Here is a 57,671-nt window from a genome sequence, read left to right as displayed (position 1 = left end):
AAGATAGATACGTTGAGAGGTGTAAAAAAACATATAATAAAGCCTGTATTGATTACTGACAATTATGAAAACACAACGATGATTAAAGGTGTAGTAATACAATCAAAAAATTACGATTATGTTGATTCAATTGGACAGTTAAGCTATCTCGACAAATTTAAACCATTAGAAAATCCCTATTTTGTTTCTCAAGACACAAACGCTACTTACCAATTTTCCTTTATAGGGAATGAAATGGGTTTAGATATAATAGTTGGTCCAACAGGAGGAAGGTATATTATTGAGGTCGATGGAGTAAAAAACGAGTTTGCTAATTGGGATGGTTATTGTTCTTATTACAGAAAGCAGTCAAGATTTGTGAAATTGAGTGAAACGAAGAAGCATATTGTGAAAATTTATCCATCCATCCAGCCTTTAACTTTAGAGGAAAAAAGAAATTCATTGAATAATGATAGTAGGAAAGCAGACTTTGATGCTAATCCTGAGAAGTATGATAAAAACGAATTGATTTTTTCACATATTTTTCTAAATGGAACATTGTCTGATTATTCAACTGATAATAGGTCAAGGAGACACGATTGATTGGATGGGGGATATTATGAAGACGGCATTTTTCACGATGTATTTCCAGTTATGGCATTGACAGTATCGCACTATTATAATTAAATGTTAACCCTTCATATCTGATTCAGCACTATGACACTATAAACCAGAATTCAATAATCGACTGGTATAGCGATACTTTGACAGAGTCAGGTAATTATCAGAAAATTCTCACATCAATAACTGGTTGCGACAGCATTCATTCTCTTCAGTTATATGTTTCACCAATCACTAGTATTGAATACAATGTATCAATGTTATGGGCAATTAGATCAATAAGGATAAAGACAAACTGATTAATTACCTAAAAATGGTAGTGAAATTGCAGGTGGTGCAGTATAGTTATCGAACTGACTGGGAATATGAAACAGGTTCAGAAGAAGTATCGTTGGATTTAGAATTGCTCCTACAGGACTTTATGGACCTATCTAACCTCGGGTTAATTGAAAGAAATGACAGTACAGCGATGATTGATATAGCTGATGTTAATCCAAACAATAGGCAACTAAGCAGCATTGGAGAAAAATATGATGAATTAACGGGTTTAAAAGAGTTAGAATCCGATGACCTGTTCGAAATAATAGAAGGATTGAAAAAAAGCCCATAACATCACCTTGGATGAAGCGGGCAGTACCGAGTAAAGTAGAAAATCATTATCTTTAAGAAGTTAGTAGTAGGCTTGAGGAGATCGGCTCCAAGTGCCCCACGTTTCTTAGTTTAATCAAGTTAGCTAACATCTAAGCCCATTATGAAAATAAAAAGAATAGCAGGCAGTATTGGGATTTCTTTCGGAGTATTGGCAATTGGACTAATTGTATTTTTTTTCTATAAGACTTCTATAAATAGACCGCAGGAACCATCGAAGCCATATCCATACTACACAGAAGAAGTTACCTTTGAAAATATCCAAGCCCAAGTCACCTTAGCTGGAACACTTACATTACCCTCGGAAGTAGGAAAATATCCAGCCGTCATTTTGATTTCCGGAAGCGGTGCCCAAAACAGAGATGAACAAATATCTGGACATAAACCTTTCCTGATCATTGCAGACCATTTGACAAAACATGGAATAGTGGTTTTGAGGTATGACGACAGGGGTGTTGCGAAATCCACGGGTAACTTTAAAGCAGCAACAACTGCCGATTTTGCATCGGACGTTGCCAGCGCTGTAGCATTTCTAAAAACAAGGGTTGAGATAGATAAAGATAAAATTGGGCTGATAGGACATAGTGAAGGAGGTTTGATTGCGCCTATGGTCGCATCTAATTCTAAAGATGTAAGTTTCATTGTTCTGCTTGCTGGTCCTGGAATTGAAATAATGAAAGTTCTTCTAATGCAGCAAGAATTAATTGCGAAGGCAGATGGTGTGTCCGAATCGGATATAGAAAAATACATAATGCCATTACACAAAAAAGCGTATGATATGATATCACTATCCATTGATGTAGATTCTTTGAAGGTCGGCTTAGCTAAATTTATTGAGCAATCCTATGATGATTCTCCTAGTGAGTTAATGCCGTCAAATATAACCAAGGAGAAGGTTGTATCGACTCAATTAGATAAGTGGTCATCGGAATGGTTTAGAAATTTCCTGGTGTACGATCCTGCATCAATATTAGAAGCCGTCACTTGTCCCATTCTAGCCTTAAATGGAGAAAAGGATTTAGTGGTGACGCCTAAAGAAAATTTATCAGGAATTAGTAACGCACTAAAGAAGGGGGGGAATACTAACTGGACTGTTAAGGAGTTGCCAAATCTTAATCATCTTTTCCAGAACTGTGAAACGGGATCCCCTGCTGAGTATGCAAAGATTGAGGAAACATTTTCGCCCCTAGCGTTAAAGGAAATGGCAGATTGGATTTTAAAACAAGTAGAATAATACGTTGGATAACATATTATTAAACTGTTCAAGGAGAAATCAAAAATTACCCAGCACTTGTTCAAACCGAATTTTAGCATTCAGACTAAGGCACAATTTGGGCAGGGTTCGATTCAAGCATCAACTGAAAATGATTCAATTCATTTAAACTATGGATTGGGTTGGGGCTTGTTGCAAACACGGTTTGGGTTTGGCGCATTTAAAGAAGGTCATGACAGCCGTTTTCAACATTATACGATTGTATTTCCTGAAACAGGAACAGGTGTTATCATGATCTCAAACAGTGACAATGCAGAAATCATATTCAAAAAACTCTTGGAAATAACGATTGGCGACACTTACACACCATGGAAATGGCAGAATTATATTCCCTACAAAAAGAATAGAAATAGCATTCAATAACTAAGCATTTTGAAAACTGAAGCAGCCTAGTGCCCTTGGCCACCATTAGTCACTCTTCGACATACTCAATGGCCGAGTTCAGGGCTCAGGGAGGAGGAGTGAATTAAGTGGGCTCATACTTACCAGAAATGGTTATTGATAGACCTAGTCTACTGAGCTGTAAATCCAATGCGGTAAGGTTTTACAATTCTTTCAATGAAAGATTCCTTTTTTAGCTTAAATGTTTAATATTTATGATTAGTTAAGTGAAGCGAGAAGCCGCAAATCTTACTTACTGTCAGTCGGGTTTGATAAAACATAAATTTGTATTAAGTAGGATAGTTAATTATTTATGCTTGGCACTACCTATACAATTGAAGGACGAACTATTATAGTGCTTAAAAATAATGGTTGGGAATTTAATTAATTACTAAGGACTTAATATTTGCTAATATACGGTGATTAATCAAGTCACCTGATTCAGGCTCCATTTAGATATCAGAGAAATTTTAAAATTCAAATAACCATTTAGTATGGAAAAAAATTACGTGGCCTATTCAAGTATTTTGATACAATTTATCCAACCTCTTCTCAACGGTTCTGAAACAGAGAATGAATACTTGACCAAAGCAAAGATGGGCATAATTGCGTGGAATTATCATGTCTCTGACCAAAACAAATTGCCTTACAATAAAGAGATGAAATCAATTTTGAAACAAATGACTAAAGCCAATTACGAAGGAAGAAAAATGCTGAACTTACTTGTTTCGAGAAAAGAGGCTAAGTTTAATAATTATAAGCAACTGTTGACGAATGTGGAGATAAGAAGAAAGCCCGATAACTCAGCGACGCTTTATGTGGAATCCTATCCTGCCGATAAAATTTGAAATAGCACTTCAGCCAGTTCAGGGCTATGTTTTGCTTCCTTGTTTTGAAAAATCAGTTATTTGTGGTCCCATTAGGTTGAAACATGCCACTACCTTGAATAAGAATTTTCTGAAAACATTATCCTATCACAATTCCTGTAATAAGTTCTAGGGTTTATTGCAAATTATGGGGTAAACAAATTTCCGCATAAATTACTATCTTAGATGGGCAACCTAAGAAACTATCAAAAGCACTTAGCAGCAGTTAGCAACAATTAACTCTTAAATAAGGCTACTCTAAAGGGCTTGAGAAGCCATGCGATACCTTTACGTTAAACCTCAATACCATGCAGGACTCTACCACCATACAGGACGTCATTAAGGAGCTTGATGTGATTATTGATGAAAGTATCATTACCAATAGCAGACTGGGTTTGTTCGCATATATCTACAGGCGTACTACTTTTGAGATCGCTTCCGAGATTGCCCTAGGTCATTTTGAGGACAACGCGCGCTTAGAAACCTTGGATGTGGCATTTGCCAAATTGTATCTTGATGCCTACAGTGCCTATAAAAAGGGCCAAACCCTTAGTGCTTCATGGGCCTATGCTTTTGATCAAGGAGAGGATTCATTGACAATCGTGCAACATATAATGTTAGGGATGAACGCTCATATCAACCTGGACCTAGCTGTGGCCACAGCAGCAACAATGTCGGGAGGGAAAATCCGTGATATTGAAAATGATTTCAATAAAGTGAACGACATCCTTTTTCAAATTACCAATGAGTTGCAAGAACGTCTCAGTCGGGTATCACCCTTAATGTTTATTTTAGACCTAATTGGGAAAAATAATGATGAAAAGTTAATTAATTTCAGCATGCGTAAAGCACGTAAACAATCCTGGAATTCGGCCAAACTTCTATGGGCATTAAAAGAAAAGCATGGTGAAAATACCAGAAATAAGATTGACTATTTTGTCCTTAAACTAAGCGAACACATAAAATCCCCGAAGTCAATAGCCATTCGCTTATTGCTCAAAATTATTCAAAAGTTTGAAACAAAAGAAGTGGGCGCCGTCATTTCTGAATTAAAAGCAGATTAGAAAACCCTTGATTCAAAGGGTAAAATTTAAAAGGAAATCTGGCAAAATGTGGTGGCTACTTTCAACTATGTTTAACCAAAATTATTCTTTTTAATTTGTAATTTTCCATTCAAATTGATATTACTAAAATAGCAGTGAATTAATTATCTGTAATTTTTTTCTCTTAGATAAACCTTAGGCTTTCTTTTTGTAGCTAGTACCTAAGCTGGACAGCTACACTGAGCGCTAGCAAACATAAAAGTGAGTTCAATCAAATTTCAGACTATTATCGTCATCCTTAGGTTTATGGGATTAAATCAGAGATGGTTATTGAGTTTCTATTAGAAAGCTTAATAAGTTCTCTCTGCCTTCAAAAACCTCAAAAAAGGATCTTATTGATAATTTGGTCTGTTTTAAAACACCTTATCTCGAACTCAGTTTATAAAATTTTAATTAAAATACAATGAGTAGAGGATTTGTAAAAGAAGACGATCAGGAAGAAATACCAATGGTTCCACCTAGGGCTGACTTACCGGAGGGGGCAACGAATTATGTAACCCGCAATGGTATGGATGAACTCTTGGTAGAAAAAGAGACCTTAATAAATGAAAGAGAACAATTGGGACACCATGATGAGAAAGAACGGAGAATTGCGTTTAATCATATCAATGCAAAATTGCAGTTGCTAAATAACCGAATCAATTCGGCCAAGATAGTGGACGCTGCTAATCAGCCTCCAGATGAGGTACGGTTTGGTGCAATTGTAAGCTTTAGAATTGGGGATGAGACTAAGCTCAATCAATATCAAATTGTAGGTGTGGACGAAGCCGATGTTGCCAAGGGGAAGATCTCATTTATTTCGCCAATTGCAAGATTATTAATAGACAAGAAGGTTGGAGACAAAGCAATTTTGAAGCTCGCAAAAGCAGATAGGGTTTTTGAAATCATGGAGATTAACTATTGAATTTTTTTATAATTAAATATCATTTTATAGCTTTTTTAATTCTACCTTCGGGAAAAAATAATGTCGATAGCGCGAAAAGTGGAATTGGTGGAAAGACTTTTTTACCAATTGGAGCAAGAAAGCGCTCAGTTTGAAAAAACATCAGGATTGGGCTGTGTTTCTGGTTGTGGGAAATGTTGTTCCTACCCTGATATTGAGGCTTCTCCTTTAGAATTTTTGCCATGGGCTTTTCATTTGTTTTTAAATGGGGAGGCAGAAAGCACCCTTAATATGCTAGAGGAAGCGCATAATACTGCTTGCTTTATTTATAAACCACTAACCATTAATGGCCAAGGTCGGTGTAGTGATTACAAGTACCGGGGTTTAATTTGTCGCCTTTTCGGTTTTGCAGCCAATAAGGATAAATATGGCAATTTGAGATTGGCTACTTGTAAAATTATAAAAGAAGGTCAAACGAATCAATACAATGCTACTGTAGAGGCCATTTCTAAAGGTTTGGAGGTGCCGATTTTTACGGACTATTATATGCAACTGAATCAAATAGACTTTCAGATGGGTAATAAAATCTTACCCGTTAATAAAGCCCTGAAAATGGCATTGGAGGAAGTTTTACAGTATTATGCCTACAGGCCTTGTCCTGAAATCAAGAAAAAAGCTGTGTAGTTTAAGCAGTGTTAATACCTTAATATTCCTTAGCTAGCGAGCGTCTGGATTTTGTCAGCATTGTTGCTAAAAACGGGCAACAATACCGCCAAAATCCGATAGTATTTATGTTTTCGATCCACGGGTTTTACCCGTGGTTATTATTGTTGAAGCCTTTCAGGCTTCTTTTAATTCGTATAAATTCAGTTATTTATCTATCTACATTTGTTTTGGCTAAAAACGGGCAAATGTGCCGTCAAGATCAGATGGTATTTATGTTTTCGTTCCACGGGTTTCGCCCATGGTTATTATTGTTGAAGCCTTTCAGGCTTTTTTTAATTCGTATAAATTCAGTTATTCGTCAATTTACTTTTCTTATAATCTAGCAAAAGCTCTTCTGATTATTTGTCCATAGGGTTATGTTATTATTCTTCGCTTGTGCTTGCTTATTCCGCACTGTGAGCAATGTTATTGCCTAAATGGTCTTCCAAATAATGGCTTTGCAAAAGATCACCTCCGAAGTCATTTTGAAGGTCCCGTACCACTGCATGCACATGGTTGGCATTGTTTTGAACATTATCATACTCGATCAGTAGTCCAGCACCCTGAATGCTATAATAGTGAGGATGGCCAACGCTATTTGTTTCTGCCCCTGCCCAAGCAAATGACATATTCTCCCAACCATGATTTTCAATTCTTTTCAATAAGGCAGCATGGTATTCAGCCGTGTATCTGGAAAGATAAACTTCGACAAGCTCTTTAAGTAGGGCCAGCTGATTTGGTTGAAGGTTACTTCCTTTTATCCCAGACTGATCCAGAATTTTCGCTTTCCTGTCATTAGAGGTGATTATATCTGCTGGGGCCTTGTTGGCAAAAACGGCTTGCTTCTTTTGGGGCTCATTCAACGAATGCAATAACTGAAATCCTACGTTGGTTTCATCCCCAAGAACCTGCCTGTTCCTATGTGGTCCCTCTAATACAATACCAGGGTTGGACCCCATAAAAGATGGGGTGGAGGAGGTGATTGTGCCTTTAGCAGAGGAAAAATTCAGCGATAAATGATGCCCCTCAAGTCTCCAGCCCCAAGCTTTGTCAGCAGATGGTTGGCCAAAAACACTGAAGTGATAATTTAATGGATCCCGATAAGTGTCATTTTCAGGTCTATTTTCAACGGCTCTCAAGACGTTCTCAAGTTCGATAATAGCAGCAGCTTTTTCTTGACCTGAAGTACCTAGGGAAGCTCTCATCAAATTCAAGGCATTTGTTGTCTGAGTTTGGTTAAAGTCGTGAAAAGTAGGGCCATTTCTTTCCCGAGGCACAAAATGCCAATTGAATCGTTCGGAGTGATCAAAAGGAAAACTTGCTTGCTTTTTAAGTTCCGGGCTTAAACTTTCAATAAATTTGTTGGCCAGAGGTGAAAGATCCTGCGCAGAGCTAAATAGTACGATTCCCACTGAAAGTAGGAGTGTCGCTGAGATGCTTTTTAGGGATTGATACATGAAAGTAAGGTTTAGCTTGGGTTTGATTTTATTGGAATTTTTGGGTCAATAACTTTTGTTCCAATATATTTTTAAATTCTTTGTCGCTCTTCCTGAAGCTATAATTTCTGGTTTGCCATCACCGTCAAGGTCGGCTACTTTCAGGTCCTCACATGCCATGTCATTTTTGTCCAGCCAGTGTTTTGCCCAGGAACCATCCTCTTGTGGCACAAACATTTTTATGCCGAGGTCACCATCGTCATTGGCTTCTCTCCAGCCGACAACTACCTGATCTTGACCCATATTGAGCAAGTCTGCTGCAGCAAGCCCATGGCCCTGCATCATGGCTGAGGTCAGGAGAGTCTTGCTTAAGTTTTCAATGGTAAAAGGCTGCTTGTCGACAGTATAGACGGATAAAGTCGGGCCGTGAAAAGGTTCTACTCCTGCGAGGAACGCGTTTCCTGCTGCATCTTTACCAACACGAATTTCTCCAAACCCATATTCATTTATCAACCAGCCTTCCTTGTGCTTTGATATCCAACTACCATCCTGAAAAGAAAAGGCCTTGACGCCTTCTTTACCACCGATATACAATGTTTCACCTGTCTCACCGGGGACCGATTCCATATTATGGGTTACGTGCATGCTTTGGTCCAAAACCCAATGTCTCCAATCTCTACCTTCATTGTCCACTTGTTCATACGCGATTACTTTTACGCCGTCACCTGCCCCCCCTTTGTTGCCTCTTCCGTGGAGGGGGAGCATGACCAGGTGAAATAAGTTATCATCCGCTTTCACCCATCGCATCCGATGAACCGTAGGCTCATGGTGTAGCTTTACAGGCTCCCAGGCTTGAGTAGGATCATTTGGTCTGATTAGGTAATGTACCGAGCCGGATTGTTGTTCATCTGAGGTCTCTCCAGGGTTCCATTGAGCACCTACCGCTACCTCTACCATGCCGTCACCATCAATGTCTCTTGCGGCAATGCACACATTGTCATATTCGGTAAGATCTTTGACCATAACAAACCGCTTCCAATCACCATTTCTATACCAGACAAATTCATCCTTGTCAGCCAATAAAATGTCTGGTTTCCCATCACCGTCTACATCTCCAATGGCAAGTCCATAGCCGATTTGAATATTGCTGTCCAGTGTCTGGGCTTGAAATTGTGGTTCGGGTGAGTTGTTTATTAAAACAGTGGTGAACAAATAAGAGAGCCAGTGTATCATAGTTTAGGTTATTGGGTTACTGTTCCAATAAATTTAACTAAAAAAATGATAAATGGCTAAAAACTGTCAAATAAGGAATATTATGTCACTGCTTGACCTGTTTTAAGGAATAAACGTACAGCGTCTTCAATGTCTACCTTTCCACTTAGGATTTCAAAAACTTGTTTCCCATCTATTCCATGATCGAGCATGTGTATTAAAACAGCAGCCACGTCAGCTCTCGAAATATCCCCTTTTTCATTGAAAATGTCAGCTATTTTTATATTTCCAGTAAAAGGGCCATCTGTTAAGCTGCCAGGTCTAACGATGGCATAAGGAAGATTGGTCGACTTCAAGTGTTCATCAGCAGCTTTTTTGGCGAGAAGGTAATGTTGCATAGACTCATCTGCCTTTTCCGCATTTTCAGCACCCCTAGAACTCAACATAACAAATTTTCTAACGCCGTATTTAATCGAAAAATCCACACTTTTAATGGCGCCATTTTTGTCAACCATTTCGGTTTTGTCTTTTCCAGTCTTGGCCCCTGAACCAGCGGAGAAGATAACTTTATCAATTCCCTGAAGGGCATGGCCAAAATCTTGTTCTAAATCACCAATGACAGTGGCTATTCCCTTATTTTTGAAATGTTCTACCTGATCTTCTTTCCTAACCATGGCTATGGGGGTGTAATCAGGATGGTCTGATAGCTTCTCTGAAAGGATACGCCCTATACTTCCATTTGCTCCAATTATTAATACCTTTTCCATAATTCTTTTTTATTGGAAGGTGTTCAATAATTGTTCCAATAGTGATTTTATGGAGCCAACCTTCAAGTTGTATACCTGCAATCACCTGCAATTTGCAGAATGGAGTGATTTAGTAAGGTTTTTGTTGGCGGTTTTGATGGAGGTTAAATTCTCCTTAATAATTCCAGGATAATTTTTCGCATAGCAGGCTCGGCCTTTGCAGCTGCTTTAATGATGTCAGGAAGACTAACTTTTTTTAGGTTTCCAGGAGTGCATAAGTCGGTGATAGCCGACAAAGCAAAAACGCTCATTTCAGATTGAACAGCCACAATTACTTCTGGAATTGTACTCATCCCTACAGCATCTGCCCCAATTGTTCTCAAGTACTTGTACTCCGCTGGTGTTTCCAGGTTTGGTCCTTGAACTCCAGCATAAACTCCTTTTCTTAAGTTTATCTTGGTTTGGTTAGCAATATCCAGCGCCCATTCGATCAATTGCAGGTTGTAAGCAGTACTCATATCCGGAAAACGGTCTCCAAATTCTGCTACATGTAGGCCTCTGAGAGGGTTCTCAGGGAATAGATCTATATGGTCCTCGATGATCATAACGTCACCGATTTTAAAATCTGGGTTAAGTCCTCCGGAAGCGTTGGAAACAATCAACGTTTTAACGCCTAACATTTTCATTACCCGAATAGGAAAGGTGACTTCCTTCATAGAATAACCTTCATAATAATGAAAACGCCCTTTCATTGCCAGAATAAGTTTGCCTTCAGCCTTCCCTAGTATTAATTTATTTTGGTGTGAAACTACTGTTGCTATAGGGAAATGTGGGATATCTTGATAGGGGATTTCGATGATTGTTTCAATATCATTGAGTAAACTGCCCATTCCGGTACCTGGAATTATTCCAATTTCAGGTTTACTGTTAATTATACCTTTTAGGTGAGCTACTGCCTGGTGAATTTTGTCCAGGTAGGTGATTTCTAGTTTTTTATACATTACATTGCCGGTTCAGGAAGCGCGTATTAGCTGTGTTTATACTAAAATAGGTAATTCTTTGAATTACTTGTGAACTTGTCACCCAATCAAGGTGAATAACCTCTTTGGCCTTGGCTGAGCACGCTATGGTAGAAATTTTGACCTACTATAACTTTGCCGCCGATGCAGCATTTTTCGGCAAAATTCAAGTCCTATTCTGTGAATAGGGAGGTGGATAGGCATTAAGACTTCTTGTAAATTATTAGCCTGCCACAATGTTATTTCAAAGGAAGAGAAATCAATAAATACCCATTGATAATTTACAAATTCCAGTATAAATCCGTTAACAAGAAACTTTATAGGGCCTTTGGTTGTAATAATATAATCAAAAATAAGCCTTTATGATTAAAATAGTAGTTTGTACCAATCGTAAAAATGCAGTTTCTAAGAAAATAGCTGTCATTTATCAAGAGATTTTGGAACAACATGGTGCCAAGGCTGATATCATTAACCTCACGGAATTGCCCGATGATTTTGTTTTTACAGCCTTGTATGAGCACAATGGTAAAAACAAAGCCTACAATACCATACATGATAAAATTAAAAGTGGGAGCAAGTTTGTATTCATAGTACCTGAGTACAACGGATCATTTCCTGGAATATTAAAGTCTTTTATAGACGGGATGACCTATCCAAATAGCTTTAGTTCTAAGAAGTGCGCCCTAGTTGGTATTTCTTCAGGTATCGGCGGGGGTGGCATTGCACTTAGCCACCTTACCGACATCTTCAATTACCTGGGGATGCATGTTTTGGCCAATAAGATTAAACTGGCAAAAATAGAGGAAAATATGTCAAACGACCATGTTTCCAACAGGCTGTATTTGGCCTTGTTAAATGAACAAGCAAAATTGTTGATTGACTTTTAAAGGTCAATCAACATTGTCATGCAAGAACCTGTTATTGCTGATGATTTCGTTGTCATCATTCAGGTTAAATTTAGATATGCTTCTTTCAGAACTGTGTTGAACTTCTTGAAGTTTGATCTTTTTCCTCAAATAAGCGGGTACTTCAATTTTTTCTTTGAATTCCTCCGGAGACTGATCCACAGATCTCATTTGTCTTAGTTTTTCAAACCTGTCATGCGCTCTTTTGAGCGCTTTCACTTTGATTTGCTCAAAATAATCTACCTGGTTAACAGAAGGTGCTTCTGTTTCCTTTTCTTCTTGTTGATATTGATTTTGACTAGGCTTGTCAAATAAAGACAGTACTTTTTTAGGCTCAGCTTTAGGTTCTGGAGTCACATATTCAAAATCGTCGTCTTCAGAATCAGTTGCTTTAGTTTGCTGAGGATTTACCTTTGGGGCAGTATTTTCAGTAACCTGCTCTTGTTGTTTTGTTGGTTCCTGAACAGGAATAGGGGCTTGCTGTACAGTGAAAGGTATGGATTGGCTTGATACTGCCGTTTCTTCCTCTTTGGAGAATTTTCCTGATTCAAGATCAATGACCTTCTTTGTAGGCTCTTCTTCATTCCCCTTATTGGTTTTTGGGGCTAAAGCCTTCGTTTCAAAACCAGTGGCAATAACAGTTACTCGGATAGCTTTTTTAAGGTCTGCATCTATGCCCTGCCCAAAGATCACATCTGCCATGTCCCCAGCTCTTTCCTGGATGTATTCTGTGATTTCCACGAGTTCGTCCATAGACAACTCCTCTTCTTCTCCAGACATGATAGACAAGAGGATTTTCTCTGCACCTTTTATGTCCACATTGTTCAACAATGGTGAAGAGATCGCTTTTTCGGCGGCCTTGATAGCTCTTCCTTCGCCTTCTTCCATTGCAGAGCCCATTACTGCAGCTCCTGCATCTTTCATAACGGTTTTTACATCTTCAAAATCTACGTTAACATCCTGTGTTTCTGTGATGATTTCTGCGATGGATTTTGCCGCTGTACTTAAGATATTGTCCGCCTTACCGAAAGCCTGGCGAATAGGTAAATTACCATAGATATCCCTAAGCTTATCATTAAGTATAACAAGTACGGTGTCACAACTCTCTTTGAGTGCTTCAATGCCAGCCTGCGCCGAGAACGTTTTTTTCCTTCCTTCAAATATAAATGGCGCAGTGACGATGCCTACTGTCAGGATGTCCATGTCCTTTGCTATTTTAGCTATGACCGGAGCTGCTCCTGTACCAGTGCCACCCCCCATGCCGGCGGTAATAAATACCATTTTGGTATTGTCTTCAAGGAGTTTTCTAATTTCGTCCTTGCTTTCCAATGCCGCATTTTTACCTCTTTCTGGGTTTGCTCCAGCGCCCAATCCTTCAGTAAGGTGAACTCCAATTTGAAGTTTTAGCGGAACAGGACTGCTTTTTAAAGCTTGAGAATCTGTGTTGACTACCACAAATTCCACGTCTTTTATTCCTTGATTAAACATGTGATTCACGGCGTTGGAACCACCTCCACCTACACCAATGACCTTGATGATCGATCGATGGTTTTTTTGAATATCAAATTTATAGTCTTTCATGATGCTTGACATTTTTCCTCTTTTGAATACTGATTTCTTTCCTTACCTCTGATATTAATATTGTCCGGAGTCATCTCCTATATCATCAGTAATGAATCTTTTTAGCTTTTTAGTGATGGACCCGAAAATATCACTACTTATCTGGTCTGTCCTTAATCCTCTTTTGCTTTCCGGGATTTTCAAGCTCTCTTTCTGTCGATAAGTATCTTCCCTATCATCCAGTCCTCTAAATCCAGCCAATACTAATCCTACAGTAGTGGCGTACATTGGGCTTTTAACATCATCCACCTTGGATTTGCCTAAATGTTCATTTGGATAGCCTATCCTAGTGTCTAGTCCTGTGATGTATTCAAAAAGCGGGCCGACTCCATGAAGTAATGAACCACCCCCGGTCAATACTATGCCACCAGCGAGTTTCTTGTAAACACCACTGGTTGCGATTTCTGACTGTACCATTTCTATTATTTCCTCCATTCTTGCCTGGATTATTGAAGCAAGATTTTTAACGGAAATTTCTTTCGGTGGACGGTTTCTCAATCCAGGTATAGATACGATTTCATTTGGGTTGGCTTCTTCTGCTATGGCCTTTCCAAATTTTGTTTTCAACAATTCAGCTTGATGTTGCATGACCATACAGCCTTCTTTTATATCGGCTGTGATGATATTTCCTCCAAAAGGAATTACTGCTGTATGTCTGATAATATTGTCGTAAAATATGGCTACATCGGTAGTCCCACCACCAATGTCTACCAAGCAAACGCCAGCTTCTTTGTCCATGTCACTTAAGACAGATAAAGAACTTGCCAAAGGCTCAAGGATCAACGCTTTGGATTGTAAGTTCGCTCGCTTTACACAACGATCAATATTATTTATAGCGGCCGATTGAGCAGTGATGATATGGAAATCTGCTTCCATTCGTGCGCCTGACATACCTACAGGATCACGAATTCCTTCTTCATAATCTACCGTATAGTCTTGTGGCATTACATGAATAATGCTATTGCCCGGAGGAACGACGATGTTTTCCATGTCATTGGATAACCTGCGGACGTCCTCCACCGTGATTTCTTCGTCTTTTGGGTTTCTGATAATCACACCATGGTGGATAGAGCTACGGATATGTTGGCCTGCTATACCTACAATTACCTCACCTATGTCCACATTGGACATTTCGGATGCTTCATTGACTGCCTTAGTAATTGCATTTACCGTTTTGTCAATATTGGTAACGATGCCTCTGATTACGCCATCAGAAACTGCTTTACCCATACCCAACACCTCTAGCTTTCCATATTCGTTCTTCCTGCCAATAATGGCACATATTTTTGTGGTGCCGATATCCAGTCCTACAATGAGTTTTTCGTTTTCCATAGCGCTAACAATTATTCACAAATAATTTGATCCTTATATTTTACATTGACCCGATCATAAGTATTCCATCCTTTTTCTGGTAGGATTTTTTTATAATAGGTTTTTATTTTTCTAAACTTTATTTCGATATCTTCCGGCTTCCCGAATTCTATCACCTGTTTCCCTACTTGCTGGTACATGTTGATGTCTCCATTTGCAAGCAGCTCCAAAGCACTGATTTGAGCCAACCAAAAAGGTTCTGAATTAATAAACCTTATTAACTCCATCAATGGAGCATTTTCAATTGACAGGTCATTTTTCTTTAACAATGCCTCAGCTTTACTACCTGTCAGAATCAAAACCCTGGTGGTGTAATTGGATGAGGTTGGAAGAATTTTGCCAGAGGAGCTGATATACCCATCAGCAGCCATTGGGCGAACAATTCTTGCTATGGGCACATGTTGGCTCACTTTTACCATTAAAGTGCCCTTTAAATCTTCAAAAACCTCCGCCTTTTTCACAAAAGGATGTGCCTCAACCTTTTTCTCCACTGCATGGATAGAGACCTTTTCTTTAGCCGTATTGCTAAGTAAACTTGGAAATGCATTGGTCAACAATTCAGTTACTTCCTTTTCATCTATGAAGTAAACATCACTTACACCCTCTACATAAACTTCTAGCTCAGAAAGCGCACGACTTTCTGTCTTATGCTCTGTAAAAGCTATAAAGCCAACCAAAGTCACTCCCAATACCATCATTAGGAAGGACTTTTTAAGTTTCCATCCCTTATTCTTTATCATCTCTTATCCATTTTTCAATTGGTTTTACCAAACGGTCAATGTCTCCAGCGCCAATAGTAACAAGAACTTCTGGAACATTTTGATGCAAATGGTTCAATAAATTCTCTTTTGAAACCACCCCTTTATTAAGGCTTGTGATTTCTGGAAGTAACATTTCCGAAGTAATCCCCGCTATAGGTTGCTCTCTTGCCGGGTATATATCTAGTAAAATGACTTCATCTGCCAAGGACAAACTTTCAGAAAAACCACTGGCAAAATCTCTTGTACGTGTAAATAAATGCGGCTGAAATACAGCGGTGATTTTCTTCTCTGGATACATGGCCCTTACGGACTGCAAAAAGGCTTTAATCTCCTCAGGGTGATGCGCATAATCATCGATATAAGTAATGCGGTCACTATTGTAAATTTTTTCAAACCTTCTTTTCACACCTTTATAAGTAGCTATTCCTGCTCTAATAGCCTCCTTTGAAAGCCCATAGTGAATGGCCACGGCCACTGCGGCCAGGGCGTTTTCAATATTGTGGAAACCTGGGACTTCCAATACCAGGCTGTCTATTCGCTGATCCTCTGCTACATAATCAAAGGTAAAAGAGGTGGTGCCTACCTTAATATTGTCTGCATGGATGTTTCCTGAATGCAGCCCGTACTGGTATATAGGGGTTGTTCCGATTTCTTTTTGCTTGATTTTTTCGTAAGCATTCTGATGAATGATCAATTTTCCATCTGGATGGGTAAGCCGGATAAAGGCAGCAAATCCTTCCATCAATTGTTCGGTATCACCATAAATGTCCAGGTGGTCTGGATCGATACTGGTAACTATACTCAGGTCAGGGTGGAGGTGTAAAAAGGAACGATCAAATTCATCGGCTTCCACCACCACTACTGGTGATTCTGTACTCCCTTCATCATGAAGGATAAGGTTGTTTTTATAATTTTGTGTAAGCCCTCCTAAAAATGCAGCTGTATTGTGTCCTGCATGTTTTAGCAAATGCGCGACCATAGAGGAAGTAGTTGTCTTTCCATGCGTTCCTGCGATCGCGACAGACTCCATGTTTCTTGTAATCAGCCCCAAAACGGCAGCTCTTTTCTTGATGTCAAAATTATTTGCTTCGAAGTACTTGTATAGTTCGCTGCTTTGCGGAACGGCAGGAGTCCAGACAATTAATTTGTCAGCACCCGAAGATTTAAAGGGTTCAGCAATATTATTGCTATCATCCGCGTAACTGATTTGCATTCCCTCTGCCTCTAGCGCTTCTGTAAGTGGGGATGGCGTTTTGTCATAACCATACACTGGCACTCCAATATGATTGAACCACCTGGCAATGGCACTCATACCTATTCCTCCAATACCTAGAAAAAAGACGCTATGTAAGTTTTTTAAATTCATTTTATCAGTGCTTCCATTACTTTGACAATATCCTTGGCTGCCTCAGGCTTTGCCAGTTTTTTAATTGCTTGAGACATTTCGTCTCGTTTTTTAGGGTCATTAAGCAATGAATGTACCATTGGAGCTAATTGCTCAATGGCTTCATCATCCCTAAGTATTAATGCCGCGTTTTCCGAAACATAGGCCATGGCATTTTTGGTCTGATGGTCCTCCGCAACATTCGGAGAGGGGATAAAGATCACTGGTTTTCCCACTAAGCTTAATTCGGAAACCGATAAAGCACCTGACCGGGATATCACCAGGTCTGCAGCAGCATAGGCGAGGTCCATGTCCTTAATAAACGCCATAGGAAAAATTCCTTTGACGCCAGAGGCTTTTACTTGGCCTAAGGTTTTTTCATAATAAAACTTCCCTGTTTGCCATAAAACCTGGTAGCCTTTGGATTCAAAATCTACCATTGAATGAAGCAGGGCCTGATTAAGTGTTCTCGCTCCAAGACTTCCTCCAATGGAGAGGATGACAGGTAAATCAGGATTAAGTCCAAAATGGGCCAGTGCTTTTGCCTTTTTATCTTTAATCGAAAGGATGTCCTTTCTTACAGGGTTTCCGGTATAAGTGATTTTAGCTTTAGGAAAATATCGCCCCATATCTGGGTAGGCCACACAAATGGCGCTTGCATTTTTTGCCAATAGTTTATTGGTCAAACCTGCATAGCTATTTTGCTCCTGTATAAGGGTCGGAAGTCCCTTTCGCTGAGCAGCAAAAAGTACGGGGCCACTGGCATATCCTCCAACTCCTACCACCAGGTGTGGATCAAAATTCCGTATTAACTTTTTCGCTTTTTGGAGGCTACTCAAAACTTTAAAGGGAAAGCTTAAATTTTCTAATGTAAGTCTTCTTTGCAATCCTGCAATCTTCAACCCCTCTATTTTATAGCCTGCTTCTGGTACTTTCTGCATTTCCATTTTGCCTTCTGCACCGACAAATAAAACTTCACTTTCTGGATATTTTTCGTTCCAAGCCTTAGCAATGGCAATGGCCGGGTAGATATGTCCACCAGTGCCCCCACCACTAATAATGATTCGATATGTTTCTCCAGTGTTATTCAATTTTTTATGCTACTTTAACTTTTCTATTGATCGATTTTTGTTCATTTACAAAGGCATCTTCATGATCACCTCTGCTAATACTTAAAATTATCCCTAAAGATATTCCAGTGAATATCAAGGAAGTTCCTCCCATGCTCACCATGGGCAAGGGCAACCCTGTAATAGGTACCAACCCTACAGTTACCCCCATATTGATCATGGCCTGTATCACCAGAGAAAAACTCAATCCTGCCGATAACAAACCGCCAAATGGCCGGGTAGATATGGCAACGACCCGCATTCCTCTATAGAGTAATGACAAGTAAAGAAAAAGCACAAAGCCTCCTCCGATCATGCCATATTCTTCAATAATGATGGCATAAATAAAATCCGAATAAGGATGTGGAAGAATATTACGCTGTTCACTATTTCCCGGGCCTTTGCCCGAAATGCCACCCGTAGCAATGGCTATATAGGAGTGCTTTGCCTGAAATGGGACTCCAGCAGGATCATCGTCCATGAATTTTTCTATCCTCGAGAAGAAAACGCCCCCCCTTTGCCCCATTAATATGGCAGTGGAAAGAACCAAGGCACCTACCATGCCTACTACCAAAAGGTATTTTAAAGGAACTCGCCCGATAAACATCAGCAACAAGCAGGTGGCAAGTAGCATGACAGCCGTGGACATATTGGCCATGGCTATAAGCAGACAAATGATGCCAATCCAAATGATGATTGGGATAAATGTTCCTTTGATATCAGTAATTTTCCTTTGTCGCTTTGCTAACATTCCTGCTACCGCTGAAATAAGGGCTAATTTGGCCAAATCAGAAGGTTGGAAGGCCTGGTTAATTATGGGCACAGTAAGCCATCTGTTGGCCTCATTAATAGTGGACCCAAAGAAATAAGTGATCATAAGCAATGGCACACTTACCCAAAGGGCAAACAGGCTCAACTTAGAGAAGTATTTGTAGGGAATGTTATGAACCGCCCACATGACTACTATACTGGCAAGGATTAACGCACTGTGCTTAAACAGATAGATTTCCGTGTTTCCCCCCATTCTTCTATAAGCAAGGGAACCTGTAGCTGAGTAAACAGCCAAAATACTGATTAAAGACAATAGCAGGACGATTCCCCAAATAATTAGGTCGCCTTTTAAATTGTCTTCCAGCCAGATTTTTACTTTTGTCATTAATTTTTATCCTTTAATCTTATTACCGCTTCTTTAAATTGATTTCCTCTGTCCTCGTAATTGTTGAATAAATCAAAACTTGCGCATGCAGGAGATAAAAGGGCTACATCCCCTAATGTACCATGATCAGCAGCCCATTGTACCGCTTCACTTATGTCCTCTGTGCTTAGAATGACAGGTATTTTGCCTGAAAAGGCTATTTTTAACTTTTCATTTTCTTTACCTAAGCAAATTAGCACTTTGACGTGATCGATTACTTTATCATCTAATAAGCTGTAATCGTTTCCTTTGTCCACTCCCCCTGCTATCCAGATCAATGGCTCCTGAAAAGCACTTAGCGCAAAGGCAGTAGCATCTACATTGGTACCCTTACTGTCATTGATAAACTTTATGCCTTTGACTTCCGCTACTTCTTCCATTCGATGGGAAGCATTCACGAAGCTTTTAAGCGCAGGGCCTATTTTTTCTATAGCTGTACCTGCCAATATCACTGCAGTTGTTGCCGCGAGGGTGTTAATTAAATTATGTTCACCATGAAGAACCATTTCACTTGTAGGCCAGGACCATTCTGTACCCTCAATTCCAAGGTGTAATTCATTGTTCAGAATATATCCCTTGGTTAACGTTTGTTTCTCCAAGGCAATAGGAATTAAGTTAGGTCGCCCCAACTTGCTCTTCATGGCAGTCAGTATATTTTGATCGGTCTCATGAAAGATCAAATGATCTCCTTCAACCATCTTGTCTGTTAGTTTTACTTTTGCGGCAGCATATTTTTCTAGCTTATATTGGTACCTGTCCAGGTGATCAGGTGTGATGTTCAATAGGATAGCGATTGTAGGTTTTAAATTAACAAAGCCCTCTATCTGAAAACTACTTACTTCTAAAACCCACCAGCTATAATCCTTTTCAACCAATTGCATTGCCCAGCTTTGACCAACATTTCCAGCCAGACCTACCTCCATACCTGCGCTTTTCATCAAGTGATAGATGAGCAGGGTAGTGGTTGTTTTTCCATTGGTCCCTGTGATGGCTATCACCTTGCCTTTAGAAAATCTTTGCGCAAATTCTAGCTCATCTATTACAGGTATACCTGCTGCTAACAATTGAATAACGATCGGGGCTTCAAAGGGAATTCCTGGTGATTTGATTACTGTTTGTGCATCCAGGAGGATGTTCAAACTGTGTTGCCCTTCTTCAAAAGCAATGTTTTTTTCTAGAAATACGTTTTTTTTCTCCGCTTTAATTTTTCCCGCATCAGACACAAAAACCCTGTGCCCATGCTTATGGGCCAATAAAGCGGCTCCAAAACCACTTTCTCCAGATCCTAAAATTACTGTCTTCTGCATTTACCTTAATTTTAATGTTGCCAATGCCATGATGGCAAACAAGATTCCCAAAATCCAAAACCGAACAGTTATTTTGGCTTCAGGTATATTTTTTTTCTGATAATGGTGGTGTAAAGGAGACATCAAAAAGATTCTTCTTCCCTCACCATATTTTTTTCTAGAGTATTTATAATAGCCTACTTGAATAATGACAGAAAGGATTTCTATAAGAAATATTCCGCACAATACAGGGAGAAGTAATTCCTTTCTTAATGTCAGAGATAGTACTGCGATTACACCACCTATCATTAAGCTTCCCGTATCTCCCATAAAGACTTGCGCAGGGTAGGAGTTGTACCATAAGAACCCAACGCATGCCCCTACAAATGCCGAGCAGAAAATCACCAACTCACCAGAATAGGGGATAAACATTACATTTAGGTATTGAGAAAAGGTAACATTACCACTGATGTAGGCATAAATCGCAATGGTTAAGCCAATGATTGCCGAAGTCCCAGCTGCTAAACCGTCAATCCCATCCGTTATATTGGCTCCATTTGAAACGGCTGTAACCACAAATATTACCAATAGGATATAGAGGAATGGGGTTAAGTTTTCTCCCAGAAAACCAAAAACAACGTCATAGTTTAGTTCGTTGTTTTTGAGAAAAGGAATCGTTGTTTTCATGGACTTAACATCCTCAAACGATGGCGTAGCAACTGTTCCTTCTTCTATGGATACGCTATCGTGGAATTCTCTCACCACCACATCCTCATGGAAATAGAGGGTGGTGCCTACAATTATACCAATTCCGACTTGACCAACGATTTTAAACCTCCCCGCCAGGCCTTCTTTATTCTTTCTAAATACTTTGATGTAATCATCCAGGAAACCAATGGCTCCCAACCACAGTGTCGTAACCAGCAATAGAATGATGTAAATATTATAGATATTGGCGAAAAGAAGGGTAGGGATTACGATGGCAGCCATGATCATGACTCCTCCCATTGTAGGGGTGCCCTTTTTTTCCAGTTGTCCTTGAAGGCCCAATTCTCTTACGGTTTCTCCAATGGATTTTTTTCTGATCCAGTCGATTATGGTTTTACCCAAAGTAATGGTGATCAACAAGGAAAACAATGTCGCCATGCCAGCCCTGAAGGAAATATACTTAAAGACTCCAGCTCCAGGGAAATCATAAGTTTTGTCGATATAGTCAAAAAGGTGGTACAGCATCTTAATCCTTGAATAAAAGCTTTAAAAGTTCACTAACTATTTTTTTGTCGTCAAAAGGATGTCTCACTCCTTTTATTTCCTGATAGGTTTCATGACCTTTTCCTGCGATCAATACGATGTCGCCAGGTTGTAATAAGTGGCAAGCTGTTTTAATTGCTGATTTTCTATCTTCAATTGAAAGCACCTTTCTTTGGTCAATGGGGCTTAGCCCGGCCTCCATTTCATTGATAATTGCCATAGGATCCTCATCTCTTGGATTGTCAGAGGTAAGGACGACCTTATTGCTGAATTTGCAGGCAATTTTAGCCATTATAGGTCTTTTCGTTACATCCCTATTGCCACCGCAACCAACCACGGTAACCAGGGTCTCAGTGCCGGTTCGGAGTTTTTGGATCGTTTTTAGGACGTTTTCAAGTGCATCAGGTGTATGCGCATAATCTACAATCGCCGTGATGCCATTTTGAACCAGAAGATCAAATCTTCCAACAGCCCCTTTTAACATTGAAAGCTGACGCAATACCTCTTCCTCATTTTCTCCAAGAAGTTGGGCAATAGCCAATACGCCCAATAGGTTGTAAGCATTGAATTCGCCTGTAAGCCTAAACCATACGGATTTTCCGTCAAGGTCCATTTCAAGACCCTGAATAGAATTGTCTATAATACGGGCTTTAAAATCTGCTGGATATTTCAAAGCAAAGGTATAAGGCCTTGCTTTGGAATTCTGAAGCATTACCAATCCTCTTTTGTCATCCGCATTCACCAAAGCAAAAGCTTCCTTTGGCAATTCGTCAAAGAGTTTTTTCTTCGCTTTGATATAATGGTCAAAGTCCCCATGGTAATCCAGGTGGTCATGGGATAGGTTAGTGAACAATGCTCCTGCAAATTTTAATCCTGCCGTTCTTTCCTGTACGATGGCATGAGAACTTGCTTCCATAAAGCAATGGGTACAACCCTCCTCAAGCATTTTGACCAGCAATTTATTAATTGAAATAGTGTCAGGCGTAGTATGGCTTGCAGGGATTATTGCCTCTTTAATTTTATTCTCAACAGTAGAAATTAAACCGGCAGAATAGCCGAGTTCTGTATACAGTTGGTGCAGTAAGGTCACTGTGGTGGTTTTACCATTGGTACCTGTCACTGCTACTATTTTTAATTTATCCGAAGGATGGTTGTAAAAGTTGGCAGCCATTAAACCCATCGATCTTGAAGCGTTTACAACTTGCACATAAGTGATCGCTTCCTTCAGGTTTTCTGGAAGGTGTTCACAAACAATAGCTTTGGCTCCATTAATTATGGCTTTTTCAATGTAGGCATGACCGTCCACTTGGGTTCCCTCGATAGCGATGAAAACGGCTCCTTCAATGACGTTTCTACTGTCAAATGTCAGTTGCGTAATATCCACTTCCATATTCCCCTTGGTAGAAACCAGTGAAACTTTGTACAATATGTCCTTTAATTGTTGGCTCAACTCAATGATAATTTTATGATTTGGTCGCTCTTGTAGGCAGTTCCTTTGCTTAGGGATTGGGTGCTTACCCTTCCTGTGCCCGAGAACTGTACTCTAAGCCCTTTATTTTCTAAGATATAAATGGCATCTTTCAATGTCATGCCGATAACATCCGGTACTACAGGCTTTTCAACTGCATTGCTTACCCATTGAATGGACTTGTTAGAAATGCTTGATTGAACCCAGGTATTGTTTCCCGCATAATGATTGGAGATGCCCATGCTATTACAAATCATTTGCAACTCCTCAGCTTTCCCAGCTCTTATATAAGGGAATTCATCGTTGTTTACACGTTGGAATTCATTATTATCCATCTCCTTTTGCTGAATATTCATGTCTTGGGCATAAATTTTATCAGCGATTTCTTTAAAAACCGGTGCAGAGATATCGCCCCCATAGGCATTGTATCCTTTAGGACTGTCAATGACGACGATGGCACTGTATTTAGGTTGATCCGCAGGAAAAAAACCAGCAAACGAAGTATAATACTTTTGGGTGTATCTCCCATTTATTAGTTTTTGGGCAGTGCCAGTTTTGCCTGCTATGGAATAAGTGTCCGTAGCAATATTTCTAGCAGTTCCATTGTCGACAACGCCTTGAAGCAATTCCTGCAGGAGTTTTATGGTCTTTTTAGAAGCAATATTTCGTGAAAGTGTTTCTGTTTTAAATTGCTTTTCAATGGTGTTGCCTCGGGAAATTTGCTTCACAATCATGGGCCTAACCATGTCTCCACCGTTTGCAATGGCATTATAAAAGGCCAAGGTTTGCAAAGGGGTGATTTTTAATTCATACCCAATAGACATCCAGGGAAGAGTAGTTCCGTACCAATTCTTGTCATTAGGGTGCTTGAAATATGGGATACCTTCTCCTTTCAATTGAAAACCAAGTGGCTTGTCCAAATTGGCTTTTTCAATGTAATCGATGAAACGCTGGGGTTGGTGCCCAAAATGCTCTTCCACCATTTTAGAGATGCCTACGTTGGAGGATTTCTCAAATACATCACGAATTGTGAGCATGCCATATCCACCATGTTTTGCATCTCTCATGTACCGGTCGTAGAATTTATAACTACCGTTGCCAGTATCAATACTGTCGTTCAAATTAATCTTTCCTTCTTCCAATAAAGCCATCATTGAAAGCAACTTAAAAGTAGAGCCAGGCTCTGTCAAACCTTGTTCGCCTACTGCATAATTATAGTACTCACCATAACCGTAAGATTGTTTGTTTTTTTCCAGGTTCGCAATGGCTTTGATATGGCCTGTCGCTACTTCCATTACAATCACGGAACCAAAAGCAGCATCTTTGCTGATCAATTGCCTTAATAGAACTGATTCTGCTACATCTTGAATATTTACATCCAGTGTGGTGACGATATCAAATCCATCGGTGGGTTTAATGTCATCAGCATCGTGCAATGGCTTCCAGCTTCCGCCTACAATTTTCTGGAACAGTGCTTCTCCATTTCTTCCTTGCAAGTATTCATTAAAGCTGTATTCCAGACCTACGCCATATTGATCTTCATTCAAAAAGCCGATTGTTCTTCCGGCTAAATTTTTAAAAGGGCGATATCGTTTGTCAATTTTCTCGAAAATCACACCACCCCCCATTCTGCCTTTATTAAAGACAGGCCAATTGGACATGGCAATTTTTTCCTGATAATTAATTTGATGCCTATTTAAAATCAGGTACTTTTTCCCATCGTTCCTGGCATCTAGAATCATTCTTTTATAGGCATTCGCTGATCGATCTTTATAGAAAGCAGACAAATTCCGAGCAAGGGAATCAAAACTAGCTTTCCAGTCAGTGCTCTTGTCAATTGATGGATCGATGGCTACCCTATAAAAAGGTAGGCTGGTAGCCAGTAAACTTCCTTCAGTACCATAGATATTGCCTCTAGTGGCTTTTACAGGTCTGTATTTTAAATTGATGTCTTCTGATAGTTGACGCCATTGGTCACCCTCGACCATCTGAATATGACCTATTCTATAAAAAATAGCACAGGCAATAAGCGTCACAGCCAAAAAGGATAGCCTTACTCGGAGCAATATGGATTTTTTGATATTCACTTCTCCAATACTATTTTCTGTGGTGGCTCTTCGATTTCAACGATGCCCAAGGGCTGAATTTTTTTTGCAACTTCAGATTGTTTACTTGCATACATGTACTCTGCTTCCAGCGTAGTTACATCGGCTCGCAGGTCTTCCACCTCTTGCTGAATTCGGTCTATCTTTCTAATGGTGTTCTCCGCCTTATAATTGCTCCAGATATATACCATTGCCAAAAAGGAAGCATACAAAAGAGGAAGCACAAATTTCACCGGTACATTCTCACCAATGAGCGCGCTGATGTCTAGCTTTTGCTCAATAAAGGCAAAAGGATTGAACCTGGATTTTTTCTGATCCTTTGATGATTTGATCGGACTTTTAAAGGTGTTTCTTCCCATGATCAAAGTTTTTTTGCTATTCTCAATTTGGCACTTCTTGCTCTTTTATTGGTTTCGATCTCTATCTGATCTGCTACTATAGGTTTTTTACTTACTGGTTCAAGGGGTCTGCTGGGGTTGCCATAAAAATCCTTTTCAAGATCTCCATGAAGTTTGCCCTTGGTCATGATATTTTTGACCATGCGGTCTTCCAGGGAATGGTAACTCATGATTACGAGTCTGCCTTCACTTTTCAAAAGCTTGGTACTTTGTTCTAACATTTCTTCTAGAGCTACCATCTCTTGGTTTACTTCGATGCGAAGTGCCTGAAATACCTGAGCGGAATATTTAGCATATTTGCCACGTGGAGCATATTTGTCCAAAAGATTTTTAAACTCCTGGATAGACTCAAAGGGAACATTGGCTCTAGTAGAAACGATGGCTCTTGCTAGCGTTTTGGCATTCCTTATTTCTCCATATATACCAAAAATTTTATGAAGGGCTTCCTCTTCATAAGTGTTCAATATTGTGGCGGCAGATAGGTCTCCTGATTGGCTCATTCGCATGTCCAACTTGCCTTCAAACCTTGTCGAAAATCCCCTTGTAGGTTCGTCTATCTGGTGAGAGGAAACCCCTAAATCAGCCAAAATACCATCTACTTTGTCTACACCATAAATTTTAAGGTACCTGCGCAAGTCACGAAAATTAGCCATGACAAATGTGAAATTTTCGTCATCTGGTGCATTCTTTTCAGCATCTGGATCCTGATCAAAACCATACAAGTGTCCCTTGTCGAGTTTTTTCAGAATTTCACGTGAATGCCCCCCTCCTCCAAAAGTCAAATCTATATAAGTACCATTGGGGTCAATGTTTAACCCTGACAGGCATTCTTCAAGCATTACGGGAATATGGTAGGCTGTATTATGCACTTTTACCTAAGAATTTTTTGTTTAAATCACTGAACCTTTTCTCTTCTTTACACATGAATGCTTCATAGCATTCTGGGTTCCAAATCTCAATTTTTGTACCGATACCAATTACGATGGCTTCTCTTTCCAATTCGGCGTGACGCAGCATGGTTTTGCTAATCACGAACCTGCCAGTAGCGTCTAAATCTACCGTAGACTCCCTCCTGAAAAAGGACCTTTTGAAAAACCTTACATCATCATCTGTGTCATCCAGGCTGGCGAGTTTATTATGGTCTTTTTTAACTTCGACCATTGGTATCAATTCGAGACATGGTTCCAAACCTTTGCGCAGCATCATTTCCTGACCCAAGGACTCAGGGATCAAAGCCTTCATTTTTGAAGGCAATACCAACCTGCCCTTGGCATCCAATTTACACTCAAATTCACCGGTGAATGATGCCATATCTGTTCTGCCTGATTACTGAATACAAAAGTAGTAAATAGCTAAACACTTTTTACCACTTTGTCCCACTTTTTACCACATTGCTATAAAAGTATCTAATACTAACTAGAAACACAATTAATTTTAAAAAAATAAACGACAGGGCCGTCCGGATTCAATTGGCTATGAATCAGCAGGTAATCTGTGGTAAATCGCAGGTAATATACCTTTAAAGCTAGATTTTGATGGCATTTCGGCCAACAAAAAAAGTAAATTTATTTGATTGCTTTTTAAGTGGGATGAATTCCCGTAAAATCCCAGTGTTTTCCGGGATAAGCCGAATTACGGCCTATTTTTTTCTTTCGATGGTATAGGTTACCAGGGTAGTCAAAGAATTTTTGAATGGGGACTCAGGAAAATTTTCTAATAAGGTTAGCGCTTCTTGGTAATAATTGTTCATTATTTTTTGAGCATATTCCAGTCCGCCTGAATTTTTAACAAATGCTATGATTTCATTAATGGTAGCCTTGTGCTCACTTTTATTCCTGATTTTATAGATGATTTTTTTCTTGTCGATCCAGCTGGCATTTTGGAGTGCATATATGAGTGGCAGCGTCATTTTCTTCTCCTTGATATCAATACCCACAGGTTTTCCTACAACATCTTCGCCATAATCAAATAGATCATCTTTGATCTGAAATGCCATTCCGACTTTTTCACCAAAAAGCCTCATCTTTTCAATGTTTTCTTCAGAGGATCCAGAAGTAGCTGCACCTACAGCACAACAAGAGGCTATAAGGCTTGCTGTTTTTTGACGAATAATGGTATAATAAACGTCCTCAGTAATGTCGAGTTTACGTGCTTTGGATATTTGTAAAAGTTCACCCTCACTCATCTCTTGCACCGCATTGGAAACGATTTTAAGTAACTCGAAATCACCATTGTCCACGCTTAATAGGAGACCTCGGGAGAGCAAATAGTCTCCAACCAAGACAGCGATTTTATTTTTCCACAAGGCATTGATTGAGAAAAAACCTCTTCTATAGTTGGCATCATCCACCACATCATCATGTACGAGAGTGGCTGTATGCAATAATTCTATTAAAGCCGCACCTCTATAGGTTGATTCTGAAATATTGCCGCTTACTCCTGCAGTCAAGAAAACAAACATCGGTCGCATTTGCTTTCCTTTTCTTCGGACAATATATTGGGTAATATGATCCAATAATTTCACCTTACTTTGCATGAAAGAGCGAAATTTCTTTTCAAAATCAGCCATCTCGGTGGCTATTGGGGCTTGTATCTGCTTTAAATCCTGATTCATTTGACCTTTAGATGATGCAATAATACAATCTATTCCACCATTGACAAAACCGCTCAATTGATAATTCTGTTTAATGAATTTTATTTTTGGTTATCTTTGAACAACTAAACGACATAAACTTGACCGACGACTATATTAAACACCAGTATGAGCCGATCCTCCCCAAGAAGGATGAATGGCCTGTGGTAAAACTAAGTAAAAGCCGTAAAGAATTTATTCAGCAGGTGGTGGAGTCGAGTGTTGGGAATATTAAAGGGCTTACTGGCAATCAGTTACAGGCACTTAAAGAGGGGTTGGAAATTACGCTCTTTAAAGAAAGGATGCGTATTAAACAAAACTCATGGGCGGTTGACCCTGATGATGAGATGGAGTTTTGGGCGGAAGTTAAAGCCGCTCTTCTGGCACTAGATTCCGACCAACAAATCGAGGATGAAAAAAAGAAGCAGCAGTACTTTGAAGTGCTTACTAGAATTACCAAAAGATATGCTGAGGAGATAGCGAGTAATTTTAAACACAGTCATTATAAATTGACCAAGAGATTTGTGTCTTTCGGTTTTTCGAGATTGCTAAACACTTCTAGGGCCAAAGGGTTCAAATCGATTTTCAGCAACCGGTACAGGCTTCAGGATAAAATTCAAATTATAGGAGAAACAGATCAAATCAGAGAACTTGCCTCTAAGGGTACCATAGTGATGGTTCCCACCCATTTCAGTAACCTGGACAGTATATTAATAGGTTGGACCATAAGTACTTTGGGTTTGCCTCCATTCATCTATGGAGCGGGGCTAAATTTATTTAATATCCAGATATTCGCTTATTTTATGAATGCCCTGGGTGCCTATAAGGTAGATAGACGGAAAAAAAATCAGGTTTACCTGGAAACCTTGAAAACCTATTCCAGAGAGGCCATTCAATTTGGCTGTCACAGCTTGTTTTTCCCAGGAGGAACACGTTCCAGAAGTGGAAATATTGAATCGAAAGTTAAACTTGGCCTATTAAGTACAGCAATAGAAGCCCAAAGAGCCAATTATCAAAAAGGGGAGACTGAATCTGGTAAGGTATTCATCGTTCCAGTAGCAATCAATTATCATTTTGTACTTGAAGCGCCTAGCCTGATAAAAGAACACCTCAACTCTACCGGACAAGAAAGATATTACAGTGAGTCCGATGAGTTTTCTACTTCTTATAAAATCTCTAAATTTTTAGTGAAATTCTTTACTAAAGGTTCAGATATATCCGTGTCCATTGGCAAAGCCATGGATATATTAGGTAACTACGTAGACGCGGAAGGAAACAGTAGGGATGCCCATGGTCGAAGCATTGATTGCAAGGACTATTTTATGGTGGATGAAAAGGTAAATGTAGACTTGCAACGAGAAGAGGAGTACAGCAAAAAATTAGGCAAAAGAATAGTGGAGGAATTCCACAAAATAAACAGGGTTTTTAGTAGCCACCTGGTAGCATTTACGGCATTTAGGCTACTTAAAAGAGAGAACAACAAATTGGATCTTTTTAGCTTGCTTCGGCTTCCTGAAGAGGATCTTTTCTTGCCTTATGACACCTTCAAAGAGGCTTGTGGTTTGGTTTTAGCGAGAATACAGCAACTTAGGGAAGAAGGGGCCGTCCATATGGCGCCTCATATGAATGCTGGGCTAGAGGAGATTATTCAGCATGGCTTACAAAATGTAGGGATGTATCATGCCAAAAGACCGCTCAAAAAAAATGAAGTGGGAAATATCGTAACTGAGGATATAAGTTTATTGTATTATTATCATAACAGACTTGATGGATATGAATTGGAAAAAATCATCTGAAAATAAACCGATAGGGGTGATAGGGATCGGTAGTTTCGGAACTGCAATTTCCAATTTGCTGGCAGAGAAAAACAATGTCTTGGTATACGCCAGAGATGAGGCAGTGGTGGAAGCCATTAACAAGACGCATATGGTCAAGAATCGGAAATTGGCAAGTAGCATACGTGCCACAACTGATCCTGAATTGATTTGTGATTCGTGCAATGTAATGTTCCCAATGATTCCTTCTTCTGCATTTCGAGAAGTGATGAAAAGGTTTGCCCCGTATCTTCATCCCTACCATTTTTTAATTCATGGTACAAAGGGCCTTTCTCTTAACCTTCCAGAAGGTAAAGACCTGGGGAATATTAAAAAAATACAGCGGAAGAATATCTGTACCATGAGTGAAGTGATCATGGATGAGACGGTTGTGGAAAGGATCGGATGTCTGGCAGGACCCAATTTGGCCAAGGAGCTTTTAGAAAATCAACCTGGAGCCACGGTGATTGCGAGTCGCTACAATGAGGTAATCAGAGAAGGGCAGCAACTTTTGCGATCCGACAATTTTCAGGTGTATGGCAACTCGGATATTATAGGTGTGGAGCTTTCTGGTGTCCTGAAAAACATCATAGCCATAGCCTCTGGTGCATTGTCAGGTCTTGGACTTGGTGACAATGCCAAAGGACTTTTGATTTCCAGAGGGATGGTAGAATTGGTTTATCTGGGCAAAGCCATGGGAGGAAGCACCAAGTCATTCTTAGGATTGGCGGGAGTTGGTGACCTGGTGACTACTTGTAATTCCACGCTTTCTAGAAATTATACCCTAGGCTTTAGGCTAGCCAAAGGGGAAAAGCTTACCGATATAGTGGCTGATATGGAAGAAGTGGCTGAGGGGGTTAATACCGTAAAGTTGATAAAGTTGTTTTTGGAGTCTACAGATTTACGAGCCCCCATCACAGAAAACCTTTACAAAGTTTTGTTTGAAGACCTAAAGGTGGAGGCAGCTCTTCAATACCTGATGAAATTCCCTATTTATACTGACATTGATTTCTTTGATTAAAAATTTGCAGAAACGCCAGAAAATTCTTTTGATTATATTTGTTTACGGAGCGAAGTTATTATGCTACGCCGCTAATTCTATAAAATTAAACCGGATGATTTTGCGTTTGAATACCCTGATTATTGTTGTGCTACTCGCCTTTTGTTTCTCTTGTGCTGAAAAAGAGCAGCAGCCATTTAGTTTTGTGCAGTTGTGTGACACCCAGTTGGGGATGGGAGGTTATGCGCATGACATAATGACATTCAAACAGGCTGTTGTACAAATTAATGAACTCAATCCTGACTTTGCCGTGATATGTGGTGATCTGGTTCACAATGCCAGTGACAGTTCTTATTCAGACTTTCTGGAAATTCTGGAAACACTAAATGTGCCCTGCCATTTGGCACCCGGAAATCATGATGTTGGAAACATACCAAATGATACAACTCTTAATTATTACAGAGAGACAATAGGGAAAGATTATTTTGATTTTCAAAACAAAGGATATTCGTTTATTGTGACCAATACCCAGTTATGGAAAGTTGATATTGGGAGTGAATCTGCTAAGCATGACAAATGGTTTGAAGAGACCCTTAAAAATCAGGAAGCTAAAAAACTTCCCATATTTGTAATTGGGCACTATCCTATATTCCTGGAAGATCCAGAGGAAGAAGAAAAATATTACAATATACCACCAATAAAACGCAAATGGATCTTGGATTTGTTTAAAAGTAACAATGTTTTGGCGTATTTGTCAGGACATACACATAAATTGTTGGTTAACAATTATGAAAACATTCAGTTTGTCAGTGGTGAAACTACCAGTAAGAATTTCGACGAGAGACCTTATGGTTTTAGACTTTGGGATGTTTCATCCGATACCATTCAGCATCAATTCATTTCTTTAGAGCTCTCAAAAGTGGAGAAAGAATAACGTTTAAGGATAGTAAAATTAAGAAATCAGATAGGAGGCCATAGAGTAGTGGGCATTAGCTCACTATTGGTTTTTAAGGATTTATCGGTCCATTATTTAATTAGCAAAGTCAGCATGAGCACCACCCAATACCAGCTTGTTTTTAAAATAGATATAAGTCATTCTTATTTTAATGGAGACAAAAAAGCTCCTTTTACCCTTATTCCCTCCCTATCTTCCAGACAATCCATGTCACGGTTAAATTTCTTAGTGAATAAAAGGGAGGGTGGCATGGATTTATTTGCAGCAAGCCCATCTCCACTGTCTGATTATTTAAAGGCTATAATTCTTGAAACTGGGATTGAGTACTTTGATTTTGATATAATTAGCGAAGATACCTATTTCACTTTCTATACTGACTTTCCTGTAGACAGATTAGGTTTTTTCCAATATTCAAGTGACGATGAATTGAACCAAACCGAAAATGAAATAACGCTTCTTCATCCTGTTTTTAAGGAGGGGCAAATTGATTCTGCTGTAGGGAGTTTACGTATCGGTTTAAATGCCTTAATACCAGCTTTAGAAGCTGGGGGAAATGTTCATTTTAACATCAACTTTAAAACCCAGTCAATCCAATACCAATATAATATTTTAAACAATAGTGGCCCCTTAACGGAGATGTCTATTGCTAGTGATTCAGGCATTCAATTTAGCGGGCCAACCAAAGTAGTTCTTCATAATGGTCAAAGTGCAATGCGATATGATAGTAAGGTATTGATTCCTTTAAGACAAAAACCTGAACATTCATTTGATTTGGTGCAAGACGGAAAAATTATTTTTAAGGGGCTTCCACATCCAGACCCTGCTGGACTTTATAAAAATGAAACCGACACAAGGCTATTGAGTGCTCCGATGTTCGTTTATTTATAATTGCTCCCATCTCGTGTGCAAAATTAAAGAAATCTAATCTGACCTATTGGCCTTTGATTTTTGGCATTACCTGTTTTTAGGTTAAAAAATCCCCCCTACTCAGAATAACACACGCTCAAATGACTTATAAAACTTCCTTTAGCCCTAATAAGTAAGCGGCTTCGGTTGAAATCCTTTCAAGCGTACCTTTCCTTATAAATTGGCGCTGATTGGTTTGCTGGACTTGATCTCTTTTACAGAAATAACTGTGGATTGCCCTTCTTGGTTGGGCGGTGTGGTTGGTCGTTCCTCCGTGCCAGGTGTGGGAATTGAATATGACAACAGACCCTGCTTCCGCCACTATTATTTTCTCATCGGGATGTGAATCCATAGGGTCATCCATGGCTTCAGCGGGCAATGCAGATTGTAAATGAGTACCTGGAACTACCCTGGTAGCACCATTTTCCTTAAAAAAGTCATCCAATAACCAGATCGAATTGCATACCATAAAATCCGTATTCTGAATGGATTCTGGCCAATCCACATGAAGTTTTTGCAAGCCTGCTCCCGGTAGTGCAGCTCGGTAATTAAGTGATGAAAGCTTGAATTGCTCTCCAAGTACCATACTGATCGCAGCCAATACTTTAGGGTGCGTATAGAAGATGTCAAATGCAGCTCCCTTGTTTACCAAGTCACCTATTCTGGTAGCTCCGGATTCCTTAGGGTGTCGAATACTTGGGGATTGCATCAGTTCTGCCCCTGCATTTTCGCCCTCCTCCTCAAGAATTTCATCCACCCGCTGTCTTATCTCTATTAGGCTATCATCGGAAAGTAACTTTCCCAGGTTGAGGTAGCCATTGATCCTTAATAATTGCTGCTCCTCTTTGGTCAATAAATCGGAGGAAACATCCATTCTTTGGAGAAACTCATTCATTTTGTTATGGGTTTATTGAATCAATAAATTGTAAACAAATCAGTTGTTATTCAAGTGCCGCTAACCGTTGCATTAGTGGGGGATGGGAATAATTGATAAATACGTAGAGTGGGTGAGGGTTGATGTCTGAGAGCGTTTTTACGGAAAGTGTTTTCAATGCCTTAGCAAGAGGAGGGCCACTGAATGTAGTTTTAGCAAATCCATCTGCTTCGAATTCATTCTTTCTGCTCAAATAATTCATACCCATACCTAAAATCATTGATATTGGGGTGAATAACATGGTGAACCCAATGATGTTGAGATGTACAGCCATTTGATTTCCTCCAAGTGCCAAACTCAAAGGTTCGCTGAAAATGAATAAGGAGAGAATATAAAGAATTAGCCCTGTTTGAAGAATTCCAGCTAACATTCCTGTTTTGATATGTCCTTTTTGATAATGGCCTATTTCGTGGGCCAATACCGCTACAAGTTCTTCTTGGGTATGTTGTTTGATCAAGGTGTCAAAAAGCACCACTTTCTTTCGTTTACCAAAGCCAGAAAAGAAGGCATTTGCTTTTGAGGAGCGTTTGCTACCGTCCATTACGAAAACATTTTTTAAAGAAAAATCGACTGAATTGGCATAAGAGGTAATCGCATCTTTTAATTCTCCATCTTCTAGTGGGGTTAGCTTATTAAACAATGGAAGAATCAATCCAGCATAGAATAAATTGGCTAATAGCATAAAAAGGGAAGCTACGATCCAGAAAACCCACCAGAAGTCATGACTTAACTCAAGAATAAGCCATAATAAAGTGGCAAGCAACGCACCTCCAATAATGATTGAAAGGAGATAACCCTTTACTTTGTCTAGAAGGAATGTTTTGAGGGTGCTGTTGTTGAATCCAAAGTCATTTTCAATTTTAAATGTTTGGTAATAATCAAAGGGTATAGAAAGGATGTCGGAGCCTATAAAGACAATTGAAAAATAAGCCAGTGTGAGTAACATTGGATTTTGGATAAAAGCTCGGAGCCATTCATCCAGCAATCCAAACAAGCCAAAGCCTATCAATAATAAGGTAAGCACAAAAGTAAAAGTGCCTGTTATCAAGCCAAATTGATACCCAGCGCGCTGATAAGCTTTGCTTTCTTTTAGTTTATCAACGTTTAAAAAAGCTTGAAGGGTAGTGGGAATGTTTCCTGTTTTCCTATTTACATTAAGGTAGTTAAGGGTTTTTTCAAAAATAAAATTGAAACTAACTACGAAAAGTAATAGGTACTTAATTGTCTCTTGATCCATGATACAAAATTATTAAAATTTAGGACATGGAAGAATTGTGTCCCTTTTTCTTGGAGCACCAGGATTTTTAGGTGGAAAGATGTAAGAAAGGCTGATTTCATGAGCACCACCCGATTGTATGCCTAGTTTAGAGACGGTGTAGTCAAAGCTGTACCCAATATTTAAACCAGAGGGTAAATTGAACCCTACCATTAAAACTACTGCATCTCTGTTGCTTTGCTTTTCAACTGGCTTGTATGGGAGTCCCCTATACCATACCCCTAATACTATTGGTTCTAAATAGAGGTAACCGCCCAAGTCAAGTTGCTCAAATGGCCCTTGCCTTTTATAATTAATAGTAGGAGTGAAGTAGCGTTCTTTATAAGTATGAGTAAAATCATTTCTAGGAGAGCCTCTTCCTAATGAAATCCTATAACCTGTATGTATAGAGTATTTGACGGGTAAGCGACTGATACCTTCATCCAAAAAACTTTGATTGGGGCGATTGATATGGTGGGTGGAAAGGCCGAACCAAAAATTATCTGTAAATACCAACCCACCAAAAGAAAGCGACAACATATTTACCGGATCTCCTAAGCCTGTAATGTCATTTCCTGGAAGGATTGGGCCAAAAGGATCGGATGGATTTATTTGATTGGCAAACACCAGGTTTTCATAAAAACCAATATCCCTACGCATATAGCTTGCCTGAAAACCAGGCTTGAAATACAAATTGTCTGCCAGTTTAAGTTCATAAGACAAGATTCCAGATACATGAGTGGATTGTAATCCCGATACTCCTTCTGTGTCATTCGTTACCAAAAAACCCACCCCCACATTGTATTCTTCTACATAGGTATCTGCATAGGCAGAAAAAGTAGAAAAATTTGCTTCCAATCCGGGCCATTGATTCCGATAATTAACGCCTACTCTTGTAGCGAGTTCGGCGCCAGCAAAAGCAGGATTTAGGTATAGTGGCGCTGCATAGTATTGGCTGTATTGTGGGTCTTGCCCAAATGCATTAATTCCTGTTGCCAGAAAGACCAAGGTCAAAAAAACTGTATTAATTTGTGCCTGAAACAAAGATTTATTCGTTTATTGAATACCAAACAGTTTATTAACGTATAGCAAATATAAACTGTATGCAAAGCTGCGCCTAATTTATGAAATCTAACTATTTTAAAAACATATTTGAAATTATTATTAAAGTAATATTTTTATTTTGGTGTTTAAGCATTCCTTTGACCAGTTACACTCAAGGGTTCAATAACAATGAATGGATTTTTGGATATTGCGAAGGGGGAGAGAATAATTATGTTTCATTTGGCAAAGATGGAAAGGCCAAAGTTGAAAGCCTATCTGGGAACATTACGCTAGGCAAAGCCAATACGGCCATGGCGATTGACCCCATTACTGGAGAAATATTGTTTTACACAGATGGAGCATTGGTTTACAACTACCTGAATGACGCCATGCAAGGAGTTGTAGGTGAGTTGGGCGGAGTAGAAACTGCCCGCCAGTCTGTGGCAATATCCGCATTAGACTATGACCTGGAGGAAGGTGGTTCAAGAGATTTTTACATCTTCTATACCGCTTCGGATGGTCAGCTTCAATACAGTTTAGTAGACATGAATGATCAGGGTGGAGCACCATCCGATCAGCCTCCAGCAGGTGCCGTCACACAAGGAGGGACAATTGGGAATGCACAAGGGGCAATTTTAGCGGTCAAATCAGGGAGCTCTCCTGACTATATTGTCAGCTATGACAATGGTAGCTTGACAGCCAAAAGACTGGAAGAGCAGGAGGGACTGTTTACAGATTCAGACATTTTATCATTGGCATTTGCACCTCAGACGATGCTATTTGATGAGGGGGCTGGGGTGCTGTACATCGTTTCCGAAAGTCCCGATGAGGATATTTTGGTTGTTCCCTTTGATGCAGATACGGGTTTGTTTGGAGAGCCTACAACTATTCCTGATACCGGCGGGACTGAATTAATAACGGGCTTGGCCGTTTCCCCAGAGGGAGATTTTCTTTATTATTCTCAGGGAGATGAATTGTATAGGGTTTTTATAAGTGAGGAAGAGATAGCTCCTGAAATTCCTGCTAGTCAAATCCCAAGTGCCACAGCTGTTAATCTGCCGCTTACTTCCGAAATTTATAAAGTATATGATGTTAAAGTAGGGCCGGATGACCAGCTTTACTATATCTATGAAGAAGTAGAAGGCGGCCCTCAGTTTGTTGGTAGGGTGACCATGCCAGATGAGTGGAGCATGGGAGGGCTGGCTATAGAAGAGCTACCATTTGACGGCAGTGATTTTTGTGGTACTGTTTTTCCTCAATTCTCTCCGAATATAGATTTAGGGCCTACTGTAGATTTTACCTGGGATCCTGAGATGCCGTGTATGAATACTTCTATTCAGTTGACCAGTGAAGTGACGCCACAAAATTACCGTCCCGTGAGTTTTGAATGGGAGATCTTGCCACCACTTGTCGATGAGGAAGGCGAAGAGATAGAAATGGACCTTTCAGTCGAACACCTACTTTTACCTAAAGAAGCTACTGCTGAAGAACAAGTAACAGTAAGTCTTACAGTTACTTATGCAAATGGTGAGACAGGAAATGTTACCAAAAGCATTTCCTTGACAGAAAATAATTTGACTGCTCAGTTCAGTCCCTCAGATACGACACTTTGTGAGCCTGCCTGTATCGATTTGATGCCTTTGTTGCAGGCCCAGAGTGAAGGTGAAGATGGAGGAGGTCAAGGAGGACAACAGGGTGGAGGAAATATCGGAGGTGGTACGGGAGGCCAAGGACAGGGAGAAACGAATTATGAATATTTTTGGTCCAATAAAAGAGATGAGGGTTGGCAAACAGAATCTCCTAACGAGGTTTGCGAGCCAGGATATTACTGGGTTTTGGTGAGGGAACAAGGATCTACCTGTTATGCTTATGCAGGAATAAGGATTAAGATTTGGGATATAGAAGACCAAAGCAATAATATCTGGTATTTTGGGGATGGAGCAGGATTGGATTTCAATAGAGATCCTGAGGACCCAGAGGCACCTACTCCACGACCAATTGAAACCGCTCATCCGCAAGATATTCCTGCAGGTGTGACTACCGTTTCAGACCAAACTGGTCAAGTTTTGTTTTATACAGACGGACAGACTGTTTGGGACCTTAATGGTGATGCCATGCAAAATGGCGAAGACATTGGGGGAGACAATCTTTCCAGTAGCAGTGTTATGGCCGTTCCCATAGCAACTGATGAAACCCTTTACTATTTATTTACCACCCAATTAGGAGCTGGAGGTCAGAATGAAGTAAGGTATTCTCTAGTTGATATTAAGGGAGATAACCCCGATGGGATAGGAAATGTAGTCACGAAGGACAATCTTCTGTTTAGTCCCAGTACCCAGCATTCTGCGGCTTTTAATTCTGGTGATACCATCTGGGTAGCTTTCCATGAAAAAGGGAACAATACTTACCGCTTATATCCTGTGAATGATAACGGTATAGGCCAGCCAGTTTTTAATTCTGTTGGTAGCAACTTTGATTTTGGTGATGGATCAGGCACCATGAAGTTTTCTTCCGATGGGGATAAGGTGGCCGTTACCTTTAAAGAAGGCGGATCCAATAAGCTGGAAATATTTGATTTCGATCAAGAAACTGGCGAAATGGAACCCTATGCCTTGCTTGATTTGGGCACTGAAGGTGACATTTATGGGCTGGAGTTTTCGGACGACTCCAATAGGGTGTTTGTTTCCTACACCAATGGAGGTCCGGGAATTGAAGAATATTTTATACAAGGTTTCGAGGAAACAGACGACAGTGATCCGGAAAACCCCGTAACCACTGTATGCCCGGAATGTTTTGAGGATGCTAAATTTCAAGCCCAAATAGAAAGCTGCATTTTATCAAGTAAAGCGGTGATTTCGGGTACTGAAAGTTTGCTCTTGGGCGCCTTACAGATTGGTCCGGATGGGCAAATCTACTCAGCAGTGGTAGGGTCGAACCAAATAGGTCAAGTTCAGGTTGGAGGAGATTGTAACCCCTCTACTTTTACCCAACAGGGGGTGGCCCCTATGCCAGGAACAACTAATTTAGGGTTGCCCTCATTTGTTCAAAATTCAGGAAGTTCCATTCCCGACCCAAGTCTCGATGGACCGGATAGACTTTGCCTGGGCAATGACATTGGCGCCAGAGGAGAGTTTGAAGGGGGGGGTGAACCAGATATTGACATTTATAATTGGACAATATTCGATTCGGAGGGTGAGGTCGTTGATGAGTTTTTGAATGGAGGGGAAGAATTGCAGGAGCTGGAATATTTCTTTCAGGAAGTAGGCATTTATACGGTACAGTTGCAGGTAGACAGGTGTGGGTCACCTTGGGAAGAAGTATTTAGGCATGAGGTGGAGGTTGTGCCCACGCCAGTAATCATGCTGCCAGACGAAATCTCTCTTTGTGGAGAGGATATAACTCTGGTAGCAGTAGATCCTGAGGACCCAAGACTTGGTGAATATTATTTCCGTTGGGTAAATGCGGCGGGAGTAGTGGTAGGGAATAGCAATGAATTGACGGTCACTGAAGAGAGTATTTATACAGTACTTGTAGGCTATATGGTTCCGGATGATTATGAGGAGGAGGATGAGGATTATGAATACCAGACCTGCCCGGTTAGTCAGTCGGTTTTTGTAGGCCCACCCTTTGATTTTACAATCGAACAATCAGCCGCAGCTGTCTGCTTTGGTGATTCTGTTAGTTTCTCCCCTGACACGCCTGTTTCAGGTACCTGGTCTATTCGAAATGACTCAGATGGAGGGTATACTTTATTAGGAGAAAGTCAAGCACTAGAATTGAATACGGGGGACCTTGATGGACCAGGAACCTATGAATTATTATTTCAAGCAGCTGACCCATTAAATAGTAATTGTTTGGTCGAAAGAATGGCAACATTGGAGGTAAATGGCTTGCCAGAATTTTCGGTGACGGATGTCATTCCCTCCCAAAGCTGTACCCTGTCTAATGGGAGTATAGTAGTGGAGGTTATTACCCAATTGGATAGATTGGTTTTGGAGGGGACAGATGAAGAGTTTGTTGATATTCAGGAAAACTCCCAGATCACCATTGATAACCTGGCCCCAGGGACCTATACATTTACTGGGTACATTGGATCTTGCGAGACGACTCTTTCTGCGGTTGTAGAAAATAGTACGCCTCCTGATGATGTTTCCTTTGCTGTTTCAACGCTTCCTGAATCCTGCAGTGATGCTGGATCGCAAGAGGGTGCCATCGTAATTGTTTTCGATGGAGATCCAGCCTCAGGGGAATATACCATAACCAATGTAGCTACAGGAGAAAAAGCAAACGCTACATTTAATGATAGGACCAGCATCAATATAGCACTACCTGAAGGTACCTATGTGGTTGAAGTCGCCAATGAATTGGGCTGTGCTGTTCCAGCGCCAGGCACTTATGAGATTCTTTCAGGAGACCAAGAGATCGTTTTAACCAGCCCAGGTTTTTGTGGAGGTGTAGTAACGACCGAAATTATAGCAGAAGCCGATTTATCATTGGTAGACCGAATCGAGTGGTACTATGTTGTAGGTGCTTCCAAAAACTTAATTGTTGGTGAAGAGATGGTTAATTTGACAATTAACAGTGCCGGAACCTATGAAATCCAATTGTTCAATGCCGTTGGTTGCCTTCTTGGAGCTGAGAAAATAACGATTAACCAAATAGACTCCCTTCCACCTGTATTGTCTCCAAATTATGACATTTGCTTGGCATCAAATGATTTGGTAACCCTTGAAGTAGGAGATTGGGACAGTTATGAATGGTCTTTAGGAGGTGTTTTGGTAAGTACTGATCCCACTTTTACCCCTGTAGATGAAGGAAACTATACCTTAATGGTGATCGACGTAGAAGGATGTGATTATACCCTTAATTTCACGGTTACGGAGGTATGCGAAGTAAATGTGATTTACCCGAACGCGATTAGACCTGGTGATCCAGACAGAGGATTCTTGGTTTACACTACAGGGGAAATTGATGCGCTTTCAGTTTTGATATACAATCGCTGGGGAGAATTGATTTATTTCTGTGAACAGGAAAATATTTCAGAGAACATTTCTGTATGTGGATGGGATGGCATGGTTAATGGAAGAAAAGTGCCTTCGGGAACATATCCCATCGTTGTGAAGTTTACCAATGAGGAACAAAATATAAACAAAATAAAAAGAGACGCCATTGTCGTCATAGAATAGTGTATGATAGTATTGATTTCCCCAGCGAAAACACTGGACTACAGCCCCACAAATTTAAGTACTGAAACGCAACCTGAATTTAAAAAGGAGATTGGTGAACTGGTAACAATAATGAAAAAGAAATCCAGCAAAGCAATTCAGGAATTAATGGGGGTAAGTGAAAACCTGGCTGAATTAAATGTTGAACGATACCAACAATATTCTGAGGTATTTAACAGGGAGAACTCCAAGCAGGCACTTTTGGCCTTTAAAGGGGATGTGTACACACATATTGATGTGAATGCCTTCTCTGCGAAAGATTTTTCTTTCGCCCAGGATCATTTGAGAATTTTATCTGGATTATATGGCCTTTTGCGTCCTATGGACATGATACAGCCTTACAGGCTTGAGATGGGAATAAAACTAAAAAATAAAAAAGCCAAAGATCTTTATGGCTTTTGGGGCTCAAAAATCACCAAGGCCATAAATGAATTGGCAGAAGGCCAACCCATAATCAATTTGGCCTCCAACGAATACTTTAAAGTTGTCAAAAAGAAAGATTTAAAAGCTCGACTTATAAGTCCAGTATTCAAGGAGTATAAAAATGGCACCTATAAAAATATTGGTATTTTCTCCAAACAAGCGAGGGGATTGATGACGGATTTCATTATTAAGAACAAAGTCGAAAATCCAGAAAACCTTAAAACCTTCAACGAAGGGAAGTACGAGTATTCGGAAAGTAAAAGTAGTACGGATGAATGGGTTTTCATCCGGTAAGGGAACAGTTGACGCTATACTTAATTGAAGCTTACAGCAAACTTATAAAGGAATCCAAATTTAATAGGATTAGATTCTGATCAATAGGGTGCAAAAAACATAAGAATGAATTTTAAAACATCCAATATTTTGCCTTATTTGGTGTTTTTTAAAATTTATCGAAATATTTAGGGGGTGTTTCCCTCTTTTTTTCAGATTTATTTGGTAAACTTGGTAAAATTAATTTTTGAAATATGATAAGCGTAGACTTGATTGCAGGGGCTCGCCCTAATTTTATGAAAATTTCTCCGATAATTGATGCGATCAAAGCAGCATCAGGAGAAGGAAAGGCAATAACTTTTAGACTGATACACACCGGTCAACATTACGACAAAAACATGTCTGGAAGCTTTTTTGAGCAGCTGGGTATTCCAGAGCCAGATGTCAACCTGGGAGCAGGTGGTGGTAGCCAGGCCGAACAAACGGCAGCTATTATGATAGGTTATGAAAAATTGCTAATGGAAGGCGACAAACCCGACATTTGTCTGGTTGTTGGCGATGTAACTTCCACTATGGCCTGTGCCATCACAGCGCAAAAACTACATGTAAAAGTAGCGCATGTGGAAGCTGGGATTAGGTCCGGAGACTGGTCCATGCCAGAAGAAATTAACCGAATGGTTACCGATAGCATTACCAATTACTTTTTCACTACCTCGGAGGTAGCCAATGAAAGCCTAAGAAAAGCAGGAGTTGGAAACGAAAGAATTTTCTATGTAGGCAACACCATGATCGATACTTTGGTGAAGCATCGACCAAGATTTCAGCAGCCAGAAGTTTGGAATGAAATCGGCTTGGAAAAAGGCAAGTATATCGTGATGACTTTACATAGACCTGCTAATGTGGATCAAGAGGAAAAGTTGAAAGAACTTATACAAGAAATCATAGACCATTCTGGTGGTCTTCCATTAGTATTCCCTGTTCATCCAAGGACAAAGAAGATGTTGCAAAACCTGGGTATTTCTCATGATAGATTGCACATGATCGACCCATTAGGATATCTTGAGTTCAACTACCTTGTAGAAAGCGCGAAAGCGGTTGTCACTGACTCGGGAGGGATCACTGAAGAAACTACTGTAATGGGAGTTCCTTGCATGACCTTAAGAGACAATACAGAGCGTCCAGAAACCATCACGGAGGGTACCAATGAATTGCTTGGAACAGATCCAAAAGCCATAAAGCCTGCCATGGAAAAATTATTTTCAGGCAATTGGAAGAAAGGGCAAATCCCACACTTATGGGATGGGAAAACGGCAAAAAGGATTGTTGAAATTCTTTTAGATAAGTTAGGTTAAGTCCTGCTCTAACTCAAAGTATATATTAATGCCCTTTCTGACAATAAAAGATGATTTCTTTTTCAGGAAGGGCATGTTTTTTTATCAGCTCTTTTGGAAGATTCTGAACAAAATTGTTTTCCAAAACCCTTAAACCTGATTGGCCAAGTCTTTTGGCATAATCTTTCCCATATTTCCTTACGTGGTCACTTTGTCCAAATACCTTTTCTCTTTCCTTAGGATCTGTAATAGAATTGTCTTCGATGGTACTTTCCAGTTCATACACGGGAGATTGTAGGATTCCCCAGCCATTGGGTTTTAACACCCTGTTGATTTCAGCACAGGCTTTCAAATCATCTGCCACGTGTTCGAGCACGTGGTTGCAAAATACAACGTCAAAGGAATTGTCAGGGAAGGGAATTTGGTGAATATCCATTTTTACATCTGCCAAAGGAGATTCAATGTCACCGGTGATGTATTCCAGGTTTTTTAATTTTTTGAAACGTCCTAAAAAGCACAATTCAGGTGCTACATGGAGGACTTTTTGTGGCGCTTCAAAGAAGTCCGTTTCTTTTTGTAAAAAAAGCCACATAAGGCGGTGTCTTTCTAAGCCCAGACAATTAGGACATAGCGCATTTTCTCGGGCAATTCTGCCATAAGGCAAAAATTTTCGAAAGCCCTTTAGGCATATGTTGCACCTTACGTTTGAACCCGTATAAAATATTGCGGCTACTTTTAAGAAAAAATGGCTAAAAAGTTGCAAGTATTTTCTAGGAATATGGCGGATTGTCCAACTAATCATTGATTTCATAGTGCAAATATATAAGGTACCATTGAAATGGCACTTTGTTTACGAAAAATCATTCAATCGAGATGTCGAAGGCTATAGTTTGAGTTTAATTGTCATGAAGACACTTTAGTTATTATTCTAATGGCTATATAAAATGCTATGTGGGGAAAACATAGGTTTCAAAATGATTAAATTTGAATGTAATTAAATAAAATGAAATGAAAAGGAATCTAATATACGTCGCCATTGGGAGCATATTGGTTATAGGAGGCTTGTATTTTTTCTTTGCATCAGGGAGCACTGGTGTGGAGAACAATATACTGGCAACTGTTGAGCAAGGAGAATTTCGTATAGAAATTACTACTTCTGGTGAATTAGAAGCCCTACGTTCCGTTCAGGTTTTTGGTCCCGCTGAGGCCCGAAGATTTCGAATTGGTAGCTTTACCATTGATAAAATGGTAGATGAAGGAACAGTGGTTCAAAAAGGTGATTTTATTTGCTCAATTGATAAAACGGAACTGTTTGGACGTCTTGAAGATAGGAAATTGGACTTAGAGCAGACCAGGGCGCAATATGAACAAATCCAATTGGACACTTCTTTAAACCTTCGTGTAGAAAGAGACAATATCCTCAATCAAAAATACATTGTTCAGGAGCAGGAGTTGATCTTGGAACAATCCCAATTTGAGCCACCAGCTATCATAAAACAGAATGAATACAATGTTGAGAAAGCAATAAGAGAGTTGGATCAGGCCCAGGAAAGGTATAGAATAAAAACCCTTCAGGAAAAAGCCAGAATGATGGAGATAGCTGCCAAACTAAGGGAGGATGAGTTGGAAGTAAGTCAAATGGTGGAGGTCTTGGATAAATTCGTTGTCACAGCTCCGCAGGATGGAATGGTTATCTATGTGGATTATAGGGGGTCAAAAGTAAAAGAAGGCTCTCAAATCAACTCATGGAACCCAGTAGTGGCCACTTTACCTGACCTAACTACCATGCAAAGCATTACCTATATAAATGAGGTGGACATTAGAAGGGTAAAGAGCAGTCAACAAGTAGAATTGGGTATGGATGCCTTTCCAGATAAAAAATATACAGGAGAGGTCAAGAAAGTGGCCAATGTAGGACAACAAAGACCTAATTCAGATGCAAAGGTATTTGAGGTGATTATTGAGGTCAATGAGAGTGATCCCTTATTGCGCCCTTCCATGACTTCAAGCAACACCATCATTGCGGATAAATTAGACGATGTTTTGTTTGTCCCTTTGGAGGCTGTAAATGTAGCCAATGACAGTATAAACTATGTTTACCTTAGAAATGGCACAAAACAGGAAGTTTTATTGGGAATGACTAATGCCAATGATGTAGTGATAGAAAAAGGCCTAACACAGGGTCAATATGTCTACTTGAATACACCTGATTGGGGAGAAAACATAGCCATCAATTTACTTGAGGAATTAAATGGCAAGAGAAACCTAGACCAAGCGAAAGAAGAGGAAGAGCCATTGGCTTCAGTGTCTAAATAATAGCAAAGTCACCTTGTTTATTGACAAAATGTAATTTAATCCCCTGACAAACCAATCCAAAATTTATGTTCAATGAAAGGCTATTAGCCAATTTCTACATCGCTTTCGAAGCCGTTTTGGCCAATAAGGTTCGCTCATTATTAACAGCATTAGGAATTATTTTTGGAGTAGCTGCGGTGATTGCCATGCTGGCCATTGGCACTGGTGCCCAGCAGGAAATCATGGAGCAAATCAAGCTTGTTGGCGTCAATAATATCGTGATAGAACCAATCGTCGAACAGATAGAGGAGCAGGTGGATGAAAATAGCGGAATGGAAAGAGAGAAAAGCAAATTTTCACCGGGGCTGAAACTCGAGGATGTTATGGCCATTCAAAATATCATTCCAGGGATCAACAGAATTAGTCCTGAAATCGTAATGGACACTTACATCGTAAAAAGTGGCATTCGAAGATCAGCAAAATTGGTGGGAGTAGATGTTGCTTATTTTGATGTACTTGATTTTCAACTGAGAGAAGGGCGGATGTTCAGTGAGAAAAACCTGATTGAAGGAAATCCGGTATGTATCATAGGCAGAAATGTGGCAGCGAGATTTTTCCCCAATGAAAACCCAATCGGTAAAAGGATTAAAAGTGGGAGCCAATGGCTTGAGGTCATAGGGATTCTTGAAGAAAGAATTGTTTCCGAATCAAGTATTTCCAAGTTGGGCATTAGAGATTTCAACATGGATGTATACATCCCTATTCAGACCATGTTGATACGCTATCGTAATAGAGACCTGGTTACAGAGTCAAGGTTGAATGATTCTGAATCGAACAGTTCCGGAAATTACCATCAGATTGATAAGCTGGTAATTCAGGTCTCAGAAAGTGAACTGCTCAATCCAACGGCTGAGGTTTTAGCCAAAATGCTTCAAAGAAGGCATTTTAATGTGGTTGACTTTGAAATCACTATCCCCGAACTTTTACTAAAGCAACAACAACGTACCCAAAATATCTTTAATATTGTCCTTGGGGCTATAGCAGGAATCTCACTATTAGTGGGGGGGATAGGGATTATGAACATCATGCTGGCCTCCGTGATGGAAAGAATAAAAGAAATTGGCCTAAGACTTTCGTTAGGGGCAAAAAAAGCCGATATTGTTAATCAGTTTTTATTTGAATCTATTATGATAAGTGTTAGTGGTGGCCTAATAGGCGTGATTCTGGGAATTATTTTGGCACATTTGGTGTCTACCTTTGCAGATTTCCCTACGGTCATCACCCTAAGTTCTATCGTTCTTTCTTTTGGCGTTGCCGCCACTGTAGGATTGGTTTTTGGGATCACTCCTGCAAAGCGTGCTGCTAGTCAAGACCCTATAACCTCTTTACGTTATGAATAAAAAATATTTAATTGTTACGGTCACCCTTCTTTTTCTAACCATTTTTTCTGTTCGTTCACAGCAAGTCGTCAGTTATACACTTCAAGACATTATTGAAAGAGCTAAGAACCAATCTCCTGCGGCATTAAATGCTGATACCAGGAGGGAAAATAGGTATTGGAACTATAAATTGTACCAGTCAGACTATAATCCTCAATTGAACCTGGAAGGCACACTACCAAGATACTCACAGGCCTTTAATAGTGTCGAACAACCAGATGGAACCATTGAATTTCGTGAGGTCCGACAAAATTACGCAGATCTTGAGTTGGGATTGAGACAAGTTATAGGTCCCACAGGCGGAACCTTATCGGTAAACAGTTCTTCCAGTAGGTTTGACAATTTCCTTGCTACTGGTAATGAAAACCAGACAAGGTGGAATGGAGTACCTATTAATGTCCGTTTGAATCAACCGATTTTTGCCTTTAATCGTTATAAATGGGATAGGAAAATAGAACCTAAACTCTACGAAGAAAGTAAAAGGGCCTATGTTGAAGAAATGGAACAAATTAGTGGGAGAGTTACCCAAATGTTTTTCAGTTTTTTGGTGGCTCAAGTAAACTTAGACATCGCAACAAAAAACCTTCAAAATTCTGAAGCAATATTAAAAATTGAACAAGGGAGGTACAATATAGGCACTACCTATGAAGATAAATTGCTTCAGGTGGAACTTCAGGTACTGGAAGCGAGGCAAGATCTAGCTAAGGCACGTTTAGATATGGAGTCCTCTTCGTTACAGCTAAAATCTTATATAGGCTTAAATGAAGCTACAGCACTTAACTTATTGTTACCTTCAGAGATTCCTGATTTTGAGGTGAGGGTAGAGGATGCCATAGAATATGCTTTCCAAAACCGATCAGATGCAATAAAATTCGATAGAGAAAGGCTACAAGCCCAAGCAGGGGTTGCTCAAGCCAGAGGGCAAAGGTTCCAAATGAATTTGAATGCGAGCTATGGTTACAATAAAGCGGACCTGATGTGGTCAGACATTTATTCAAATCCCAACACCCAAGCTTTGGTCAATTTGACTATAAATGTTCCAATACTTGATTGGGGAAGGAACAAAGCACGAATGAGTATGGCCAAGGCGGATCAAAAATTGACTGAATTCCAAATAGACCAGGAAATCATCACTTTCGAGCAGACAATTTTCACCAAAGTCAGGAACTTCATCATGCTTAAAGACCAATTGGAAATCAGCAAGACTTCTGATTTGGTAGCAGACAAGCGGTATGAGATTTCCTTCAGAAGATATCAAAGCGGTAATGTAACGATCACAGATCTTGGTATAGCCCAACAAGATAAAGATCAAAACAGAAGAAGTTATGTAGAGTCTTTAAGAGATTTCTGGACGGCGTATTATGAACTGAGAGAGCTTACTTTGTATGATTTTGAAGCCAAAGAATTGTTGTATACTCCTGACATAGGCTTTTCCGAAGATTGATATTTCCTTTGGCAGTCCCCTCCGGAGCTTCATAGAACATAACTAAGCCCAAGGTCTTTTCGAAAGCAATCGAACAGGTCTTGGGCTTAATTTATATATAGTGAAGGGGTTTATCTCGTGGAAAAAAAAGAAAATCCCAATAAGATTTAAATTTTTCTAGCCAGGGCTGTGAGTCAATGATAAAAATCATACTGACAAAATCTTGACTAAAGTTAAGTAAATAACCTCACTGTTTAATAATGTCGTTGAATCCGAGTTAAAGCTTTCATGATGGCTGGTATGTAACCAACGAAGAATTCGTTTTTGACATTCGACTCTGCCCATATAAATATGGGAGTGCCAACTATGCAGGCTAGCCTTTGCCTTAAAATGACTGCAATTTAATGAGGCCAGGGCTTGGTGATTCGTTCTTTAATATAGGCTTTGTAGGAATTTCCTAAGCAATAGACCCCAGCACCAAATAAGAGTGCGATGTGGAAAAGGCCATTGTTATAGACACCGATAATGGCGCCAAAGGCATCCATAAATGAATTCGTTTGGAGTATATGGTCCCTGACCCAACCAATAGAAAAAATCAAACGGATGAAAATAGACAATAAAGCCAAAGCCCCTGCTGCTATTCCCAATACAGGTTTTTTATAATGAATAATTAAACCAAAAGCGGCAAAAGTCTCAATGGCAGCAAGTAGAATCGACCAAAAGAGATTGTATTCCAGCGCTCCAATAAGCTTTAACTTCGTAAATCCCCCAAATAAAAGCAGACAGGCAAGGGATATTCTGATAATATGGCCTCCTATGGCCTCAGTTTTCAGGTACTTTAAGAATGTTTCCAAGTATTCAATATAAGAATTAAACCCAAATATGTCATAACGGATGCATTTTTAATTCTCTTATCAAATGAAGATGGCTTAATTTAGAGGAATAATAACCTGAGTTCGACCCATTCTCATAAAAAAATCGTCATTCCCAGAATTAACGTTTTAAAAACGCAGAATTCCAGATTACAGTATCCATTGCAGTACCCCTGATGGGGTGCAATCTTAGAAGCCCTGGGTAAGTTAACGCAAGAGGAGGTGCAACCCCGGGAGTAAATCAGTTGGGCTTTTAGCCCATTAGTCTACAGTATGCTCAATACGATTTTAAATCGAACTCAGGTTAATAGTTATAGCCTCTTAAATCAGGCCATCCAATCAATCATTTAACCTGGATCAAGACCAAACTTCCAGTCTCAACAGGTGGTGTTAGGGATATTAAATCTCCCCCTTCCAAATCACTGCTTGATCCCCAATTGGCATCTTCCAGGCTTATCCAGGACAATTGGTATTGGTCAGAATATTGCCTTAGGTCCAACTTAACCTCTCCACCTTCGGGGAAATAAATTAGGTACGTTTCTCCAACCTTTCCTGCCAAAAAAGCTTCGTCGGCTTCTCGATCCAACAAGTTTTCTATCATGGGTTTCAAATCCCACAATTTTATTTTTTCTTCAATTTCCCTTATTGTTTTAATGCTTTGGATCGACCAATTACTCAGGCCTAGTCCATGTGGGGGCCTATGAAACCTGCTGGCAGCAAAACCTCCAAGAATATTTCTAAAAAAGGTATTGACAGCATGTTTGGTCGTAATACCTCGGGCAAGCCAAGGGCCGTGTCCATCGCTTCCATAAATTTTCACTGAATTCACCGGTCGTACTTCGTCTTTGATATATTCAAAAACATATTGGGCATTCTTCCAGTTTTCTTCCCCAGTTTTGTGGCTGTTTTGAGAGATATCAATAAAATCATACCGCTCGGGATGATCTAAAGTTCTTTTATGTTCCGCTGAGGTAAGGTCCCAATGATCCCACATTTCAGTCATATAAATAGGCGTTTCACCAGATTTATCCCTTAAGAATGCCGCCCAGAAGGTTGCCCATTCTTCCATTCCACTTGTTTCATTGTCTAAGCAATAAAGTACGTTGTTGTAATTTAGAGAAATGGACAGCAACTTTTCCACAAATGCTTCCTGATAGGATAAAAGCAATTCATTATCCTGGAGAGTTGGTGGGGTAAAAAAGAACGGTTGTTTGTTTTGTCCTGGATGATCGGGGTAAAGGCTATCCAAATGGGCCTCTTTGTAAGTGTAATTTACATTGTTTTTGGGGTTGAAGGGATCTGTTTCCCATTGCTCTCTGGCATGGTCAAAACGGTCCCAAATTTCTATTTGGACGATTATATTTCTTTCCTGAGTTAATTTCAAAAGGTTTTCAAACTTTGACCAGTAGCTTGGATTCCATTGCTTAAGATCATATTTACCCTCCTCATTTTTATGAAAAGCTTTTAAGTCGGATTCGTCTCTATCACTCATGGTATTTCTGACATAGTTTCCTCCTATTTCGGACAAGCTATCCAAATGTGATGAAAGGTTTGGCGTTTGAAAGAGGTTATCATTGTCTGTCGCTCCCAATAGCAGAACAGGTTCTCCCTTGTATTCCCAATAGCTTGTATTTTCTGCCCAGGGCTGAATACCGGTTAGCTGAATTTGTTCTTCTTGCTGACTTTCATTCTGGCTGTTACAGCTTGCTAAAATGAGGAAAATGACAGGAAAGTTACACCATAAGAATAAGAGGCGACATTTCGCCCAGTTTTCTTTCCTAATAAATTGCTGGAATGAGGTTGAAGTAATATTGTTAACAGCAACGATATGGCCTCCTTTGTCTAGAATATTGTACCCTTTAAATGAGCTTTTCATATTGATTTAATCTGATTGTTATGTTTTATGCCAACCTTTGAACTGATTGATGTTTACAAATTAGGTGAAACCTTTAAGTAATCATAAGAAGTTTTAAAAAGATATTGGCCACTATAGTCCTAAAAATCAATGGTAAACCTATGCTAGTAATAGGTTAGAACTTAGAGTAATTACCCTAAAATAGACTATTTGAATGTTGTTTCGAGTAAATCAAGAAGAATGTACCGACCAATTGGGGTGAGATGGGTTAAACCTCTAAAACATCCCAACCATTAGACCAAAGCAGAAAGGTTGGGATGTCAATAGTTTTTAATCTTTGGGTATGTACCCAAGGAGCATTAAATCAATATTAAAATTCAGCATTTCCAGGTGTTCTTGGAAAAGGTATTACATCTCTAATATTACTCATGCCTGTAACAAACAGTACCAAGCGCTCGAAGCCTAAACCAAAACCTGCATGTGGGGTTGTGCCAAATTTACGTGTATCCAAATACCACCACATTTCTTCCTTGCTAATCTCCAGTTCGTCCATTCGTTGGCTAAGTTTTTCAAGATTCTCTTCACGTTGAGATCCGCCAACTATTTCACCAATTCCCGGAAAGAGTATGTCCATGGCTGCCACGGTTTTGCCATCTTCATTCTGTTTCATGTAAAAGGATTTGATCTCTTTCGGGTAATCTGTAATTATAACAGGTTTTTTGAAATGCTTTTCTACTAGAAATCTTTCATGTTCGGATTGCAAATCAGTGCCCCATTCCTCAATGAGGTAAGCGAATTTTTTCTTTTTATTCGGTTTAGAGGCCTTTAGTATTTCAAATGCTTCCGTGTAGGTGATTCGTACAAATTCGTTCTGAGTAACAAAAGAAAGTCTTTCCAATAACCCCATGTCGCTTCTTTGGTCCGCTTTTTTCACGCTGTCTTCTTCAGCAGCACGTTTGTCTAAAAACTCCAAATCTTCTTTACAGTGCTTTAATGCAAAACCAATGATGAATTGAAGGAAATCCTCAGCTAGGTTTTGGTTGTCTTCTGCGTCAAAAAAGGCCATTTCCGGCTCTACCATCCAAAATTCGGCAAGGTGTCGGGTCGTATTGGAGTTCTCGGCTCTGAAAGTAGGACCGAAGGTGTAAACTTCGGACAATGCCATTGCTGCAAGTTCACCTTCTAATTGTCCTGAAACGGTTAGGTTGGTAGCTCTTCCAAAGAAATCTTCCTGGAAATCAATTCCACCGGCTTCATTTTTTGGTGGATTATTAAGGTCGAGCGTGGTTACTTGGAAGGTTTCGCCTGCTCCTTCCGCATCCGAGGCAGTGACGATGGGAGAATGAATATAGACAAAACCCTTTTTATGAAAATATTGATGAATTGCAAAAGATAACTGGTGGCGGACACGAAAGATTGCCCCAAAGGTATTGGTCCTCATCCTTAGGTGAGCATTTTCACGCAAGAATTCCAAGGAGTGCTTTTTAGGCTGGATTGGAAATTTATCTGGATCAGCTTCTCCTAATACAACAATAGCTGTTGCTTGAATTTCAGTAGACTGTCCTGCACCTTGAGAAGCAACAATGGTTCCTGTAATTTTAAGACAGGCCCCTGTGTTGGCTTTGCGAAGCACATCATCAGGGATTAACTCAGGATCGGCCACACACTGATAATTTTGGATACAAGACCCATCATTAATGGCAATGAAAGTCACGTGCTTATTGCTCCTTTTGGTTCTTACCCAACCCATTACGGTTGCATTTTCTTCTGGAGTAGGGTTCTCCAGTAAATGTTTTATTTTAATTCTCTTGTTAAATGACATGACGATTCCTTGTTATAAAATAAAAAACCCAAAAGGGTGCACATTTAAATTGAGTACAAAAAAACGATATAATACGCTTTTTATCAAAATTTTGATCTTATTTCCTAAATTTGAAATTCCAATCGAGGTTTTTAAGACATTAGATGGAAATAACTCAACCCAATAATAGGTTTTAATATATGCAGAAACTGAATTTAAACCAGATATTATCTCAGAAATTATCCCCTCAACAGATTCAATTCATCAAATTGCTGCAGGTTCCTACTGCAGAACTTGATTCGAGAATTGAGGAGGAGCTGGAGATTAACCCTGCCTTGGAGGAGGGGAAAGATGGGGACGCTGAAAACCAACAGGATGAGTTTCCCGACAATACTGATGTGGCTGACTCAAAAGATGACAAGGATGTCAACATAGATGATTATCTTAATGAAGAGTACGGTGGATATAAAATGCAAGGGGATGGGAATTATTCTTCGGATGAAGAAGAAAGAGATATGCCGATTGGTAGCCATAGCTCCCTTCATGAGCAGTTGCTTTCCCAATTGAATTTCTTAAAATTAAATGATGTACAACGTTTAATTGGTACACAGTTAATAGGAAGCATTGAGAATGATGGTTATATTAGGAGAGACCTTGAAGCCATTATCAATGATTTGGCATTTAGCCAAAATGTAGAGACGGACCTGGATGAGGTGGAGGAGATTCTTTTTAAGATTCAAACCTTCGACCCTCCAGGTATTGCCGCTAGGAATTTACAAGAATGCCTGGTTATTCAGTTGGAGCGTAGAAATGCCACTGAAGAGCCATTGGTACGTAGAGCGATTTTTATTGTTCAGGAGTGTTTTGAGGAATTTACCAAAAAGCATTACGATAAAATTTTAAAGAAAGCAGGGATTGAAGAAGAAGAGCTTAAGGAGGTCATCCATTTGATCACAAGGTTGAACCCAAAGCCAGGAGGGATATCTGATAGTTTGTCTCGAAACCATTACGTGATTCCAGATTTTATTCTTAATAACGCAAATGGCAAATTTGAGATCGTCTTAAATTCCAAAAATGCACCTGAATTAAAAGTGAGCAGGTCTTATTCCGACATGTTTAATGCCTATGACAAAAGCGATAAAAAAGACAAAAAACTCAAGGAGACTGTTTCTTTTGTAAAGCAAAAATTAGATTCAGCCAAATGGTTTATAGATGCGATCAAGCAGCGGCAGCAAACTTTAATGCGCACCATGCAATGTATTCTGGACTATCAGCATGATTTCTTTCTCGACGGAGATGAGACTAAGTTGCGCCCCATGATATTAAAGGACATTGCTGAAAGAATAGACATGGACATTTCGACTGTTTCTAGGGTGGCCAACAGCAAAGCCATACAAACAGAATTTGGCGTTTTTCCTTTAAAATATTTCTTCTCGGAAGGGATTGCTACAGATGGTGGGGAAGATGTGAGTAACCGCGAAGTGAAAAGTGTTCTTAATAAGTTGGTTGAAGAGGAAGACAAGAAAAAACCACTGTCCGATGATAAATTAGTGAAATTATTAAACCAGAAGGGATATAATATCGCTCGAAGAACAGTAGCTAAATACAGGGAACAGTTACAGATTCCAGTGGCAAGGTTAAGAAAAGAGTTATAGTGTATAGAAAATTAGCATTAGTTTTATCGGTAATTTTTCAACCCTTGGTGATTCCTACCTTCATGGTGGTCACCTTGTTTTATATTGTTCCAGAAGCTACGATTGTTCCTAAAGCTGCCAAATGGGCTGTTTTGTTGTTGATTAGTTTTACGACGCTGCTTGTGCCCTTATTGGGGCTGATGGGGTTGCGGTTTTCAGCAGTCATCAATAGCCTACAGTTACCGGATAGAAAAGAACGAATTTATCCCTTTGCACTAGTATCTGTCTTTTATATGATGACGGTTGCTTTCTTTTACTGGAAGCTCAATATTGATCAATTACTGATTGTTACTCTATTCTTGATAACAGTATCCTTGATATTGATGACCTTGGTAACGCTATTTTGGAAAATTAGTGCGCATCAGACAGCCATGGGAGGCTGGGTAGCAATCGTTTTAGTATTGTCAATAAAGTTTACCTCGGGCCCTCTATTCTATTATTTTATATTGGTCATATTGCTAAGCGGATTGATAGGTACCGCAAGGTTGTACCTTAATGCTCACCGGCCATCGGAGGTTTATGCAGGTTTTTTGTTGGGTTTTGGTATATGCTATCCAGTCTTTTATCATTTTGTAATTAATTGACATAAAAAAAAGGAGCGGATATTCTAATCCGCTCCTTTTATAAAATCCAGTTGCTTTCTCAACTAAAACAATGCCACTGAAAGGCCAAAGTTGAACTGTGTGGATTCTGTACCGTAAGGTCCTTTGTTCCCTTCAAATACACCATTAAGGCCATAATAACCCCAAATATTAAACCCAGGGAATCCCAAGCGGGTATATACACCGTACCGAATTGGATTCAATCCATAATTCTGGGTGTTTTTGATTTTTTGTTCCAAGCCATCTCCATTGGTATAAGCTATTTTGGAATGAGCATTGTATAACAAGCCGATTTTTCCACCAACTGCTACACGTATACCACTATTATAGTCGTCATGATTGACATGGTACCTAAATTCAAGTGGTATATCAAAATAGTTTAATGCCATAGTATTGGTAGAAATGCTAGTAGCATCTTGTCCATATACATCTGTAATGGGAACAAGCATACTAGAATTGACGGCTTTATCAGGGTCAGAAGTAAGGGTCATTTCATCTTTGAAAGCGAGCTTTTCAAGGCCAAGACCGATACCTGGATTGAACGTGAAGCCAGTTTTTTCACCAATATTAATTTGCGTTTGGTAATAAACATTGAATACACGTGATGCGATAAAACGCGTATCTAAATCATCAGGCCTGTTATTTAACATATTGAATCCGAAATCCAGAAACAAGTCCCCTGTGATATTTGGTCTTCCACCTATTATAGATGTACGTTCCTTTTCTTGGGCCTGTAGCTGAAAAGTGATCAATAAAATAAAGGATATTATAGAAAGTCTTTTCATGAAAACAGATATTTTTAACTTATCGAACGGCTAAATTAGGAAATTATGATTGATTTGATGGCGTGTTGATCTTAATTATTCTTAAAATATAATTATTAAGTAAGAACAAACATTTTATTTTTCCATCAATTCATCCTTTGTAATATTGAGGATATTCTTTACCTTTGCATTCCGTTAAAGAGAAATGGCTTCGTAGCTCAACTGAATAGAGTACTTGATTACGGCTCAAGAGGTTCCAGGTTTGAATCCTGGCGAGGTCACTAAAAGCTGTCATACTAGCGGTAAAGCCATGTAGTTTTTCAAAACTGCATGGCTTTTTTTTTAAGGAGTTTTTTTAATTCTAGGAATAAGGTATTTGCAAGCAAATGTCTTTGTCTTGTTTTTTTACCTAAAGAAGAGAGATGCTAAAATATAATATGGGCGTTTGGTCAGCTATAACCCAATGAAGCCAAAAAGCTAAGAGAACTGGAGGGTATTTATGTCTCTTTGCAGGCCCTGCTTTAATCTACCGTTTTGTGCTGTAGAATTAAAAGGTTAATCTTAAGCAATGGAAGTGTTGGTCAAGTTGTGTAATAGCACCAAGACAGCTTCTTTTCTGAGGGGGCGTAGTTTATAAATTAAAACCCGCTTCAGTAATTATAGTGTCGCTTTTTTTGTTTATTATGAGAGTTCAATTTTTGGTATTGAAATACGTAGGTTATAGGTAATGAATTATTAAATATCGAAACCATGAATTTCGCAATTAAACTAAGCGCCTTACGCTTTGTTAGTACTATCGTCATTTTCTTTCAAGAGGTAAGGATTTCAAAGCGATTAGCACATTTCAATTTAGACGCAAAGGATTTAGCTATTGATGGCTACGATCCTGTCGCCTACTTTACAAACGGAGTAGCGGTAGAAGTGGATAAAAAGTACAGTCTAAGCGCTATTATTGCGTATGGTATAGCTGCCGGTTGACTGTTAAATATTACTTCCTATTTATAATGTAGGAGAAGTATAAGGAATACCTCATTAAAGGTAGGTAGATGATAAGGCTTCAAATGTATTTTACGAACAAAAGGTTAAACCAAGTTTGGAGCTGGAGGATTTGTGTCCCAGCAGCCGGAAGTTGTGAAATAGGGGATAGCCCAAGAAGGAGTATAGGTAATTTTACCTTTTACTAAAGGTAGTAAAACCTGGAAGGGAGATTCTTCCTTATTATAGTATAAGGTAGGGTTATTGATTTGGGTACTGATAGCGTTAATTTTTAAGGTTGAAAAGAAGTTTTATCTGTAAAGGTTTGTGAATGAATAGGGTTATAAGTTTTTTAAAAAATAAGCTATGGAAAGCATGGATAAAGTAAAAAAAATATTGCACCTTTGTCATCCCAAAAGCGGGTAACGAGAACA

At 39.6% G+C, this 57,671-nt stretch carries 48 protein-coding genes and 1 tRNA gene (1 of these 49 running past the window's edge); 23 read left to right on the top strand and 26 right to left on the bottom strand.

The annotated features are described in order from the left end of the window. The 8 genes from AAC073_RS08875 to AAC073_RS08840 all read left to right on the top strand — a co-directional run. On the top strand, positions 1 to 582 hold the final stretch of the coding sequence (locus tag AAC073_RS08875) for an SGNH/GDSL hydrolase family protein (RefSeq protein ID WP_339923499.1). Its footprint begins 741 nt before the window's first position; only the last 582 of its 1,323 coding nucleotides appear in the window; its start codon lies off the left edge, out of view; its stop codon occupies positions 580 to 582. A gap of 331 nt (positions 583 to 913) precedes the next feature. Continuing rightward, a complete protein-coding gene (locus AAC073_RS08870) occupies positions 914 to 1,210 on the top strand; it encodes a hypothetical protein (RefSeq protein ID WP_339923498.1) in 297 nt (98 codons plus the stop codon). A 141-nt stretch (positions 1,211 to 1,351) separates the two neighbouring features. Further along, positions 1,352 to 2,482 (top strand): alpha/beta fold hydrolase, encoded by a 1,131-nt coding sequence (locus AAC073_RS08865; protein ID WP_339923497.1) that lies wholly within the window; start codon positions 1,352 to 1,354, stop codon positions 2,480 to 2,482. Between the two features lie 57 nt (positions 2,483 to 2,539). Further along, on the top strand, positions 2,540 to 2,884 hold the full coding sequence (locus AAC073_RS08860) for a hypothetical protein (RefSeq protein WP_339923496.1): 345 nt from the start codon (positions 2,540 to 2,542) through the stop codon (positions 2,882 to 2,884). Between the two features lie 512 nt (positions 2,885 to 3,396). Next, positions 3,397 to 3,750: a hypothetical protein gene (locus tag AAC073_RS08855; RefSeq protein ID WP_339923495.1), complete on the top strand. Its 354-nt coding sequence runs from the start codon at positions 3,397 to 3,399 to the stop codon at positions 3,748 to 3,750. A 326-nt stretch (positions 3,751 to 4,076) separates the two neighbouring features. Further along, complete coding sequence (locus tag AAC073_RS08850; protein WP_339923494.1) at positions 4,077 to 4,832, top strand: DUF5995 family protein; 756 nt, start codon at positions 4,077 to 4,079, stop codon at positions 4,830 to 4,832. A gap of 442 nt (positions 4,833 to 5,274) precedes the next feature. After that, the gene (locus tag AAC073_RS08845; RefSeq protein WP_339923493.1) at positions 5,275 to 5,775 is read left to right on the top strand and encodes a GreA/GreB family elongation factor; all 501 of its coding nucleotides are present in this window, start codon (positions 5,275 to 5,277) and stop codon (positions 5,773 to 5,775) included. 60 nt (positions 5,776 to 5,835) lie between these two features. Beyond that, complete coding sequence (locus AAC073_RS08840) at positions 5,836 to 6,438, top strand: YkgJ family cysteine cluster protein (protein WP_339923492.1); 603 nt, start codon at positions 5,836 to 5,838, stop codon at positions 6,436 to 6,438. 425 nt (positions 6,439 to 6,863) lie between these two features. Here the strand turns inward: AAC073_RS08840 and AAC073_RS08835 are convergent, their stop codons facing one another. The 4 genes from AAC073_RS08835 to AAC073_RS08820 all read right to left on the bottom strand — a co-directional run bounded on the left by AAC073_RS08835 (position 6,864) and on the right by AAC073_RS08820 (position 10,854). Beyond that, positions 6,864 to 7,916 (bottom strand): DUF3500 domain-containing protein, encoded by a 1,053-nt coding sequence (locus AAC073_RS08835; RefSeq protein ID WP_339923491.1) that lies wholly within the window; start codon positions 7,914 to 7,916, stop codon positions 6,864 to 6,866. 45 nt (positions 7,917 to 7,961) lie between these two features. Continuing rightward, the gene (locus AAC073_RS08830) at positions 7,962 to 9,128 is read right to left on the bottom strand and encodes a VCBS repeat-containing protein (protein WP_339923490.1); all 1,167 of its coding nucleotides are present in this window, start codon (positions 9,126 to 9,128) and stop codon (positions 7,962 to 7,964) included. An 80-nt stretch (positions 9,129 to 9,208) separates the two neighbouring features. Beyond that, positions 9,209 to 9,874 (bottom strand): SDR family oxidoreductase, encoded by a 666-nt coding sequence (locus tag AAC073_RS08825; RefSeq protein WP_339923489.1) that lies wholly within the window; start codon positions 9,872 to 9,874, stop codon positions 9,209 to 9,211. Positions 9,875 to 10,017: 143 nt separating this feature from the next. Continuing rightward, positions 10,018 to 10,854 carry a purine-nucleoside phosphorylase gene (locus AAC073_RS08820; RefSeq protein WP_339923488.1) on the bottom strand — a complete coding sequence of 279 codons (837 nt, stop codon included), beginning with the start codon at positions 10,852 to 10,854 and terminating at the stop codon, positions 10,018 to 10,020. A gap of 380 nt (positions 10,855 to 11,234) precedes the next feature. On the opposite strand from AAC073_RS08820, the gene AAC073_RS08815 reads away from it, so the two are divergent. Next, the gene (locus AAC073_RS08815) at positions 11,235 to 11,759 is read left to right on the top strand and encodes an NAD(P)H-dependent oxidoreductase (RefSeq protein WP_339923487.1); all 525 of its coding nucleotides are present in this window, start codon (positions 11,235 to 11,237) and stop codon (positions 11,757 to 11,759) included. A 3-nt stretch (positions 11,760 to 11,762) separates the two neighbouring features. On the opposite strand, the gene ftsZ is transcribed toward AAC073_RS08815, so the two are convergent. From ftsZ to AAC073_RS08745, 14 genes are all read right to left on the bottom strand, one after another. Next, a complete protein-coding gene (ftsZ, locus tag AAC073_RS08810) occupies positions 11,763 to 13,358 on the bottom strand; it encodes a cell division protein FtsZ (RefSeq protein ID WP_339923486.1) in 1,596 nt (531 codons plus the stop codon). A 54-nt stretch (positions 13,359 to 13,412) separates the two neighbouring features. Then, a complete protein-coding gene (gene ftsA, locus AAC073_RS08805; RefSeq protein ID WP_339923485.1) occupies positions 13,413 to 14,729 on the bottom strand; it encodes a cell division protein FtsA in 1,317 nt (438 codons plus the stop codon). Positions 14,730 to 14,740: 11 nt separating this feature from the next. After that, the gene (locus AAC073_RS08800) at positions 14,741 to 15,508 is read right to left on the bottom strand and encodes a cell division protein (protein WP_339923484.1); all 768 of its coding nucleotides are present in this window, start codon (positions 15,506 to 15,508) and stop codon (positions 14,741 to 14,743) included. Continuing rightward, positions 15,495 to 16,895: a UDP-N-acetylmuramate--L-alanine ligase gene (murC, locus tag AAC073_RS08795; protein ID WP_339923483.1), complete on the bottom strand. Its 1,401-nt coding sequence runs from the start codon at positions 16,893 to 16,895 to the stop codon at positions 15,495 to 15,497. The genes AAC073_RS08800 and murC overlap by 14 nt, the downstream gene beginning before the upstream one ends. Beyond that, positions 16,892 to 18,004, bottom strand: a complete 1,113-nt coding sequence (gene murG, locus AAC073_RS08790) for an undecaprenyldiphospho-muramoylpentapeptide beta-N-acetylglucosaminyltransferase (protein ID WP_339923482.1) — start codon at positions 18,002 to 18,004, stop codon at positions 16,892 to 16,894. The genes murC and murG overlap by 4 nt, the downstream gene beginning before the upstream one ends. A 4-nt stretch (positions 18,005 to 18,008) precedes the next feature. After that, complete coding sequence (locus tag AAC073_RS08785; RefSeq protein WP_339923481.1) at positions 18,009 to 19,178, bottom strand: FtsW/RodA/SpoVE family cell cycle protein; 1,170 nt, start codon at positions 19,176 to 19,178, stop codon at positions 18,009 to 18,011. After that, positions 19,178 to 20,524, bottom strand: coding sequence for a UDP-N-acetylmuramoyl-L-alanine--D-glutamate ligase (murD, locus tag AAC073_RS08780; protein WP_339923480.1), 1,347 nt, complete (start codon positions 20,522 to 20,524; stop codon positions 19,178 to 19,180). Before murD ends, AAC073_RS08785 begins: the two co-directional genes overlap by 1 nt. Continuing rightward, positions 20,525 to 21,736 carry a phospho-N-acetylmuramoyl-pentapeptide-transferase gene (gene mraY / locus AAC073_RS08775; RefSeq protein ID WP_339923479.1) on the bottom strand — a complete coding sequence of 404 codons (1,212 nt, stop codon included), beginning with the start codon at positions 21,734 to 21,736 and terminating at the stop codon, positions 20,525 to 20,527. A gap of 1 nt (position 21,737) precedes the next feature. Next, entirely contained in the window at positions 21,738 to 23,204 is a 1,467-nt protein-coding gene (locus AAC073_RS08770) for a UDP-N-acetylmuramoyl-L-alanyl-D-glutamate--2,6-diaminopimelate ligase (RefSeq protein WP_339923478.1), read from the bottom strand. Further along, positions 23,201 to 25,309, bottom strand: a complete 2,109-nt coding sequence (locus AAC073_RS08765; RefSeq protein WP_339923477.1) for a penicillin-binding protein — start codon at positions 25,307 to 25,309, stop codon at positions 23,201 to 23,203. Before AAC073_RS08765 ends, AAC073_RS08770 begins: the two co-directional genes overlap by 4 nt. Beyond that, positions 25,306 to 25,686 (bottom strand): FtsL-like putative cell division protein, encoded by a 381-nt coding sequence (locus AAC073_RS08760; protein WP_339923476.1) that lies wholly within the window; start codon positions 25,684 to 25,686, stop codon positions 25,306 to 25,308. The genes AAC073_RS08765 and AAC073_RS08760 overlap by 4 nt, the downstream gene beginning before the upstream one ends. A 2-nt stretch (positions 25,687 to 25,688) precedes the next feature. Beyond that, complete coding sequence (gene rsmH / locus AAC073_RS08755) at positions 25,689 to 26,594, bottom strand: 16S rRNA (cytosine(1402)-N(4))-methyltransferase RsmH (RefSeq protein WP_339923475.1); 906 nt, start codon at positions 26,592 to 26,594, stop codon at positions 25,689 to 25,691. Continuing rightward, entirely contained in the window at positions 26,587 to 27,036 is a 450-nt protein-coding gene (mraZ, locus tag AAC073_RS08750; RefSeq protein ID WP_020892563.1) for a division/cell wall cluster transcriptional repressor MraZ, read from the bottom strand. The genes rsmH and mraZ overlap by 8 nt, the downstream gene beginning before the upstream one ends. Before the next feature lie 328 nt (positions 27,037 to 27,364). Next, positions 27,365 to 28,339: a polyprenyl synthetase family protein gene (locus AAC073_RS08745; protein WP_339923705.1), complete on the bottom strand. Its 975-nt coding sequence runs from the start codon at positions 28,337 to 28,339 to the stop codon at positions 27,365 to 27,367. A 119-nt stretch (positions 28,340 to 28,458) separates the two neighbouring features. On the opposite strand from AAC073_RS08745, the gene AAC073_RS08740 reads away from it, so the two are divergent. The 4 genes from AAC073_RS08740 to AAC073_RS08725 all read left to right on the top strand — a co-directional run bounded on the left by AAC073_RS08740 (position 28,459) and on the right by AAC073_RS08725 (position 33,014). Then, a complete protein-coding gene (locus AAC073_RS08740; RefSeq protein WP_339923474.1) occupies positions 28,459 to 30,153 on the top strand; it encodes a 1-acyl-sn-glycerol-3-phosphate acyltransferase in 1,695 nt (564 codons plus the stop codon). Continuing rightward, a complete protein-coding gene (locus AAC073_RS08735) occupies positions 30,131 to 31,192 on the top strand; it encodes an NAD(P)H-dependent glycerol-3-phosphate dehydrogenase (RefSeq protein WP_339923473.1) in 1,062 nt (353 codons plus the stop codon). The genes AAC073_RS08740 and AAC073_RS08735 overlap by 23 nt, the downstream gene beginning before the upstream one ends. 100 nt (positions 31,193 to 31,292) lie before the next feature. After that, positions 31,293 to 32,105, top strand: a complete 813-nt coding sequence (locus tag AAC073_RS08730; RefSeq protein ID WP_339923472.1) for a metallophosphoesterase — start codon at positions 31,293 to 31,295, stop codon at positions 32,103 to 32,105. Between the two features lie 114 nt (positions 32,106 to 32,219). Continuing rightward, on the top strand, positions 32,220 to 33,014 hold the full coding sequence (locus AAC073_RS08725; RefSeq protein ID WP_339923471.1) for a hypothetical protein: 795 nt from the start codon (positions 32,220 to 32,222) through the stop codon (positions 33,012 to 33,014). A gap of 124 nt (positions 33,015 to 33,138) precedes the next feature. Here AAC073_RS08725 and AAC073_RS08720 read toward each other — a convergent pair whose 3' ends face one another. Genes AAC073_RS08720 through AAC073_RS08710 form a run of 3 tightly spaced genes read right to left on the bottom strand, consistent with a single transcriptional unit; the run spans position 33,139 to position 36,265 of the window. Then, entirely contained in the window at positions 33,139 to 33,927 is a 789-nt protein-coding gene (locus AAC073_RS08720) for a phytanoyl-CoA dioxygenase family protein (RefSeq protein ID WP_339923470.1), read from the bottom strand. A 46-nt stretch (positions 33,928 to 33,973) separates the two neighbouring features. After that, positions 33,974 to 35,203 (bottom strand): M48 family metallopeptidase, encoded by a 1,230-nt coding sequence (locus AAC073_RS08715; RefSeq protein WP_339923469.1) that lies wholly within the window; start codon positions 35,201 to 35,203, stop codon positions 33,974 to 33,976. A gap of 12 nt (positions 35,204 to 35,215) precedes the next feature. Further along, the gene (locus tag AAC073_RS08710) at positions 35,216 to 36,265 is read right to left on the bottom strand and encodes a type IX secretion system membrane protein PorP/SprF (protein ID WP_339923468.1); all 1,050 of its coding nucleotides are present in this window, start codon (positions 36,263 to 36,265) and stop codon (positions 35,216 to 35,218) included. Between the two features lie 80 nt (positions 36,266 to 36,345). Here AAC073_RS08710 and AAC073_RS08705 point away from each other — a divergent pair, with 80 nt between their 5' ends. The 3 genes from AAC073_RS08705 (at position 36,346) to wecB (ending at position 43,538) form a co-directional block, all read left to right on the top strand. Beyond that, on the top strand, positions 36,346 to 41,451 hold the full coding sequence (locus AAC073_RS08705) for a gliding motility-associated C-terminal domain-containing protein (protein WP_339923467.1): 5,106 nt from the start codon (positions 36,346 to 36,348) through the stop codon (positions 41,449 to 41,451). 3 nt (positions 41,452 to 41,454) lie between these two features. After that, positions 41,455 to 42,207 (top strand): peroxide stress protein YaaA, encoded by a 753-nt coding sequence (yaaA, locus tag AAC073_RS08700; RefSeq protein ID WP_339923466.1) that lies wholly within the window; start codon positions 41,455 to 41,457, stop codon positions 42,205 to 42,207. A gap of 233 nt (positions 42,208 to 42,440) precedes the next feature. Further along, positions 42,441 to 43,538: a UDP-N-acetylglucosamine 2-epimerase (non-hydrolyzing) gene (wecB, locus tag AAC073_RS08695; protein ID WP_339923465.1), complete on the top strand. Its 1,098-nt coding sequence runs from the start codon at positions 42,441 to 42,443 to the stop codon at positions 43,536 to 43,538. 25 nt (positions 43,539 to 43,563) lie between these two features. Here wecB and AAC073_RS08690 read toward each other — a convergent pair whose 3' ends face one another. Continuing rightward, complete coding sequence (locus AAC073_RS08690) at positions 43,564 to 44,328, bottom strand: class I SAM-dependent methyltransferase (protein ID WP_339923464.1); 765 nt, start codon at positions 44,326 to 44,328, stop codon at positions 43,564 to 43,566. A gap of 197 nt (positions 44,329 to 44,525) precedes the next feature. On the opposite strand from AAC073_RS08690, the gene AAC073_RS08685 reads away from it, so the two are divergent. From AAC073_RS08685 to AAC073_RS08675, 3 genes are all read left to right on the top strand, one after another. After that, positions 44,526 to 45,833 (top strand): efflux RND transporter periplasmic adaptor subunit, encoded by a 1,308-nt coding sequence (locus AAC073_RS08685; RefSeq protein WP_339923463.1) that lies wholly within the window; start codon positions 44,526 to 44,528, stop codon positions 45,831 to 45,833. A gap of 65 nt (positions 45,834 to 45,898) precedes the next feature. Beyond that, positions 45,899 to 47,212 (top strand): ABC transporter permease, encoded by a 1,314-nt coding sequence (locus AAC073_RS08680; RefSeq protein ID WP_339923462.1) that lies wholly within the window; start codon positions 45,899 to 45,901, stop codon positions 47,210 to 47,212. Further along, positions 47,205 to 48,695, top strand: coding sequence for a TolC family protein (locus tag AAC073_RS08675; RefSeq protein ID WP_339923461.1), 1,491 nt, complete (start codon positions 47,205 to 47,207; stop codon positions 48,693 to 48,695). Before AAC073_RS08680 ends, AAC073_RS08675 begins: the two co-directional genes overlap by 8 nt. 380 nt (positions 48,696 to 49,075) lie before the next feature. On the opposite strand, the gene AAC073_RS08670 is transcribed toward AAC073_RS08675, so the two are convergent. The 3 genes from AAC073_RS08670 to asnS form a co-directional block, all read right to left on the bottom strand. Then, positions 49,076 to 49,528: a hypothetical protein gene (locus AAC073_RS08670; protein ID WP_339923460.1), complete on the bottom strand. Its 453-nt coding sequence runs from the start codon at positions 49,526 to 49,528 to the stop codon at positions 49,076 to 49,078. Between the two features lie 361 nt (positions 49,529 to 49,889). Next, entirely contained in the window at positions 49,890 to 51,422 is a 1,533-nt protein-coding gene (locus tag AAC073_RS08665; RefSeq protein WP_339923459.1) for a hypothetical protein, read from the bottom strand. Positions 51,423 to 51,771: 349 nt separating this feature from the next. Then, entirely contained in the window at positions 51,772 to 53,223 is a 1,452-nt protein-coding gene (asnS, locus tag AAC073_RS08660; protein WP_339923458.1) for an asparagine--tRNA ligase, read from the bottom strand. A gap of 179 nt (positions 53,224 to 53,402) precedes the next feature. Between asnS and rpoN the strand changes: the two genes are divergently transcribed. Then, positions 53,403 to 54,857, top strand: coding sequence for an RNA polymerase factor sigma-54 (rpoN, locus tag AAC073_RS08655; RefSeq protein WP_339923457.1), 1,455 nt, complete (start codon positions 53,403 to 53,405; stop codon positions 54,855 to 54,857). After that, entirely contained in the window at positions 54,857 to 55,480 is a 624-nt protein-coding gene (locus AAC073_RS08650; RefSeq protein ID WP_339923456.1) for a PA-phosphatase, read from the top strand. The genes rpoN and AAC073_RS08650 overlap by 1 nt, the downstream gene beginning before the upstream one ends. 62 nt (positions 55,481 to 55,542) lie before the next feature. On the opposite strand, the gene AAC073_RS08645 is transcribed toward AAC073_RS08650, so the two are convergent. Then, positions 55,543 to 56,283 carry a porin family protein gene (locus AAC073_RS08645; protein WP_339923455.1) on the bottom strand — a complete coding sequence of 247 codons (741 nt, stop codon included), beginning with the start codon at positions 56,281 to 56,283 and terminating at the stop codon, positions 55,543 to 55,545. A 186-nt stretch (positions 56,284 to 56,469) separates the two neighbouring features. Here AAC073_RS08645 and AAC073_RS08640 point away from each other — a divergent pair. Together AAC073_RS08640 and AAC073_RS08635 are read left to right on the top strand one after the other, a co-directional pair. Then, a tRNA-Arg gene (locus tag AAC073_RS08640) sits at positions 56,470 to 56,543 on the top strand. Between the two features lie 469 nt (positions 56,544 to 57,012). Next, positions 57,013 to 57,240, top strand: coding sequence for a hypothetical protein (locus AAC073_RS08635; protein ID WP_339923454.1), 228 nt, complete (start codon positions 57,013 to 57,015; stop codon positions 57,238 to 57,240). Positions 57,241 to 57,671: the final 431 nt, after the last annotated feature.

The organism is uncultured Cyclobacterium sp., assembly GCF_963977555.1.
Classification (GTDB): Bacteria; Bacteroidota; Bacteroidia; order Cytophagales; family Cyclobacteriaceae; genus Cyclobacterium.
This window is presented reverse-complemented; position numbering and strand designations above follow the sequence as displayed.

Excerpts from the sequence above, each read along its gene's own strand:
- AAC073_RS08820 (WP_339923488.1), bottom strand. The coding sequence starts at position 10,854 with ATGTATAAAAAACTAGAAATCACCTACCTGGACAAAATTCACCAGGCA.
- AAC073_RS08840 (WP_339923492.1), top strand. The coding sequence starts at position 5,836 with ATGTCGATAGCGCGAAAAGTGGAATTGGTGGAAAGACTTTTTTACCAA.
- AAC073_RS08720 (WP_339923470.1), bottom strand. The coding sequence starts at position 33,927 with ATGAATGAGTTTCTCCAAAGAATGGATGTTTCCTCCGATTTATTGACC.
- AAC073_RS08815 (WP_339923487.1), top strand. The coding sequence starts at position 11,235 with ATGATTAAAATAGTAGTTTGTACCAATCGTAAAAATGCAGTTTCTAAG.
- AAC073_RS08825 (WP_339923489.1), bottom strand. The coding sequence starts at position 9,874 with ATGGAAAAGGTATTAATAATTGGAGCAAATGGAAGTATAGGGCGTATC.
- asnS (WP_339923458.1), bottom strand. The coding sequence starts at position 53,223 with ATGTCATTTAACAAGAGAATTAAAATAAAACATTTACTGGAGAACCCT.
- AAC073_RS08685 (WP_339923463.1), top strand. The coding sequence starts at position 44,526 with ATGAAAAGGAATCTAATATACGTCGCCATTGGGAGCATATTGGTTATA.
- AAC073_RS08830 (WP_339923490.1), bottom strand. The coding sequence starts at position 9,128 with ATGATACACTGGCTCTCTTATTTGTTCACCACTGTTTTAATAAACAAC.
- yaaA (WP_339923466.1), top strand. The coding sequence starts at position 41,455 with ATGATAGTATTGATTTCCCCAGCGAAAACACTGGACTACAGCCCCACA.
- AAC073_RS08760 (WP_339923476.1), bottom strand. The coding sequence starts at position 25,686 with ATGGGAAGAAACACCTTTAAAAGTCCGATCAAATCATCAAAGGATCAG.
- murD (WP_339923480.1), bottom strand. The coding sequence starts at position 20,524 with ATGCAGAAGACAGTAATTTTAGGATCTGGAGAAAGTGGTTTTGGAGCC.
- AAC073_RS08850 (WP_339923494.1), top strand. The coding sequence starts at position 4,077 with ATGCAGGACTCTACCACCATACAGGACGTCATTAAGGAGCTTGATGTG.
- AAC073_RS08735 (WP_339923473.1), top strand. The coding sequence starts at position 30,131 with ATGAATTGGAAAAAATCATCTGAAAATAAACCGATAGGGGTGATAGGG.
- AAC073_RS08690 (WP_339923464.1), bottom strand. The coding sequence starts at position 44,328 with ATGAAATCAATGATTAGTTGGACAATCCGCCATATTCCTAGAAAATAC.
- murC (WP_339923483.1), bottom strand. The coding sequence starts at position 16,895 with ATGAATTTAAAAAACTTACATAGCGTCTTTTTTCTAGGTATTGGAGGA.
- AAC073_RS08715 (WP_339923469.1), bottom strand. The coding sequence starts at position 35,203 with ATGGATCAAGAGACAATTAAGTACCTATTACTTTTCGTAGTTAGTTTC.
- AAC073_RS08870 (WP_339923498.1), top strand. The coding sequence starts at position 914 with ATGGTAGTGAAATTGCAGGTGGTGCAGTATAGTTATCGAACTGACTGG.
- AAC073_RS08635 (WP_339923454.1), top strand. The coding sequence starts at position 57,013 with ATGAATTTCGCAATTAAACTAAGCGCCTTACGCTTTGTTAGTACTATC.
- AAC073_RS08865 (WP_339923497.1), top strand. The coding sequence starts at position 1,352 with ATGAAAATAAAAAGAATAGCAGGCAGTATTGGGATTTCTTTCGGAGTA.
- AAC073_RS08835 (WP_339923491.1), bottom strand. The coding sequence starts at position 7,916 with ATGTATCAATCCCTAAAAAGCATCTCAGCGACACTCCTACTTTCAGTG.
- AAC073_RS08855 (WP_339923495.1), top strand. The coding sequence starts at position 3,397 with ATGGAAAAAAATTACGTGGCCTATTCAAGTATTTTGATACAATTTATC.
- AAC073_RS08645 (WP_339923455.1), bottom strand. The coding sequence starts at position 56,283 with ATGAAAAGACTTTCTATAATATCCTTTATTTTATTGATCACTTTTCAG.
- AAC073_RS08785 (WP_339923481.1), bottom strand. The coding sequence starts at position 19,178 with ATGACAAAAGTAAAAATCTGGCTGGAAGACAATTTAAAAGGCGACCTA.
- mraZ (WP_020892563.1), bottom strand. The coding sequence starts at position 27,036 with ATGGCATCATTCACCGGTGAATTTGAGTGTAAATTGGATGCCAAGGGC.
- rpoN (WP_339923457.1), top strand. The coding sequence starts at position 53,403 with ATGCAGAAACTGAATTTAAACCAGATATTATCTCAGAAATTATCCCCT.
- AAC073_RS08675 (WP_339923461.1), top strand. The coding sequence starts at position 47,205 with ATGAATAAAAAATATTTAATTGTTACGGTCACCCTTCTTTTTCTAACC.
- AAC073_RS08725 (WP_339923471.1), top strand. The coding sequence starts at position 32,220 with ATGAGCACCACCCAATACCAGCTTGTTTTTAAAATAGATATAAGTCAT.
- wecB (WP_339923465.1), top strand. The coding sequence starts at position 42,441 with ATGATAAGCGTAGACTTGATTGCAGGGGCTCGCCCTAATTTTATGAAA.
- ftsA (WP_339923485.1), bottom strand. The coding sequence starts at position 14,729 with ATGGAAAACGAAAAACTCATTGTAGGACTGGATATCGGCACCACAAAA.
- AAC073_RS08745 (WP_339923705.1), bottom strand. The coding sequence starts at position 28,339 with ATGAATCAGGATTTAAAGCAGATACAAGCCCCAATAGCCACCGAGATG.
- AAC073_RS08800 (WP_339923484.1), bottom strand. The coding sequence starts at position 15,508 with ATGATAAAGAATAAGGGATGGAAACTTAAAAAGTCCTTCCTAATGATG.
- AAC073_RS08665 (WP_339923459.1), bottom strand. The coding sequence starts at position 51,422 with ATGAAAAGCTCATTTAAAGGGTACAATATTCTAGACAAAGGAGGCCAT.
- mraY (WP_339923479.1), bottom strand. The coding sequence starts at position 21,736 with ATGCTGTACCACCTTTTTGACTATATCGACAAAACTTATGATTTCCCT.
- AAC073_RS08680 (WP_339923462.1), top strand. The coding sequence starts at position 45,899 with ATGTTCAATGAAAGGCTATTAGCCAATTTCTACATCGCTTTCGAAGCC.
- ftsZ (WP_339923486.1), bottom strand. The coding sequence starts at position 13,358 with ATGAAAGACTATAAATTTGATATTCAAAAAAACCATCGATCGATCATC.
- AAC073_RS08705 (WP_339923467.1), top strand. The coding sequence starts at position 36,346 with ATGAAATCTAACTATTTTAAAAACATATTTGAAATTATTATTAAAGTA.
- AAC073_RS08845 (WP_339923493.1), top strand. The coding sequence starts at position 5,275 with ATGAGTAGAGGATTTGTAAAAGAAGACGATCAGGAAGAAATACCAATG.